Annotated in this window: 42 protein-coding genes (1 of these 42 running past the window's edge); 29 read left to right on the forward strand and 13 right to left on the reverse strand. The window is 60.3% G+C overall.

The features are described 5' to 3' along the window. Positions 1–301: 301 nt before the first annotated feature. Together ACIQUI_RS20540 and ACIQUI_RS20545 are read left to right on the forward strand one after the other, a co-directional pair. On the forward strand, positions 302–811 hold the full coding sequence (locus tag ACIQUI_RS20540; RefSeq protein ID WP_403202157.1) for a GNAT family N-acetyltransferase: 510 nt from the start codon (positions 302–304) through the stop codon (positions 809–811). 87 nt (positions 812–898) lie between these two features. Further along, positions 899–2,311, forward strand: coding sequence for an MFS transporter (locus ACIQUI_RS20545; protein ID WP_403202159.1), 1,413 nt, complete (start codon positions 899–901; stop codon positions 2,309–2,311). 16 nt (positions 2,312–2,327) lie between these two features. Here the strand turns inward: ACIQUI_RS20545 and ACIQUI_RS20550 are convergent, their stop codons facing one another. After that, positions 2,328–3,095 (reverse strand): LysR family transcriptional regulator, encoded by a 768-nt coding sequence (locus ACIQUI_RS20550; protein ID WP_403202162.1) that lies wholly within the window; start codon positions 3,093–3,095, stop codon positions 2,328–2,330. A gap of 122 nt (positions 3,096–3,217) precedes the next feature. Here ACIQUI_RS20550 and ACIQUI_RS20555 point away from each other — a divergent pair, with 122 nt between their 5' ends. Further along, positions 3,218–3,949 (forward strand): SDR family oxidoreductase, encoded by a 732-nt coding sequence (locus tag ACIQUI_RS20555; protein WP_403202165.1) that lies wholly within the window; start codon positions 3,218–3,220, stop codon positions 3,947–3,949. Between the two features lie 286 nt (positions 3,950–4,235). Here the strand turns inward: ACIQUI_RS20555 and ACIQUI_RS20560 are convergent, their stop codons facing one another. Together ACIQUI_RS20560 and ACIQUI_RS20565 are read right to left on the reverse strand one after the other, a co-directional pair. Further along, a complete protein-coding gene (locus ACIQUI_RS20560; protein ID WP_403202168.1) occupies positions 4,236–5,609 on the reverse strand; it encodes an 8-oxoguanine deaminase in 1,374 nt (457 codons plus the stop codon). Positions 5,610–5,832: 223 nt separating this feature from the next. Continuing rightward, positions 5,833–7,227: an APC family permease gene (locus ACIQUI_RS20565; protein ID WP_403202171.1), complete on the reverse strand. Its 1,395-nt coding sequence runs from the start codon at positions 7,225–7,227 to the stop codon at positions 5,833–5,835. 294 nt (positions 7,228–7,521) lie between these two features. On the opposite strand from ACIQUI_RS20565, the gene ACIQUI_RS20570 reads away from it, so the two are divergent. The 3 genes from ACIQUI_RS20570 to ACIQUI_RS20580 all read left to right on the forward strand — a co-directional run bounded on the left by ACIQUI_RS20570 (position 7,522) and on the right by ACIQUI_RS20580 (position 11,484). Beyond that, the gene (locus tag ACIQUI_RS20570) at positions 7,522–8,364 is read left to right on the forward strand and encodes a helix-turn-helix transcriptional regulator (RefSeq protein ID WP_403202173.1); all 843 of its coding nucleotides are present in this window, start codon (positions 7,522–7,524) and stop codon (positions 8,362–8,364) included. A gap of 43 nt (positions 8,365–8,407) precedes the next feature. Continuing rightward, positions 8,408–9,790, forward strand: coding sequence for an aspartate aminotransferase family protein (locus ACIQUI_RS20575; protein WP_403202175.1), 1,383 nt, complete (start codon positions 8,408–8,410; stop codon positions 9,788–9,790). Between the two features lie 200 nt (positions 9,791–9,990). Beyond that, positions 9,991–11,484 (forward strand): aldehyde dehydrogenase, encoded by a 1,494-nt coding sequence (locus ACIQUI_RS20580; protein ID WP_403202177.1) that lies wholly within the window; start codon positions 9,991–9,993, stop codon positions 11,482–11,484. Positions 11,485–11,624: 140 nt separating this feature from the next. Here the strand turns inward: ACIQUI_RS20580 and ACIQUI_RS20585 are convergent, their stop codons facing one another. The 7 genes from ACIQUI_RS20585 to ACIQUI_RS20615 form a co-directional block, all read right to left on the reverse strand. Continuing rightward, the gene (locus ACIQUI_RS20585) at positions 11,625–13,769 is read right to left on the reverse strand and encodes a TonB-dependent receptor (RefSeq protein WP_403202319.1); all 2,145 of its coding nucleotides are present in this window, start codon (positions 13,767–13,769) and stop codon (positions 11,625–11,627) included. A gap of 194 nt (positions 13,770–13,963) precedes the next feature. Next, complete coding sequence (locus ACIQUI_RS20590) at positions 13,964–14,953, reverse strand: siderophore ABC transporter substrate-binding protein (protein WP_403202180.1); 990 nt, start codon at positions 14,951–14,953, stop codon at positions 13,964–13,966. Then, positions 14,950–15,726, reverse strand: a complete 777-nt coding sequence (locus ACIQUI_RS20595) for an ABC transporter ATP-binding protein (RefSeq protein WP_403202182.1) — start codon at positions 15,724–15,726, stop codon at positions 14,950–14,952. Before ACIQUI_RS20595 ends, ACIQUI_RS20590 begins: the two co-directional genes overlap by 4 nt. After that, on the reverse strand, positions 15,723–16,664 hold the full coding sequence (locus tag ACIQUI_RS20600; RefSeq protein ID WP_403202184.1) for an iron chelate uptake ABC transporter family permease subunit: 942 nt from the start codon (positions 16,662–16,664) through the stop codon (positions 15,723–15,725). Before ACIQUI_RS20600 ends, ACIQUI_RS20595 begins: the two co-directional genes overlap by 4 nt. Further along, positions 16,661–17,602, reverse strand: coding sequence for an ABC transporter permease (locus tag ACIQUI_RS20605; RefSeq protein WP_403202186.1), 942 nt, complete (start codon positions 17,600–17,602; stop codon positions 16,661–16,663). The genes ACIQUI_RS20600 and ACIQUI_RS20605 overlap by 4 nt, the downstream gene beginning before the upstream one ends. After that, a complete protein-coding gene (locus ACIQUI_RS20610) occupies positions 17,602–19,359 on the reverse strand; it encodes an ABC transporter ATP-binding protein (RefSeq protein WP_403202189.1) in 1,758 nt (585 codons plus the stop codon). The genes ACIQUI_RS20605 and ACIQUI_RS20610 overlap by 1 nt, the downstream gene beginning before the upstream one ends. Next, positions 19,353–21,143: an ABC transporter ATP-binding protein gene (locus ACIQUI_RS20615; protein WP_403202192.1), complete on the reverse strand. Its 1,791-nt coding sequence runs from the start codon at positions 21,141–21,143 to the stop codon at positions 19,353–19,355. Before ACIQUI_RS20615 ends, ACIQUI_RS20610 begins: the two co-directional genes overlap by 7 nt. Before the next feature lie 108 nt (positions 21,144–21,251). Here ACIQUI_RS20615 and ACIQUI_RS20620 point away from each other — a divergent pair, with 108 nt between their 5' ends. Together ACIQUI_RS20620 and ACIQUI_RS20625 are read left to right on the forward strand one after the other, a co-directional pair. Continuing rightward, positions 21,252–21,869, forward strand: a complete 618-nt coding sequence (locus ACIQUI_RS20620; RefSeq protein WP_403202194.1) for a TetR/AcrR family transcriptional regulator — start codon at positions 21,252–21,254, stop codon at positions 21,867–21,869. 306 nt (positions 21,870–22,175) lie between these two features. Continuing rightward, positions 22,176–25,079 carry an HD domain-containing phosphohydrolase gene (locus tag ACIQUI_RS20625; RefSeq protein ID WP_403202196.1) on the forward strand — a complete coding sequence of 968 codons (2,904 nt, stop codon included), beginning with the start codon at positions 22,176–22,178 and terminating at the stop codon, positions 25,077–25,079. Between the two features lie 162 nt (positions 25,080–25,241). On the opposite strand, the gene ACIQUI_RS20630 is transcribed toward ACIQUI_RS20625, so the two are convergent. Next, positions 25,242–26,954: an FAD-dependent oxidoreductase gene (locus ACIQUI_RS20630; protein WP_403202198.1), complete on the reverse strand. Its 1,713-nt coding sequence runs from the start codon at positions 26,952–26,954 to the stop codon at positions 25,242–25,244. A gap of 195 nt (positions 26,955–27,149) precedes the next feature. Between ACIQUI_RS20630 and ACIQUI_RS20635 the strand changes: the two genes are divergently transcribed. The 3 genes from ACIQUI_RS20635 (at position 27,150) to ACIQUI_RS20645 (ending at position 29,963) form a co-directional block, all read left to right on the forward strand. Further along, positions 27,150–27,926 (forward strand): IclR family transcriptional regulator, encoded by a 777-nt coding sequence (locus tag ACIQUI_RS20635; protein WP_403202199.1) that lies wholly within the window; start codon positions 27,150–27,152, stop codon positions 27,924–27,926. Positions 27,927–28,066: 140 nt separating this feature from the next. Further along, positions 28,067–29,119 (forward strand): Gfo/Idh/MocA family protein, encoded by a 1,053-nt coding sequence (locus ACIQUI_RS20640; protein ID WP_403202201.1) that lies wholly within the window; start codon positions 28,067–28,069, stop codon positions 29,117–29,119. Between the two features lie 28 nt (positions 29,120–29,147). After that, entirely contained in the window at positions 29,148–29,963 is an 816-nt protein-coding gene (locus ACIQUI_RS20645; protein WP_403202203.1) for a sugar phosphate isomerase/epimerase family protein, read from the forward strand. 80 nt (positions 29,964–30,043) lie between these two features. Here the strand turns inward: ACIQUI_RS20645 and ACIQUI_RS20650 are convergent, their stop codons facing one another. Both ACIQUI_RS20650 and ACIQUI_RS20655 read right to left on the reverse strand, forming a co-directional pair. Next, entirely contained in the window at positions 30,044–31,333 is a 1,290-nt protein-coding gene (locus tag ACIQUI_RS20650) for an MFS transporter (protein ID WP_391135815.1), read from the reverse strand. A 299-nt stretch (positions 31,334–31,632) separates the two neighbouring features. Continuing rightward, the gene (locus ACIQUI_RS20655; RefSeq protein ID WP_403202205.1) at positions 31,633–32,022 is read right to left on the reverse strand and encodes a histone-like nucleoid-structuring protein, MvaT/MvaU family; all 390 of its coding nucleotides are present in this window, start codon (positions 32,020–32,022) and stop codon (positions 31,633–31,635) included. Between the two features lie 483 nt (positions 32,023–32,505). On the opposite strand from ACIQUI_RS20655, the gene tssB reads away from it, so the two are divergent. From tssB to tssA, 18 genes are all read left to right on the forward strand, one after another. Further along, the gene (gene tssB, locus ACIQUI_RS20660; RefSeq protein ID WP_403202208.1) at positions 32,506–33,003 is read left to right on the forward strand and encodes a type VI secretion system contractile sheath small subunit; all 498 of its coding nucleotides are present in this window, start codon (positions 32,506–32,508) and stop codon (positions 33,001–33,003) included. 39 nt (positions 33,004–33,042) lie between these two features. Then, a complete protein-coding gene (gene tssC / locus ACIQUI_RS20665) occupies positions 33,043–34,581 on the forward strand; it encodes a type VI secretion system contractile sheath large subunit (RefSeq protein ID WP_403202211.1) in 1,539 nt (512 codons plus the stop codon). Between the two features lie 24 nt (positions 34,582–34,605). Further along, complete coding sequence (gene tssK / locus ACIQUI_RS20670) at positions 34,606–35,961, forward strand: type VI secretion system baseplate subunit TssK (protein WP_403202214.1); 1,356 nt, start codon at positions 34,606–34,608, stop codon at positions 35,959–35,961. After that, on the forward strand, positions 35,958–36,638 hold the full coding sequence (gene tssL / locus ACIQUI_RS20675; RefSeq protein WP_403202217.1) for a type VI secretion system protein TssL, short form: 681 nt from the start codon (positions 35,958–35,960) through the stop codon (positions 36,636–36,638). The genes tssK and tssL overlap by 4 nt, the downstream gene beginning before the upstream one ends. A 47-nt stretch (positions 36,639–36,685) precedes the next feature. Further along, positions 36,686–38,347: an OmpA family protein gene (locus ACIQUI_RS20680; RefSeq protein WP_403202219.1), complete on the forward strand. Its 1,662-nt coding sequence runs from the start codon at positions 36,686–36,688 to the stop codon at positions 38,345–38,347. A 15-nt stretch (positions 38,348–38,362) separates the two neighbouring features. Next, on the forward strand, positions 38,363–38,854 hold the full coding sequence (locus ACIQUI_RS20685) for an Hcp family type VI secretion system effector (RefSeq protein WP_403202222.1): 492 nt from the start codon (positions 38,363–38,365) through the stop codon (positions 38,852–38,854). Between the two features lie 149 nt (positions 38,855–39,003). Next, positions 39,004–41,658, forward strand: coding sequence for a type VI secretion system ATPase TssH (gene tssH / locus ACIQUI_RS20690; RefSeq protein WP_403202225.1), 2,655 nt, complete (start codon positions 39,004–39,006; stop codon positions 41,656–41,658). After that, positions 41,658–44,981, forward strand: coding sequence for a type VI secretion system Vgr family protein (locus ACIQUI_RS20695; protein WP_403202228.1), 3,324 nt, complete (start codon positions 41,658–41,660; stop codon positions 44,979–44,981). Before tssH ends, ACIQUI_RS20695 begins: the two co-directional genes overlap by 1 nt. A 1,121-nt stretch (positions 44,982–46,102) precedes the next feature. Further along, the gene (locus ACIQUI_RS20700; protein ID WP_403202231.1) at positions 46,103–48,139 is read left to right on the forward strand and encodes a lipase family protein; all 2,037 of its coding nucleotides are present in this window, start codon (positions 46,103–46,105) and stop codon (positions 48,137–48,139) included. A gap of 37 nt (positions 48,140–48,176) precedes the next feature. Beyond that, positions 48,177–48,947 carry a hypothetical protein gene (locus ACIQUI_RS20705; protein ID WP_403202234.1) on the forward strand — a complete coding sequence of 257 codons (771 nt, stop codon included), beginning with the start codon at positions 48,177–48,179 and terminating at the stop codon, positions 48,945–48,947. Between the two features lie 47 nt (positions 48,948–48,994). Next, entirely contained in the window at positions 48,995–49,777 is a 783-nt protein-coding gene (locus ACIQUI_RS20710; protein ID WP_403202236.1) for a hypothetical protein, read from the forward strand. Positions 49,778–49,825: 48 nt separating this feature from the next. Next, positions 49,826–50,176, forward strand: coding sequence for a hypothetical protein (locus ACIQUI_RS20715; protein WP_403202237.1), 351 nt, complete (start codon positions 49,826–49,828; stop codon positions 50,174–50,176). A gap of 477 nt (positions 50,177–50,653) precedes the next feature. Continuing rightward, complete coding sequence (locus ACIQUI_RS20720) at positions 50,654–51,436, forward strand: hypothetical protein (RefSeq protein ID WP_403202240.1); 783 nt, start codon at positions 50,654–50,656, stop codon at positions 51,434–51,436. A 50-nt stretch (positions 51,437–51,486) separates the two neighbouring features. Continuing rightward, positions 51,487–52,281, forward strand: coding sequence for a hypothetical protein (locus tag ACIQUI_RS20725; protein WP_403202241.1), 795 nt, complete (start codon positions 51,487–51,489; stop codon positions 52,279–52,281). A 107-nt stretch (positions 52,282–52,388) separates the two neighbouring features. Beyond that, positions 52,389–52,655 (forward strand): PAAR domain-containing protein, encoded by a 267-nt coding sequence (locus ACIQUI_RS20730; protein WP_403202244.1) that lies wholly within the window; start codon positions 52,389–52,391, stop codon positions 52,653–52,655. 20 nt (positions 52,656–52,675) lie between these two features. After that, complete coding sequence (locus tag ACIQUI_RS20735; RefSeq protein WP_403202247.1) at positions 52,676–53,812, forward strand: hypothetical protein; 1,137 nt, start codon at positions 52,676–52,678, stop codon at positions 53,810–53,812. Next, the gene (locus tag ACIQUI_RS20740) at positions 53,809–57,105 is read left to right on the forward strand and encodes an ImcF-related family protein (RefSeq protein WP_403202249.1); all 3,297 of its coding nucleotides are present in this window, start codon (positions 53,809–53,811) and stop codon (positions 57,103–57,105) included. Before ACIQUI_RS20735 ends, ACIQUI_RS20740 begins: the two co-directional genes overlap by 4 nt. Next, a protein-coding gene (gene tssA, locus ACIQUI_RS20745) for a type VI secretion system protein TssA (protein ID WP_403202252.1) crosses the window boundary here: on the forward strand, positions 57,102–57,671 show its 5' portion. The gene runs 1,017 nt beyond the window's last position; the window shows 570 of its 1,587 coding nt (coding positions 1–570); it begins with the start codon at positions 57,102–57,104; its stop codon lies beyond the right edge, outside the window. The genes ACIQUI_RS20740 and tssA overlap by 4 nt, the downstream gene beginning before the upstream one ends.

Genomic DNA, 57,671 nt, shown 5'->3' on the forward strand with positions numbered 1-57,671 from the left:
TACAACGGCTATGAAACACCGCTAGCCATGGAGGAAAAGCTCAAAGCGGCGGCATAAACCTTAATCGGTGTCCAAAATTACTTGACCAGATCAGCATGCCCGCGAAACAGGCGACGCGGTGGATGGCACCGGCTTTGCGGGTGTTCGCGGGCTCGCCCGCTCCCACAGAGATTGCGCAGGCCTCAGGCTTATGCAGTACCTGTGGGAGCGGCTTCAGCCGCGAAAGGGCCGGCACAGGCAATACAGTAACCACGGACTGATTTACCATGGCAAGCGTTTACACGTTTCCAAGGAATCAGCCATGACGACCCCCCAGTTCCGCACCCCCACCGCCGCAGACGCCGAGCGCTGCTACGCCATTGAAATCGGCGCCTACGAAGGCGACGAGGCGGCCACCCTGGAGAAGATCCGCACCCGTATCGCACAGTATCCGCAAGGCTTCCTGATCCTGGAAAGCGCAGGCGAGATTGTCGGTTTCATCAACAGCGGCTGCGCCCACGAAGTTGTCATGTCGGATGAAGACTTCAAGGAGCTGGTCGGCCATCACCCGGCAGCCTTGAACGTGGTGATCATGTCGGTAGTGGTAGACCCGGCGGATCAGGGAAAAGGTTACGCCAAACTGTTGATGGATGAATTCATCACCCGCATGAAGGCGTCGGGCAAACAGACCATTCACCTGATGTGCAAGGGCCAGCATGTGGCGCTGTACGAGAAGCTGGGTTACCAGTACGTGAAGCCGTCACCGTCGGATCACGGCGGCATGGCGTGGCATGAGATGCTCATGGACCTGTGTAACTGCACCTACGCTTGAGGTGTAGCGGCCAGACAGGCTGTGGATCAGTTCCCACAGGGGCCTGCTGAGTGATCATGATTCATTACCGACAGAAGGACCTGAACCTTGGCCAACCCGGCAGCCGCCCATACCTCCCGCCAGGCCACTTGCATCGCCTTGCTGGTCGCCATCACCTTTTTCATGGAAAACCTCGACGCTACCGTCATCGCCACGGCACTGCCGCAAATGGCCAGCGACTTCGGCGAAAACGCTGTAAGCCTGAACATCGGTATCAGTGCCTACTTGCTGGCGGTAGCCGTGTTCATTCCGTTGAGCGGCTGGGTGGCCGACCGTTTCGGCCCGCGGCAGGTGTTTGCCGGGGCCATCGGCCTGTTTACCGTTGCCTCGTTGCTGTGCGGCATGGCCCCCGATCTGGACACCTTCGTCGCCGCCCGGGTGCTGCAAGGCATTGGCGGTGCCCTGATGGTTCCGGTGGGCCGGCTGGTGGTGCTGCGAACTACCGAGAAGCAAGACCTGGTGAAAATGCTCGCGGTGATCACCTGGCCCGGCCTGGTGGCGCCGGTACTGGGCCCGCCGCTGGGTGGCCTGATTGTTACCCACTGGTCGTGGCCGTGGATTTTCTACCTGAACATCCCACTTGGGTTGCTGGCCATTGCGGCGGCCTGGTGGTTGATTCCCAATGCGCGTTCAGCTGAGAAGCGTCGCTTCGACACCCTGGGTTTCGTGTTGCTGGCATCGGCTTGCGCAGCGTGGCTGGTTGGCCTGGAAATGCTCGGTTCCCTGGCCGGTGGCAGCCTGGGTGCGGGGCTTGCGCTGGTGTTGCTGGGTGGGATGCTGACCTGGCTGGCGATGCGTCACTGCCGGCGCCATCCGGCAGCGCTGTTGCCACTGGATACCCTGGCTATCCCCACGTTCAGGGTCAGCATCGTGGGCGGTACCTTGTTTCGCCTGTCGATCAGTGCATTGCCGTTCCTGATCCCGTTGCTGCTGCAGATCGGCTTTGGCCTGTCGCCCGTGGATGCGGGGTTGCTGGTACTGGCGATCTTTGCTGGCAACCTGGCAATGAAGCCGTTCACCACCGGCTTGCTGCGCCGCTATGGCTTTCGCCGCGTGTTGCTGGTCAATGGCCTGATAGGCGTTGGCTGCATCCTGGCTTGCCTGGGCTTGCAGCAGGGCATGCCGTGGTACTGGATGGCGTTGGTGTTGTTCGTGGGCGGGCTTTCGCGTTCGATGCAGTTCACCACCTACAACGCCGTCGGTTTCGCCGAGGTGCCCAAGCAGCAGATGGGCGAGGCTTCGACGCTGTTCAGCATGTGCTTCCAGTTGGCGATGGCATTGGGGGTGGCGGTGGTGGCGCTGTTGCTGCGCGTGGCGATGATGGCACGCGGCGCTGAAAGTGAACTGACAGTCAGCGACTTCCACTGGGCGTTGATTGGCGTTGCGTTGATTGCCTGTGTGGCATTGGCGGATGCCATGCGTTTGCCGAGCAACGCCGGTGAGCAGGTCTTGCGCACCTGACGGCAGCGGCGCGGGCCTACAATGCATCACGTAGCTGGATGACGCCATCAAGCGCCAGCGCCTGTGCCGAGTAGCACAGGCCGATGCGTCGGCGCAGGTCCAGTTGTGGCATAGGCGCCATGTGCACGCCACGGTGCTCGGCAGCCAGTGACTCTGGCACGATCGCGGCGCCCAGGCCTGCGGCAACCAGCTCCAGGGCCAGGGCGAAAGTCTGTGCTTCTGCTACCAGCGTGCCGCTGTAGAAAGGTTGCAGGCGCTGATGGCTGGGCTGCGTCGGGCAGGTGATCCACTGGGCCTCGGTGCTTCCCTGCGGCGCAGTCGCCAGCACGAACCGGTCGTTGTGCAGCGGCAGGAACAGCTCATCTTCACAACGCAGCTCCTCACTGGCTAGCCGCACCGCACCCATGCAACCGGTTACCAGTTGCAGGCGCACCGCAGGCTGGATGGCCGCCGCTGCCAGCACCACCTTGGCCAGCACTGCCGCACTCACATCCTGCTCCACACCCACCTGCAAAGGCGCACGTTCACGGTCGCCCTTGAAGCGGCCGAGCAAGCGGTTGGCATCGGCGACCATGCGCTGTGCTTCGGGGTACAGCGCACGTGCGTCCTCGGTCACCTCCACGCCGCGGGTCTGGCGCACGAACAGCGTGGTGCCCAGGGTTTGTTCCAACGCCCTGATGCTGCCGGAAAGCGCCGGTTGGCTAAGGTGTATCGAGCGCGCGGCGGCGGTGATGTTGCGCGCTTCGAACACGGCGATGAAGGCGCGGAGCTGGCGGTAATCCATGGGGTACCCATAAGTGATGCCGATGGCTGCGAAAGGAATTTCCCGTTTTTCGCAAGAAAAGCCGGCCTCTATACTCGCTCTATTCCTAACCCATAGGCAAATTGAATAACAGGACGGTGACCATGAGCAACTCCCGCAAACCCTTGGTAGTCATTACCGGTGCCAGCTCTGGCATTGGCCTGGCCACCGCCAAACTGCTGTCCAGCCGCGGCCACGCGCTGTTGCTGTTGTCCCGCCGTTTGGCGCCGATGCAGCAGCTGCAATTGCCAGACACCCTGGCGCTGGCGGTCGATGTAACCGACCGCGCTGCCGTGCTGGCCGCCGTGGCCGAGGCCGAAACGCGTTTTGGCCCGGTAGATGCGATCATCAACAATGCGGGCGTGATGCTGCTGGGCAACATCACCACCCAGGATCCGCAGCAGTGGGACCGTATGCTCGACGTCAACGTACGCGGGCTGCTTAATGGTATTCATGCGGTGGCCAGCGGCATGGTCGAGCGCAAGCAGGGCACCATCATCAACGTCAGCTCCGTGGCCGGGCGCAAGGCATTTCCAAACCATGTCGCCTACGTCGGCACCAAGTTCGCTGTCACTGGCCTGTCGGAGAACCTGCGCGAGGAGTTGGCACCCAGCAACGTGCGGGTGATCACCATCGAGCCGGGCGCGGTGAACACCGAACTCCTCAGCCACACCACCGATGACGCCATCAAGGACGGCTACAACGACTGGAAGCAGGAAATGGGCGGGGTACTCACGGCCGAGACCATTGCCGAGACCATCGCCTTTGCCTATGGCCAGCCGCAGTCGGTATGCATTCGGGAAATCGTGGTGTGTGCTACCCGCCAGCAGGCGTGACTGGGGCTGCTGCGCAGCCCATCGCCGGCAAGCCAGGCTCCCACAGGTGCCGCGCAGATCTCAAGCTTTGCGCAGTCCCTGTGGGAAATTCTATGACTTCTTGCAATGGCATCAGGGTTGCCAGGTGCTCGCCACGGCATCTTCAGCGCCTGTGAGACCGAGCGCCGCGCGGGCGGCGCTCGGTCTCACAGGCGCTGCATATCTTGTGGCCAACACCTGTCAGCCCTGATGCGATCTCTGTGGGAGCTGGCTTGCCGGCGATGGGCTGCAACGCGGCCCGTGCAGATCAGGCGCCGCTGACCAGCTGAAGCGCCAGTTGGTTGTGGCGTTCCAGCACGCGTGGCAAATCGACGGTGGCCAGCTGGCCGTCCTTCACCACCACGCGGCCGTTGATCACGCTGGTATGCACCTGGGTAGGGGTGCAGAACACCAGTGCCGCCAGCGGGTCGTGATGGCCGCCGGCATAGGCCACGTGGCCCAGGTCGAAGGCGACGAAGTCGGCAACCATGCCGGGAGCAAGGGCGCCGATGTCATTGCGGTTGAGCACCTTGGCGCCGCCCAGGGTGGCGATTTCCAGTGCTTCGCGTGCGGTCATCGCGTCGGGGCCGAAGCCTACCCGCTGCAGCAGCAGGGCCTGGCGTACTTCACCGATCATGCTGGCGCCATCGTTGGACGCCGAGCCATCGACCCCCAGGCCCACCGGCACACCGTGGTCGCGCATCTTGCGCACCGGGGCGATGCCCGAGGCCAGGCGCATGTTCGAACACGGGCAATGGGCGACACCGGTGCCGGTACGGGCGAACAGCTCAATGCCGTGCTGGTCCAGCTGCACACAATGGGCGTGCCACACATCGTGGCCGACCCAGCCGAGGTCTTCGGCGTATTCGGCGGGGGTCATGCCGAACTTTTCGCGGCTGTAGGCGATGTCGTTGACGTTCTCGGCCAGGTGGGTGTGCAACGACACCCCGTACTGGCGCGCCAGCACCGCCGCTTCGCGCATCAGGTCGCGGCTGACCGAAAACGGTGAGCACGGCGCCACCACGATACGGCGCATCGAGCCGTGGCTGGCATCGTGGTAGTCCTCGATCAGGCGCTGGGATTCCTTGAGGATGTCGGCCTCCTTTTCCACCACCGAATCAGGCGGCAGGCCGCCCTGGCTCTGGCCCACGCTCATGCTGCCGCGCGCGGCATGGAAGCGCATGCCGATCTCGGCGGCAGCGTGGATGCTGTCGTCGAGCTTGCAGCCGTTGGGGTAGATGTACAGGTGGTCGCTGGAGGTGGTGCAGCCGGACAGGATCAGTTCGGCCATGGCGGTCTGGGTCGACACCGCGATCATTTCGGGGGTCAGGCGTGCCCAGATCGGGTACAGGTTGGTCAGCCAGTTGAACAGCTCGCCATCCTGGGCGGCCGGCACCACGCGGGTGAGGCTCTGGTACATGTGGTGGTGGGTGTTGACCAGGCCCGGGATGACCACTTTGCCGGCCATGTCGAGGATGACATCGGCATGCTGTGGCAGGGTATCGCTGGGGCCGACCTGCTTGATCAGGTTGCCTTCGATGAACAGGCCGCCATTCTTGATCTCGCGGCGTTCGCCGTCCATGGTGACCAGCAGTGCGGCGTTCTTGACCAGTAACGTTTTTGCAGCATTTGTAGGTGACATGGCTAAAGCCTGCGCAATACGCATCGGCGATTACCGATGTCATAGGCGCAGGGCATTGTAAGCAAGGTTTTTGTTAATTGTATACAGCATCTGTGAGCCTGTACCGGCCTCTTCGCGGGCACGCCCGCTCCCACAGGTACTGCACACTGTTCAAAACCTGTGCTGGCCCTGTGGGAGCGGGCGTGCCCGCGAAGAGGCCAACACAGGCTTCACAAGCGGTGCGTCACTCAGCCATCTGCAACTCCGGCAACTTTACCCGGAACGCCCGGGTAAGCCCCATCAGCACCACCAGTCCCATGCCCATCCAGCACAGGCCGATGGTGAACGACAGGCCGGTCAGGCTGCTCCACAGCCACAACGTGGTGAGAAAGCCCAGGCCTGGAATGGCGCCATACAGCAGGATGTTGCGGCTGCCGCTCAGCTTCTGGTCGACCAGGTAGTGCTTGACCACCGCCAGGTTCACCGCCGAGAAGGCGAACAGGGCGCCAAAGCTGATCATGTTGGCGACGGTATCCAGGGTGATTACCAGGGCGATCAGCGACAGCAGGCTGACCAGCAGGATGGCCGTGGCCGGCACGCGTTTTTTGCTTACCAGCTGGCCGAACACCCGCGGCAGCGCACCATCGCGGCCCATGGCGAACAGCACGCGCGAAACGCTGGCCTGGGAGACCATGGCCGAGGCGAAACAGCCCGCCACGTAGGTGGCGGTGAAGGCGGTTACCAGCAGCTCGCCGCCTACCCAGCGCATCACATCCACAGAGGCCGAGTCCGGGTCGGCAAAGCTGCCCCAGTCGGGGAACACCATCTGCGCGCAATACGACACCACCAGGAACAGCAGGCCGCCAATCAGCGACACGGCCAGGATCGCCACCGGAATGCGATAGGTCGGGTTGCTGGTTTCTTCGGCCATGGTCGAAACCGCATCAAAACCCAGGAACGACAGGCACAGCACGGCCGCGCCGGTCATGATCAGCGGCACGCTGAAGCCTTCGTGGTGGAAAGGGGCCAGCAGCGACACCGGCTCCGCCTGGCCACTGAGCTTGAGAACGGACAGGGCAACGAACACCACGATGAACACCAGTTGCATCACAACCAGGATCCAGTTGACCCGGGTGATCGACTCGATGCCGATCAGGTTGAGGAAGGTAACCAGGGCGATGGAGCCCGCCACCCATACCCAGGCGTGGATGGCCGGGAAGTATTCCGACATGTAGATGCCGATCAGCAGGTAGCTCAGTAGCGGCAGGAAGATGTAGTCGAGCAGTAGCGTCCAGCCGGCAATGAAGCCGATGTGGCTGCCGAAGGCCTTGCGCGTGTAGGTGTAGACCGAGCCGGAATAGGGGTGGGCCTGGACCATGCGGCCGTAGCTGTAGGCGGTCAGCAACATGGCGGCGAGGGTAAGCAGGTAAGCAGTGGGCAGGTGCCCTTTGGTCATCTGGGTGACCAGCCCGTAGGTGGTGAATACGGCCAGGGGGACCATGTAGGCCAGGCCGAACAGCACCAGCGCGGTCATCCCCATGGACTTGCGAAAGCGCCCGGTGCCGGTGCCGGGTTGCGAGGGTGCGTGCGGGGCGGGGTTGTTTGCGGGGTTATGGGCTGTACTTGTTGTTGTATGCATTGCTAACTCCTGGAAAAGGATGCAGGGCGCCGCAGTACGCGAGCAGGCTCGCTACCGGTGGCGGGTGTGCAAGGAGGTCGAGCGCAAGGCTCGCAGCGCTGGGGCGGTTTGATGCTCCCACACCCTGCAGGTGCCCGGAATCACCCTTTGGGGTGAGCCGCTGAGGGTTGCCGCAAAGGGGCCTTGGCCGCTCACCCCAAAGGGTGATTTCGGTGCAGGCAACGCCATGGGAGTATCTGCTCAACCACGCACCGCACCGGCGGCGGTGCCACTACTTGAAACGGCAGGCCCACAGTGACTAATCAATTGCTTTCAGAACAGTGGTTCGAGCACCTGGCCAAGGTCACCGAGGCGATCGGCCGGCCGGGCTTTGCCGCCAACCTGTTTGCCGCACTTGGCGTGATCCGGCCGATCCAGGCGACCACGGTGTACCTGTACCCGCATGACGGCATGCCTTGTGCGCTGTTCGAGCAGGACGACAAGGCGCCCTGGCAGCCCGAGGGTAATGTCAGCCGCTACCTGTCAGGCTTCTACTTGCTCGACCCGTTCTACGGTGCCTGTGTGGAGCAGGTCGAGTCCGGGTGCTATGGCCTGTTCGAAGTGGCGCCCGACCACTTCGAGGTCAGCGAGTACTACCAGTCGTTCTACCGGCACTCGCACCTGGAGGATGAGCTCAACTACATCCTCCAGGTGGCGCCGGGGCAGAGCCTGGCGGTGTCGCTGGCGTTCACCGGCAAGCTGGATGCGCAAACCCGCGAGCTGTTCGGGCGCATCACGCCTTGGGTGCTGGCGGTGCTGGGCAAGCACTTCGCCGGGCTGGACAGCCGCACCGGGCGCTTCGAGAACGTCCTCGAACAACGTATCCATGCCGCGCTGAACAACTTCGGCAGCTCGCTGCTGACCGAGCGTGAATGCCGTATCGCCCAGTTGATCCTGCGTGGCCACTCGACCAAGTCCCTGGCCGAACGCCTGGGGGTGTCGGAAGACACCATCAAGTCGCACCGCAAGAACGTCTACGCCAAGCTCGACATTGGCACCCAGTCCGAGCTGTTTTCCCTGTTCATCGACGCGCTGGCCAATGCCCAGGGCGTGCTGGGCAAGGACCCACTGGAAAGCTATATGGGCAAGCTGCGCTGAGCGCCGCCTGCCCTGCAACCCCCACCGCAAAGGAAAACCAACAATGAACGCGCCTTTCGCCCCGCAACGCCAGACCCGTGACTACCAGGCAGCCGATGCCGCGCACCACATCCATGCCTTCCTCGACCAGAAGGCGCTGAACGCCGAAGGGCCGCGGGTGATCGTGGGTGGCGATCGCCTGCACCTGTGGGACAGCGAGGGCAAGCGCTACCTGGATGGCATGTCTGGCCTGTGGTGCACCCAGCTTGGCTACGGGCGCCGCGACCTGACCGCTGCCGCTGCCACGCAGATGGACCAGCTTGCCTACTACAACATGTTCTTCCACACCACCCACCCGGCGGTGATCGAGCTGTCCGAGCTGCTGTTCAGCCTGCTGCCCGGGCACTACAGCCACGCGATCTACACCAACTCCGGCTCCGAGGCCAACGAAGTGCTGATCCGCACCGTGCGCCGCTACTGGCAGGTGGTTGGCCAGCCGAACAAGAAGGTCATGATTGGTCGCTGGAACGGTTACCACGGCTCGACCTTGGCAGCCACGGCGCTGGGCGGCATGAAGTTCATGCACGAAATGGGCGGGTTGATCCCGGATGTCGCGCACATCGATGAACCCTACTGGTATGCCGAGGGTGGCGAGTTGACCCCGGCCGAGTTCGGCCGCCGCTGCGCCTTGCAGTTGGAGGAAAAGATCCTGGAACTGGGTGCCGAGAACGTTGCCGGCTTCATCGCCGAACCGTTCCAGGGGGCCGGTGGCATGATCTTCCCACCGGAAAGCTACTGGCCGGAAATCCAGCGAATCTGCCGCCAGTACGACGTGCTGCTGTGCGCTGATGAGGTGATTGGTGGCTTTGGCCGCACCGGTGAGTGGTTTGCCCATGAGTACTTTGGCTTCGAGCCCGACACCCTGTCGATCGCCAAGGGCCTTACCAGCGGCTACGTGCCCATGGGCGGGCTGGTGCTGAGCAAGCGCATTGCCGAAGCCCTGGTGGAGCGGGGCGGGGTATTTGCCCACGGCCTGACCTATTCCGGCCACCCGGTGGCGGCGGCGGTGGCCATTGCCAACCTGAAGGCGCTGCGCGACGAGGGCATCGTGGCCCAGGTGAAGGACGACACCGGGCCGTACCTGCAGCGCATCCTGCGCGAGGTGTTCGCCGACCACCCGTTGATCGGCCAGGTGCAGGGCGCCGGGCTGGTGGCAGCGTTGCAGTTTGCCGAGCACAAGCCAACGCGCAAGCGTTACGCCAACGAGAACGACCTGGCCTGGCAGTGCCGCACCTTCGGCTTTGAAGAAGGGGTGATCATTCGCTCGACCCTGGGCCGGATGATCATGGCGCCGGCCTTGATCGCCAACCACAGCGAGCTGGATGAGTTGGTGGAGAAGACCCGCATTGCCGTGGACCGCACCGCCCGCCTGGTCGGCAAGTTCTAAACCGCTCTCATGGAACTGCGCATCACTTACTGATTTAGCAGGGACCCTGTGGGAGCGGGCGTGTCGAGGCGTCGAACCGCCGCGAAGAATCCAACGCGGTGTACGGCACCGGCTTCGCCGGTGTTCGCGGGCACGCCCGCTCCCACAGGGAACGCGTCGCCCATTACAAAAAGAATGCTTCAAAGGCTTAAGGAGTACAAATGTACACCCTCGAATTCTGGCAACAACGCGCCGCGGACCTGTACCTGCCGGCCAGCGCGCTGATCGACGGCAAACCCGTCAACGCACAGGGTGGCGCCACGTTCGCTGCCATCAACCCCGCCACCAACACCGTGCTGGCCCAGGTCTCCGCCTGCGGCCAGGCCGAGGTCGACCGTGCGGTGGCCAGCGCACGCCGGGCCTTCGAACAAGGCCCTTGGGCGCGCATGGCCCCTGGCGAGCGCAAGAAAGTGCTGCTGCGCCTCGCCGAGCTGATCATGGCCCATCGTGAAGAACTGGCCCTGCTGGACTCGCTGAACATGGGCAAGCCGGTCATGGATGCCTACAACATCGATGTGCCGGGTTCGGCCCATGTGTTCGCCTGGTACGGTGAGGCGCTGGACAAGCTCTACGACCAGGTGGCGCCCACTGCGCCCAACGCACTCGCCACCATCACCCGCGAAGCACTCGGTGTGGTTGCTGCTGTGGTGCCCTGGAACTTCCCGCTCGACATGGCCGCCTGGAAGCTCGCGCCCGCACTGGCCGCCGGCAACAGCGTGGTACTCAAACCCGCCGAGCAATCACCGTTCTCGGCCCTGCGCCTGGCCCGGCTGGCGCTGGAGGCCGGCCTGCCGGAAGGCGTGCTGAACGTGGTGCCGGGCCTGGGCGAGCAAGCCGGGCAGGCGCTGGGCCTGCACCCGGACGTGGACTGCCTGGTGTTCACAGGCTCCACCCAGGTGGGCAAGTACTTCATGCAGTACTCGGCGCAGTCCAACCTCAAGCAGGTATGGCTGGAGTGTGGCGGCAAAAGCCCCAACCTGGTGTTCGAGAACTGCCAGGACCTGGACCTGGCGGCGGAAAAGGCCGCATTCGGTATTTTCTTCAACCAGGGCGAGGTGTGCTCGGCCAACTCGCGGTTGTATGTGCAGCGTTCCATCCATGACGAATTTGTCGAGCGCTTGCAAGCGAAGGCCCGCCAGTGGTTGCCGGGCAACCCGCTGGACCCGGCAAGCCGTGCCGGTGCCATTGTCGATGCCGAGCAAACCCGCCGCATCGAGGCCGCCATTGCCCGCGCCGGGCAAGAAGGTGCACGGCTGGTGAGTGGCGGCCGACGCCTGACCATCGACGGTTCGGACAACTACATCGAGCCGACCATTTTTGCCGGTGTCGATAGCCGCATGACCCTGGCGCGGGAGGAAGTGTTCGGGCCAGTGTTGGCGCTCAGTGCCTTCGACACGGAAGAAGAAGCCGTGCGCCTGGCCAATGACAGCATCTATGGCCTGGCGGCCTCGGTGTGGAGCGACGACTTCAACCAGGTTCACCGCGTGGCGCGGGCATTGAAGGCAGGGACCGTGTCGGTGAATACAGTTGACGCGCTGGATGTGACGGTACCGTTTGGTGGGGGCAAGCAGTCGGGGTTTGGCCGCGACCTGTCGCTGCATTCGTTCGACAAGTATTCGCAGCTCAAGACCACGTGGTACCAGCTGCGCGGCTGATCATCTGATCATGCACCGCGTCGCCTGCTTCGCGGGCTTGCCCGCTCCCACAGGTTCAGCACAGCTTTCAGGCTGATGCTGGACCTGTGGGAGCGGGCGAGCCCGCGAAGAGGCCATCACGGGCGCCGCAGCCGGTTCGGTCAGAAGTCCACGCTAGCCGACAACTGATAGGTTCGCGGCGCCCCCAGCCCCAGGGTCTGGGTCAACGGCACACCCCAGTAATCCTTGTCCCCCAGGTTGGCAATATTCGCGCGCAAGGTCACCGGCTTGCTGGCGACCTGGGTCACGTAGCGGGCGCCAACGTCGAAGATCGTGTAACCCGGAATCGACAGGCTGTTGTCGGCATTGATGTACTGCTTGGACTGTGAGGTCACGTTGCCGGTCAGGGTCAACCCATCCAGGCCCGGGATGTCCCACTCCACCCCCAGCTTGCCTTGCAGCTTGGGGTAGGCGGTGGCGGTCTTGCCGTCGTTGGCACCGCCTTGGGTCTTGGTCAGCTTGGGGTCAACATAGGCCACGCCGCCCATCAGGCGCACGTCGGGCAGAGGGGCACCGAAGAAGCTCCATTCCACCCCACGGTTACGCTGTTCACCACCGAACGAAAAGATGTTGGTGACCGGGTCGGTGTAGCTGCCCGGGCGCTTGATTTCGTACAACGCCAGCGTGTGGCTGAATGTGCCCAGGTCAAGCTTCAGGCCGATTTCCTTCTGCTTGGATTTGTACGGCGCGAACACGTCGCCATAGTTGGCAGCAGTGATCGGTGCGGCAGCGCCCTTGCTCAGGCCTTCGATGTAGTTGGCATAGAGCGACAGCTCATCGGTCAGCTTGAACAGGATCGCCCCGGCGGGTGTGGTGGCGTGGGTGTCGTACCCTGGCTTGTTGCGTGCGCCGGTGTTGGTGTTGTACGTGTCGGTAACCACCTCCTGGCGGCGCACGCCGAGGGTGAGCTGTACGCGGTCATCCAGCACCGACAACGTGTCGGCGATGCCGTAGCTTTTCAGGTCGTTCTCGGTGTGGGCAATCAGTGGCCAGGCCTCTGACACTTTCGGGCCCCAGACCGGGTTGTAGATGTTGGTCGTCCAGTTCGAACCGGCGGCGCGGCGGCCAAAGTCTTTTTGTTCGTCGCTGTACTGGGTAGCGTTGAGCGACCATTGGTGGTTGATGCCGAAGGTGTCGAAATGCCCGCGCAGCCCGACTTCGGCAGAGGTCTTGAGGATCTCCATCTGCAACTGGCCCATCGCGGTGGTGAAGTCGCCGGCGCTGTTGTCCACGGTGGCTGTCAGGGCGCCACTGTAGCGATAATTGGTCTTGCTGGTACCGATCGCACCATAGGCCAGCAGCTGGTCGTTCAGCTCATATTCGCCACGCAGGATGACGCCTTTGTCCTTGGTTTCCACATAGGCCCAGTCGGGGTTGAGCAGCGTCTTGTTGCTGGGCGGCCTGGGGACCGGCACGCGCTCATCCAGGCCCATGCCGCGGTTCTGGCCGTTGATATGGTCATCGGTATCGAACAGGTCAAGCGACAGCCTGGCGCGTTCACCACGCCAGTCCAGGGCCAGTGAAGACAGCACGTTACGCTGGCTTTGGTCGTCGATGGCGGTATCACCGTCGCGGTACATGCCGTTGAAGCGCACACCGAACTGGTTGCCCTCGCCGAAGCGCCGGCCTACATCGATATGGCCGCCAAGCTGGGCATCCGAGGCATAGGTGGCGGTAAGCCGGGTCAGTGGCGTGTCGCCGGCGCGCTTGGGAATGAGGTTGACGATACCGCCCACCGAGCCGCCCGGTGGCATGCCGTTCAGCAGTGCCGAGGGGCCTTTGAGCACTTCGATACGCTCGTACATTTCGGGCGAGGCACGGTAGAAAGGCGCCATGCCGAACAGGCCGTCGACGGTCATGTCGCTGACGCTGGTCTGAAAACCCCGGATCGAGTAGTTCTCACTGTAGGTGCCGGTCAGGCCGTTGCTGAAAACCGACGGATCGGTGGCCGCGATGACGTCTGTGATGTCGCGGGCTTGCAGGTCCTGAATGTAGGTGTCGGTGTAGCTGATGGTGCTGAACGGGGTCTCCATGAAGTCTTTGTTGCCCAGCAGGCCCACGCGGCCGCCCGTCGCTACCTGGCCACCGGCGTACACCGGCGGCAGAGGTTCGGCGGCATTGGCCTGGGCATCGATCAACGTGGCTTGCAGCTCCGCTACGGCGGGCTTTTCTTCAGTCGCCTGGTGAATGGCAGGCGTTTCGGCGCGCGCCGCGATTGGCGCTAGCGTACCGCTGCCAATGGCCATACCGATGAGGATTGCTTGGGACAAAGGGGTGCGCTTTAGTGCAGGCGAGGGGTGAGCAAACAGGGGACGAGTGGACACGCGATGGCTCCAGGAAGTGTGTGTGGCAGAAGTGTTTTTGGTTTTAAAAAGCGAAGACGTAAGGCAAACGAGAATCACGCGCTCTCGTGTTGCCGGGCGACGGCATCAGGTAGGGCTTAGTCCTGATAGCCCCTGATCACGTCATCTGCGATCAGGGCCAGTGACGTCGGGCTGGCGGCCGTGACGTACCAGGCCTGCGGGTCGACGAACACCACGCGGCCATGCTTCCAGGCGTTGGTCTGGCGGAGCAGCGGGTTGTCGAGTGTGGCTGCGTTCATCAGCGGGCGGTGCTCCATCACGGCAGTGCGGTCCACCACGTAGAGGATGTCGGGGTTGGCCTGCTGGATGAACTCGCTGGAGATCGGCTGGCCATGCAGGCCGGTGTCCAGCGTGGTGCTGGCCGGTTTCACGCCCAGGTCATTGAAGATGAAGCCGTAGCGCGACTGCACACCGAAGGCGCTGAAGGCGCCATTGTTGTGCAGCACCACCAGCGCCCGTTCCGGGCGGTCGCGGGTAACGTTGCGCGCCTGGGCCAGCTTGGCTTCCAGTTCGTCAACCTTGCGCCGGGCCAGGTCCTGCTTGCCGAATACCTCGCCAAGGCTGGTCAGGTGCTGTTTGACCACCGCGACATGCCCGGCCTCGCTGTCGCGGTAATCCACATCGAAGTGCAGGGTCGGCGCCATTTCGCTCAGTTCGCCATAGTGGCTGGCCTGCAGCGAGGTGATCAGGATCAGGTCGGGCCGGGCAGCGTGTACCCGCTCAAGGTTCGGCTGCACGATCGAGCCGACATCTGCGGTTTGCGCGGCGTCCTTGTAACGCGCCAGGAAGTGCGGCACGAAGTCCTTGGGCATACCGGCCACGGCCACGCCCAGTTGGTCGAGGAAGTCCACTTCGTTCATGTCCAGCGCCACCGTGCGCTGTGGCAGCTGGCTGATCACGGTGCTGCCCAGCTTGTGCTGCACGGTAACCGGCATGTAGTCGCCATGGTGTGTGGCTTGCACTGTTGCCGGCGTGGCTGTGGTGGGTTCGTTGCAGCCGTGCAGGGCCAGGGTGGCGCCAAGCAATAGCGCCAGCGGCCAGCTGCTGGCGGGGTGGTTGCGGTTCATCGTGGTGCTCCGGGTGGGTTGAAGTAGTTGCACAGGCGCCCGCGCGCGCCGTGGGTGATTTCGAATTCGAGCCCGTATAGCGCCTGCAGCTGTTGTTCGGTCACCACCTGCTCGACGCTGCCGCTGCAATGCACCCGGCCGTTGTGCATGGCGACGATATGGTCGGAGTAGGCGGCGGCGAAGTTGATGTCGTGCACCACCAGGATCACCGTGCGGCCGAACTCGTCACACAGGCGGCGCAAGGCGCGCATGATTTGCACGGCATGGCCCATGTCCAGGTTGTTCAGTGGCTCATCGAGCAGCAGGTAGTCGGTCTGCTGGGCAATGGTCATGGCCAGGAATGCCATTTGCCGCTGGCCGCCGCTGAGCTCATCGAGATACGCGTTGCGCAGTGGCTCAAGGGATAGAAAGGCGATGGCCTGGTCGATGGCCTGGCGGTCTTCACCCGTAAGTGCGCCGCGGCTGTAGGGGAAACGGCCGAACGCGACCAGTTCGTCGACGGTCAGGCGCAGATTGAAGTCGACCGACTGGCGCAGGGTGGCGACGCGTCGGGCGTAGTCGCCGATGGCGATGCTGCTGATGCTTCTGCCGTCCAGCTGGATGTCGCCGCTGCTGGGCTCCAGCAAGCGGGCGAGCATCATCAGCAAGGTGGTTTTGCCGGCGCCGTTGGGGCCGATCAGCGAGGTCAGCTGCTGGCGCGGGAAGCGGGTGCTTACTCCGCTCAATACGGCCTTGCTGCCGTAGCGTTTGTGCAGGTCATGGACAGCTATCATGCGGCTCCCCGGTTTCGCACCATCAGGGCGAGGAAATAGGTGCCACACACCAGGTTCACGAGGATGCCGACGGTGGTCCTGTAGTTGAAGACATGCTCGACCAGCAGCTGGGCGGCAATGAACACGGCAATGGCTACCGCGCTGCCAAGGGCCAGCGTGACCTGGTGGCGGAAGGTGCCGGCCACGGCGTAGGTGATGTTGGCGACGAATACGCCCATGAACGCCGTGGGCCCCAACAGGCTGGTCGACACAGCCACCAGCGCCGCGATCACTGCCAGCAGCAGGCGCACCTTGCGCGTGTAGTCCACGCCCAGGGAAATCGCCTGGTCGCGCCCTAGCGCCAGCACGTCCAGCACCGGCACCGCCCGGGCCAGCAGCAGGCACAAGCCCGCCACCAGCACCGCCGAATACAACAGCAGTTGCGGCGCTGCCCGGTTGAACGAAGCCTGGGTGTAGCCCAGCAGCATCGAGAATTCGCCGGGGCTGACTTTCAGCTGGACGAACTGGGTGAAAGTGGCCATGACCATGGTCAGTACCAACCCGACCAGCAGCAGGAAGTAGACGTTGTTCTTGCTGTCGCGAAACAGCCAGCGGTGCAGGGCCCACGAGTAGCCGAGCATCAGCAGTACCGAGAGCAGGAAGTTGCCGCTACTGCCGAGCAGCACCAGCCCCTGCACCCCCATTGCCAGCACCAGCAACGCCTGCAGCAGCAGGTACACCGCCTCGTAGCCCATGACCGACGGGGTCAGGATGCGGTTGCCGGAAAGGGTCTGAAAGGCGATGGCAGAACAGGCCACGCACACGCCGCCGATGACCATGGCGGCCAGGCGTGCGAGGCGCTTGGGGATGACGTAGGCAAAATCGGGCCCGGCGTTGGCGAAGACGAATACCAGGGCCAGCACGACCACTGCCAACCACACACAGTGACGGCCCCTCATCGCTGCCTCCAGATGACCAGCCCAAGGAAGATCAGCCCACCCAGGCCGCCTGCCGTCAGGCCGATGGGCACTTCGAACGGGTAGATCAGCAGCCGCCCGAGCAGGTCGCAGACCAGCAGCAAGGTAGCGCCGCCCAGTGCCACCAGCGGTAGCGTGCGGCGCAGGTTGTCGCCAAAACGCATGGCTACCAGGTTGGGCACCACCAGGCCGACGAAGGGGATGGCGCCGACGGCGATCACGCTGGCCGACACCGTCACCGCCACCAGCAGCAGGCCCAGGGTGATGTTGGCGGTGTAGTTCAGGCCCAGGCTGGTGGCCATGCCTTCGCCCATCCCGACCACGGTGAAGCGCTGTGCATACAGGTAGGTGACCAGCACGATCGGCACGATCAGGTAGAGGATTTCGTAGCGACCCTGCACCACCTTGGAGAAATCCCCCAGCAACCAGCCCTGCATGCTTTGCAAAAGGTTGAAGCGGTAGGCGTAGAACTCGGCCAGCGCACTCAGCACACCGCCATACATCAGGCCGATGACCGGAACCAGCACGGCGTTGCGGGCGCGGATGCGGCGGATGATGGCGACGAACAGCAGGCTGGCCGCAAAGCACACGGCCAAGGCGAACAGCATGCGCAGCAACGCCCCGGCTGCTGGCGCCAGGCCCAGTGACAGCAGGATGCCCAGGCGTGCGGCGTCCAGCCCACCGGTGGTGCCCGGCTCGACGAAACGGTTGCGCACGATCTGCTGCAGGATTACTCCGCACACCGCCAGGCCCACACCGACCAGCATCAACGCCGCCAGGCGTGGCAGGCGGCTGGCGGTCAGGGTCAGCCAGGTATCACTGTGCAGGGTAAACAGCTGGGCCCAGGCCAGCTCACGGGCACCCACCGCCAGTGAGGCGACGCACAACAGCAGGAACACTACCAGCCAGGTCGTGCGCATCAGTCATGGCCCGCATGCGGTACGGCGATGCGCCAGCCATTGGCGGCGTGGCGCTGCTCGAGAAAGCGCGCATAGCGGCCGCCGCGGGCGCGCAGTGCTGCCGGCGCGCCTTGCTCGACAACCTGGCCCGCTTCCAGCACCACGATATGGTCGGCCATGGCGACGGTGCCGAGCTGGTGTGCGATGACCACCAGCGTGCAGCGCCCACGCAAGCTGTGCAGGGCCTGGGCAATCAGCGCCTGGTTCTCGGCATCGAGGGCTGCGGTGGCTTCGTCTACCAGCAGCACGGGCGTTTGCCTGATAAACGCGCGGGCAATGGTCACACGCTGGCGCTCGCCGCCAGACAACCGTGCACCCCCTTCACCTACGGGCGTATCGAGGCCTGCAGGCAGGCGCTCGATGATGCTCGCCAGCCCGGCCATGTGCGCCGCCTGCAACACCTCGGCGTCGCTGGCATCGGGTTTGCCGATGCGGATGTTGTCGGCAATGCTGCCCTGGAACAGCCAGGTATCCTGCAGCACCTGGCTGACGGTGTCGGTGAGGCTGGCGCGGGGCATGTTGCGCACGTCCACACCGCCAATCTGCACGCTGCCTTGGGTGGTGTCGAAGAACCGCGCTATCAGGCGCAGCAGCGACGTCTTGCCCGAGCCCGACGCGCCGATGATCGCAGTCATGCTGCCGGCCGGGATATGCAGGTTCACGTCATGCAACACCTCTGGGCCTTCAGCGCTGTAGCGCAGGCTCACCCCTTGCAGGTCGATAGCGCCATCCAGCGGCTGCAGGGTCGTGGTGGGCTCGGGCAATGGCTTGGCTGCCAGGATGCGTTCGATCTCCTTGAGCTGGCCATGCGCCCCGCGCAGGATCTCGACATGGCTGGCAACGTCCTGCAACGGGTCGATGAAGCGGCACACCAGCGCCAACGCCACGATCACCGCCACAGCGTCCTGCGGCTGGGCACCGGCGTGGCTGCCGAACCACAGGCCAGCGGCTACCAGCAGCGTGGCGAATGTCATCTGCACGGCCCAGCTGTTCAGCAATGCCGACAACGAAGCCCGCACGATCAGGCCCGCGCCGCTGCTGTGCTGGCACTGAAGGCTTTGTTCCAGCAAGCGCGTTCCACCCCCGGCACCATTGAAGGCGCGCAGCACGGACTGCGCCTGGGCAAATTCGACCATTCGCATGCTGGCTTCGGCGAAGTGCCGGTGAAAGGCCTGGTCGGCGCTGCGCCCCAGGCGGGCACTGAACAACAACACCGCTAGCAACGCCGGCAATGCCAGCAGAGCGATCAGCCCCAGCGGCGGGTGCAGGGCGAACAATGCAAGCAGCAACACCAGTGGCGTGACGCTGCCACTGATCAAGGGGGTAAGCACATGGGCCGGCAACTGGGCCACGGCCATCGTGCCTTGGGTGATCACATGGCCAAGCCGCGCCGTGTTCTGCGGGGTGAACCAGCCCAGCGGCAGTTGAGCCACGTGGGCGCCGATGCAATGGCGGCCGCCTTGCAACACGGCCACGGCCAGGCTGATACCTGCCTGCTCCACGCGGCGTCGCCAGGCCCAGCACAGCACCAGGCCGGCTGCCAGTACGGCCAGCCAGGCACTGGCGGCAGGTAATTGGTTGTTCAGCAGGTGCAGCATGATCGGCGCCAGAGCACTGATGGTCAGCCCACTGAACACCCCATACAACACGGTCATCAGGCAATAGCGACGCCATGCCGGGGCGCTGTCGCCCAGCAGTCGAACGAAGGTTTTCAGCATGCTGGCAGTGCCTTCTCCACGGTGTTCTGATAGCGGCCCTGTTCCCACAGCCGGGCATACAGGCCTTGGCGCGCGAGCAATTCGGCGTGTCGGCCTTGTTCGCAGAGGGTGCCCTGGTCGATCACCAGGATCTGGTCGGCGTTCATCACGGTGTCCAGCCGGTGGGCGATTACCAGCAGGGTGCGACCCTTGGCAAAGCGCGACAGGGCATCCTGGATCGCCGACTCGCTTTCGGCGTCGGCGGCTGCGGTGGCCTCGTCCAGTACCAGCACAGGCGGGTCGAGTAGCACGGCGCGGGCGATGCTCAGGCGTTGCTGTTCGCCACCTGACAGTTGCGCGTCTTCGCCGATCACCGAGTCATAGCCACGCGGCAGTTGCAGGATGCGTGCATGCATGTTGGCCAGGCGCGCCGCCGCTTCGATCTGCTCGCGGGTTGCAGCCGGTTGGCCCAGGGCGATGTTTTCGGCCACGCTGGCATGGATCAGCCGTACCTCTTGCAGTACGAAGCCGATGCGCCGGTACAGCTCGCGGCTCTCGACCTGCCGCAGGTCGACACCGCCCAGGGTGATGCGCCCGGCATCGGGGTCGAAGAAGCGCAGGAGCAGGCGCGCCAAGGTCGACTTGCCGGCGCCGGAGGGGCCGACGATGGCGGTGGTGGTGCCGGGGGCCAGGTTGAAGCTGACGTCGTTCAGCACCGGGGTGCCAGGCACATAGGCATGGCTCACCCGTTGCACACGTATTTCGCTGCCGTTGGGCAGGCTGCCAGCGGCAGGGGCCGGCAGCACCGGCGTGTCCAGCAGCGCCTGCACCCGCTGGGCTGCTGCCACCGCGTTGTTCAGGTCATGGGTGATGTAGTGCAACAGCTGCAACGGCGCGCACAGCCCCGGCGTGACCAGGGCAAAGGGCAGGATCTGCAGCGGCTCGATCCGGCCCACGGCCACGAACAGCATGCCGGCCAGCAGCACCACGCCCAGTACTGTCACCGGCGCGATCAAGGCATTGGCCCGGGCCATCGCCGCAACCAGTGGGCGGGTGAAGCCGGTGAAGGTGTCGGCGAAGGCATCGACCGCGGCACGGTAGCGGTCCTGGGCATTGCCACGGTCGCCGAACGCTTTGACCAGCGGCATGCCATTGACGAACTCGACCACTGCATTGTCGATGCGTGCCATACCTGTGACCACGTCACCCATATGCGCTGCGCTGGCCTTGATGGCCCGGTGCAGAAACAGGAAGAACACAGGGAAGGGCAGCAGCACGACCAGTGCCAGGCTCCAGTGCGTGGCGAGCAGGTAGGCCACCGACACTACCACGGCGCCGACGGCGCGGCCCAAAGTAGTGAAAAAGTGCGCGGTCAGGCTATGCAAGGTGCCGATGTCGTCCTGCATGGCACGTTTCACCTCGCTCGACGCTCGCTCGCTGAACCAGCCGAGCGGCACTTGCATCAGGCGCTGGCCAATGGCAACGCGCAGGTGATGGGTAATGTGGTTGTCGGCCTGGTGCGCCAACAACTCGGCGGCGGTTATCAAGGTCATCCCTGTAAACAGGCTGGCGACGCTGGCCGCGATCGCCCGGGCAATGGCGGCCGATGAGCCGGATTCGCTCAGCGCAAGCTGTGCAATGTGCGCAACGCCTGCCAGAGGGACCAGGGCCAGCATCGCCCCCGCGGCGGACAGCAATGCCGCCAGGGCCAGCCGCCCGCGAATGGGATAGAGCACACGGCGCAGAGGGCTACGCACCTTGCTGCCGACAGGGGCGGCGTCGAGGGGGGAGGATGAGTCAGACATGAAACGGGCCTGGGAGCTGAAAACGAATTAGTTGCATGACTATAAACTAATTTGCGAAAACCCGACAAGACAGCTACAAGACTGTCTTCAAGAAGCCCGGAGGAGCCGATGCAACCACCTGAACGTACGTCTGGACGCGGTCGCCCGCGCACCATTACCCGTGAACGCATTGCTGACGTCAGCATCGCCATTGGCTTGCCCGGCCTCACCTTCGTTGGCGTGGCGGCTGCGTTGGGGGTAAGTCACATGGCGTTGTACAAGCACGTGGCGAACATTGAGGCGCTCAAGTGCCTGGTGGCCGAGGAGATCTTCCAGCGTTGGCAGATCCCCAGGGCGCAGGGTGATTGTGCAGAAGGGTTGCAGGCCTACCTGCTGCGCTTTGCAACGTCGGTGCAGGCGTTCGTCAAGGCTCACCCAGGGCTGACGCCCTATGTGATCCGCAGGTTGGCGGCAACCGACGTGATGATCGACAAGATCAACGACCACCAGGCGCACATCGCCCAGGCATACGGCCTGAACCTGGAGCAGGCGCGCTGGTTGCTGTCCACGGTGGCGTTCCATGGTTTTGCGGTGGCCGATACGGTGTACACCGTGTCGGGGCGTGAGCCGCTGCTGGATGCCGACCGGGCAGGGGAAGAGTCGGAGATGGAGGTGGAGTTGAATGAAGGTATGCAGGCGTTGATTGTTGGCGTGCTGGTGATGCTGGAACAACGGGCTCGCAGGTGATCAGGCTCTGGGCCGCTTTGCGGCCCTTCGCGGGCAAGCCCGCTCCCACAGGTTAAAGGTGAGCCCGAAGCCAGTGCAGTACCTGTGGGAGCGGGCGTGCCCGCGAAGAGGCCCTGACAAGCGCTGAAAAGGTTACCTGGATTTCTTCATTCGTCCCGGCAAAACCGCCAACCGCACTCTACACTCCTGCCAAGATGGGCCAGGGCTAATTGCCACCATTGGGCCTGTCACGCTGCCTGCGAATGGCTTCGGCCCGCATGATCGTCCTGGCTGCTCCCACAATTTGCACCACATGGAGTACCTGGAATGGGCTGCGTGTCGACGGATCGTGTTGCTGATAAAGCCAGGCGTGGCATCTCGCTGCAATGGCTGGTGGCGCTGGCCATTGTGCTGGGCATGCTGTTGCTCTGTGCCGCGCTGGCCTGGCAGGGCTACCGCGGTATCCGCCAGACCTTGGTCGCCGCCGCCGCAGATGCCGCCCAGCAAGTCGGCAAGACCATCGACGAACGCGCCCGGCGCCTGATAGACCCGGTACAGAGCAGCATCCGGCTGCTGGCTCACAACCCTACTGCGCACACCCAGGCACAGCGCCTGGAAGGGTTGCCGCAACTGGTCGAGACACTGGACGCCAACCGGATGCTCAGCGCCGCCTACATGGGCTACGCCAACGGCGATTTCCTGTTGGTACGCCGGTTGCGAGACCCACAGTTGCTGCAACGTTTTGCAGCGCCACCGGGCACGGCATTCCTGGTGCAGAGCGTCAACCGCGATGAAGGCGGGCAGGTGCAGGGTGAGTGGCGCTACTACGACCGGGCGCTGAACCTGTTGCACGCCCAGGCCAAACCCGACTACCGCTACGACCCGCGTACCCGCGCATGGTTCGCCGAAGCCAGCGCGCAACCCGCCACGGTGCTGACCCCGCCCTATGTGTTTTTCACCACGCGCGAAATTGGCCTGACCCTGGCCCAGCGCAGCGTCGACGGCGGAGCAGTGATAGGCATGGACGTGTCGGTCAACGACCTGGCCAGCGAAACCCAGGGCCTGCGGATGACGCCCGGTACTGAAATAGCCGTGCTCGACGCGCAGGGCAATGTCGTGGCCTACCCGGACTTGCAGCGGGTAATCGTGCACGAACGCCAAGGCGTGCGCCTGTCGCGCATCGACGAGCTGGGTGTAGCAAGCCTGCAGCGCTTGTACGCGGACCTACCGCAAGGCACTCAGTCACAGCCCTATCAGGTGGACGGCCAGACCTGGTATGGCATGCGCATCCCGCTGACTACGCTCGCCGGGCAGGACCTGCAAGTGCTGATGGCGGTGCCGGGCCACGAACTGCTGGCCGGTGCGCGCCAGGTGTTGTTCGAACAGTTGCTGTGGACCGCTGTGCTGATGGCGGTGCTGCTGGTGCTCGGGGGCGTGCTCGGCCGGCGCATCGGTCGCCCGCTGAAGCAGCTGGCCGAGCAGGTGCAAGGTCTGGCCGGCTTCGATTTCAGCCGCGAAGTCGGGGTGAAGTCGAGGGTGTCTGAAGTGCGCGAGCTGAGCCAGGTGCTTGGCCGGATGTCTGGCACCATCCAGGGCTTCCAGGCCATCACCCTGACGCTTAGCCGCGAGCGCGACCTGGATCGCATGCTCGACGGTGTACTGACCCATCTGGTGCACGCTGCCGGTGCCGAGGCCGGCGTGGTCTACCTGTATGACGCCGACCACGGGTTGCTGCGCCTGGCAGCCTCATGCCGCGGCGAGCAATACCCGGCCGAGTTGGCGGTGGACGAGGGCGCGCGCCACACGCTGGCTGCGCAAGTTACCCAGACCTTGGGCCTGCACGAGCGCAGCCTGGCCGTGGTGTTGAATGACCGCAGCCAGGCGCTTTTGGGCATTCTGCTGTTGCAACTGGATGAAGCGCAGGCGCGCGGCCAGCTTGGCCAACCGTTCCAGCGCTTTGTCGAGGAGCTATCGGGGGTGGCGGCGGTGGCCATCGAGACGCGCCAGATGGCCGAAGCCCAGCAACGCCTGATGGACGCCATGATCAAGCTGCTGGCCGATGCCATCGATGCCAAAAGCCCCTATACCGGCGGCCACTGCGAGCGGGTGCCGCAACTGGCGCAGATGCTGCTGGACCAGGTGGCGGCCAGTGACAGCGGCCCGTATGCCAGCTTCAGCATGACCGAAGCCGAGCGCTACGAATTCCGCGTGGCGGCCTGGTTGCACGATTGTGGCAAGGTCACCAGCCCCGAGTACGTGGTGGACAAGGCGACCAAGCTGGAGACCCTCTACAACCGTATCCACGAAGTACGCATGCGGTTTGAAGTGCTGTGGCGCGATGCCGAGCTGGCGTATTGGCAAGGCCTGGCCAGCGCTGGCGACCCGCAGGTGCTGCAAGCCGCCCTGGCCCGTAGCCAAGCCCAGCTGCACGAAGACTTCGCCTTCGTCGCCCAGGCCAATATTGGCGGCGAGTTCATGCAGGACGCCGATATCGAGCGCCTGCAGCAAATCGGCCAGCGCCGCTGGTTGCGTCACTTCGACAACCGCCTGGGCATTTCCCGCGACGAGGCCGAGCGCTTCGCCGGTGCGCTGCAACCGGTACTGCCTGTAGAGGAGCCCCTGCTGGCCGACCGTGCCGAGCACCGTGTGCCCTGGGGCGAGCGCAAGCCACCGGTGGTCAAGGGCGACCCGCGCAACCACTGGGGCTTCGACATGCGCCTGCCGCCGTATGCCAGCAACCACGGCGAGCTGTACAACCTGTCGATCCGGCGCGGTACGCTGAATGACGAGGAACGCTTCAAGATCAACGAACACATCGTGCAGACCATCATCATGCTCAGCGCGTTGCCATTCCCTCGCCAGCTCAAGCGGGTGCCGGACATTGCCGGCAACCACCACGAAAAACTGGATGGCAGCGGCTATCCACGCCGGCTGGGTGAGCAAGACCTGGGTATTGCCGAGCGGGTCATGGCCATTGCCGACATCTTCGAGGCGCTGACGGCGGCCGACCGGCCGTACAAACCGCCGAAGACGTTATCCGAGTCGGTCAGGATCATGGTGTTCATGGCCCGCGACCGGCACATCGACGGGCAGCTGCTGCAACTGTTCCTGAGCAGCGGGGTGTACCGCCAGTATGCCGAACGCTTCCTGCGCGCCGAGCAGATCGATGAGGTGGATGTGCCGTACTGGTTGGCGCAGATCAATCACAAGACTGAAAAAGATCAGATTTAGCGCCTTTCTTGCGGGCTTTGCTTGAGCCGGCCCTTCGCGGGCTTGCCCGCTCCCACAGGATCACCACAGGTTCAAGGTTTGCAGAGTTCCTGTGGGAGCGGGCGCGCCCGCGAAGAGGCCCGTCCAGGCAGCCGAAAAACTTCAGGGGATACACCGCGGCGCTCACTCATATCCCCGCACGCCGGCAATATGCCGCCCGGCCACATAGCCAAAGGTCAGCGCCGGCCCCAGGTTGATGCCACCCGACGGGTACCAGCCACCGAAAACACTGGCCATGTCGGTACCCGCCGCATACAGCCCGGCAATCGGCTGCCCGGCCTCGTCCAGCACCCGGGCATTGCCATCGGTGCGCAGCCCGGCAAAGGTGCCAAAGCAGCCGGGCTTTACCTTCACCGCATAAAACGGCCCGTGCTCAATGGGCGCTACACAAGGGTTCGGCCCCTTATGCTGTGGGTCACCCTGCTTGCGGTTGAACGGCGTTGAGCCACGGCCAAACGCCGGGTCCTGGCCTTCGCGGGCATGGGCGTTGAACACGTCGACCGTGGCCCGCAACCCGGAGGGGTCGATGCCGCAGGCCTGGGCGAGTTGTTCGAGCGTGGCGCCGCGCTTGAGGTAGCCGTTGCGTACATGTGGCCACACCGGCAGCGGCGCAGGGCGGGCATGGCCCAGGCCGTAGCGGCGCAGGAAGCGGTGGTCGCAAACCAGCCACGAGCATACGTCCTCACCCAGCGGCACCGCCGCGACCATGGCCGATACATAGTCGTAATAGCCATGCGCTTCGTTGACGAAACGCTTGCCGTTGGCCAGCACGCCAATAATGCCCGGCTTGCCGCGTTCGATGATGTGCGGAAAGTGGCCGATACTGCCATCGCGGTGCGGCACCTGCGAAACCGGAGCCCATGCCACCGGCGACTTCAGGTCGGTGGCAACCACGCCGCCCACCGATTCGCCCAGGCGCAGCCCGTCACCTGAACAACCCTGCGGCGGCAGCGCCAGGTTGTCTTCGCCACTGGCATCGCGTGGGAACAGTTGCCGACGCCTGGCGCTGTCGTTGGGGAAGCCACCTGCCGCCAGTACCACGGCCTTCGCCCGAATCATGTGTTCGCCCTGCGCCGTTGCTACCAGGGCGCCCCGTACCTGGCCATCTTCTACCAGCAGGCGTTTGGCTGGCGCGGATTCCTGCAGGTGCACGCCAAGCGCTTGTGCCGACTTGGCCAGGCGCGCCACCAGCGCCACACCATTGACCAGATGCATCGCCCGCCCGTGCCGGGCCAGGTGATACAGGTGGCGGCCAAAGCGCTTGCAAACATGCAGCAAAGCCTTGGGCGAGCGGGTCATGTTGAGGAACGCGGCAAGGTCATCGCCCGCCATGATCGGCATGCCCATGAACGAGGTTTCGCGCATGGTCTTGCGCAGACGTGGTAGCAAGGCGCCCACCTCGCGGGCGTCATAAGGCGCGGCGATCACCTGGTGGCCGCCCTGGGCTGCGCCCGGTGTGTCCCCGTGCATGTCAGGAATCCCGTTACCATCGGCAAACTGCAGGGCTGTGTGCTTCTCGAAGAACGCCACCATATGTGGGCACGCCTCAAGGAATGCATCGACGCGCTCAGCGTTGTAATACGTGCCCAATTCATTGCGCAGGTAAGTGCGCGGCTGTTCGATGTCCTCCTCGATGCCGGCGCGCCGTGCCAGCGGGTTGCGCGGCACCCAGGCCCAGCCTCCGGACCAGGCGGTGGCGCCGCCAAACACCGGCTCCTTCTCTACCACGATCACCTTCTGCCCATGCCAGGCAGCTGTCACCGCCGCGGCCAGCCCGGCGGCGCCGGAGCCTATGACCAGTACATCGCATTCGGTATCAAAGGGCGCAGAAGACATCGCTGGATTCCTGTATTGTTATTGGAACAAGGTTCCATATTCTCATCGCCAACGATGCTACCCGCAAGAGCACGGTGCCTGCGCATGGCAGGTATTGGGCGATAACCGGACATTTCATTGGTCGCTGGCTGCGCTACCTATCGCCGATGTGGAATCATCTTCTAGAATTCGCAAAAAAATCAGGGACCTGTAATCATGGCTGGTAGTCAGATCGAACGCGCCTTCAGTCTTGTAGAAAGCCTTACCGGCGAACCTCAGGGGTTGCCACTGCAAACCCTGGCCGAGCGCCTGGACATCCCCAAAAGCGCTGCCCACCGCATGCTCACCGAGTTGGTGCGATTGGGCTATGTACGGCAGAACCGCGACAATAGCCGCTACCAGCTGTCGGCCAAGCTGGTGGCCATGGGGTTTCGCTACCTGTCGAGCAACGGTGCCGACATCATCCAGCCGATCCTCGACCGCCTGGCCCAGGACAGCGGTGAGCTGGTACGCCTTGGCGTGATCGACGGTGCCCGCCAGACCTGGATCGCCAAATCCCAGGGCGCCCGTTCCGGGCTGCGTTATGACCCGGACATGGGCCGCGACGCACCGCTGTTCTACACAGCCTCCGGGCATGCCTGGCTGGCCAGCCTGGACGATGAGCAGGCGCTACAGATGGTATTGCGCCAAGGCATCGCCGACCCCGCGCAGTTCGGCCCGAACGCACCACGTTCCACAGACGAACTGCTCGCTTACCTGCACCGTGCCCGTGAGCGTGGTTATGCCTGGGTTGAGGAAACCTCGGCCATTGGTACCTCGGCGCTGGCTGCCGTGGTGCGACGCCCGTTCACGGAGGAAGTGATCGGCGTGTTGAGCATCGCCGGGCCCAGTGCTCGCATGACGCAAAGCCGCCTGGCAGAGCTGGCGCCGCTGTTGCTGGCTGCAGCGCAAGAACTGTCGGCGGCCAGCCGGGCAAGCGAGTTGTTTGCCTGACGGCACTTTTCCGGTCGATTACCGCACAGTCTGTTCTGCCGGTTCTTCATAAAAGCAGAACCAGGTTCTAGATTGTCGTGAGTGGATTGTGGAACTGAATTTCAGAATCTACAAAACAACAATGACAAGAGGACAGGCTGTTGAACGCACCCCTTCGTATTGCCTTGATCGGCGCTGGCATCATGGGCCGCCAGCATTACCAGCACTTGCGCAATGTGCCGCAAGCCCAGCTGTGCGCGGTGGCCGACCCTGGCCCGCAGGCGCAAGCCTTTGCCGCCGAATGTGGCGTACCCTGTTTTGCCGACCACCGGCAAATGCTGGAGCACGCACGCCCCGAAGCCGTGATCGTTGCCAACCCGAACAACCTGCATGTGACTTGCGCCCTGGATTGCGTCGAGGCCGGTGTGCCGGTGCTGGTCGAGAAGCCGGTGGGCGTGCACCTGGATGAGGTGCGCGCGTTGGTAGAGGCATCGCGCCGCCATGGCGTACCCGTACTGGTAGGGCACCACCGGCGGCACAATCCGCTGATCGTCAAGGCGCACCAGGTGATCGCCGACGGCAAGCTGGGCCGGCTGATCAATGTCACCGCGCTGTGGCAACTGCAAAAACCCGACGGCTACTTCGAAACGGCTTGGCGACGTGAGCCGGGCGCCGGCTTCTTGCTGACCAACCTGATCCACGACCTCGACCTGCTGCGCCACCTGTGCGGCGAGGTGGTACAGGTGCAGGCGTTTACCCGCAACGACGTGCGCGGCTTTGCCAACGAAGACAGCGCGGCGGTGCTGCTGCAGTTTGCCAATGGCGCGTTGGGCAGCCTGACCGGTTCCGACGCCGTGGCTGCGCCGTGGAGCTGGGAGCTGGACTCCGGCGAAAGCCCGATCTACCCGCGCCAGGAGGGTCAGCCATGCTACCTGCTGGCCGGCACACAGGGGGCGCTGAGCATTCCCCAGCTCAAGCGCTGGCACTATGCCGAGACAGGCTCGGGATGGCACACGCCGCTGCTGCAAAGCGAAGAAAGCATCCCGGCGGGTGAGGCGCTGACCCTGCAATTGCAGCACTTTGTGCGGGTTGCGCGGGGTGAGCAGACGCCCCTGATCGATGCTGCCGACGGCGGCCGGACCCTGGCGCTGATCGAAGCAATCCGCCAGGCAGCGGAAACGGGCCGCGCCTGCGCCCCCGAAAGCATTGCCTGACGCAACCTTCTTTTTCTGGTGACGATAAATGACTGATCGAATTTTCTCCCTCGCGGCCCTCACGGTGCTCGAACTGTCCCCGCCGGACATGGTCGAGGCTGCTGCCCGCGCCGGCTACAGCCACGTAGGCCTTCGCTTGGTGCCGGCTACCGAACAGGAGCTGCACTTCCCGCTGGTGGCCGACGGCAACCTGCGCCGGCAAACCCAGGCGCGCCTGCGCGACACGGGTATCAAGGTGCTCGACCTGGAGATCCTGCGGCTGAAACCGGAAACCTGCGTAGCCGATTTCGAACCGATTCTGGCGACAGGCGCCGAGCTAGGCGGGACCGAGTTGCTGGTGGCAGGCAACGACCCGGATGAAGCCCGTCTGACCGAGCGTTTTGCCGCGTTGTGCGAACTGGCGGCGGGGTTCGGTATTCATCCGCACCTGGAGTTCATGCCCTGGACCGATGTGCGCAACCTCGACCAGGCTATGCGAGTGGTGGCCAACGCCAACCGCGCCAACGGTTGTGTGCTGGTGGATGCGTTCCACTTCAATCGGTCCAGGTCTTCTTTGGATGACCTGGCGAAACTGGCGCCGCAGCGCATGCGCTATGCCCAGCTGTGCGACGTTGCCGGTCCGGTGCCGGCCGACATGGACGAGATCCTGCGCCAGGCGCGCAATGAGCGGCGTTTCCCGGGCGACGGCGATGCCGACCTGGTTGCCTTGTTGCGCGCTTTGCCGGCAACCGTGCCGCTGAGCCTGGAGATTCCCACGCGGCAGTTGCTGGAGCAGGGCATCAGCGGTGAACAGCGTGCGCGCATGGCGCTGGAGAAAGCCATGGCTGTGCTGGCCAGGGTCTGACCGGTTATCCGCACACGAAGAAATACCATCCGAAAAAAAGGGCCCGCAAGGGCCCCGTAGAGGTAACTGGCTAGCGCACTTCAGGCGCTCTCGACCTTGCGCGGCGCCATGAAATACATCCACACCAGTGCCAGGAAGTACATGGCCGGAATCATGGTGAACAACACGGCATAGTTGTTGTTCGTGGCGGTCAGCACGCTGCCGACGATCTGCGTCATGAACATCCCGCCGATCGCCGCGCACATGCTGCCGAAGCCGAACACCGTGCTCACCAGGTGCTTGGGCGTGTAGTCCATCACCAGGCTCCAGATGTTGGCCGTCCACGCCTGGTGCGCACCCACCGCCAGCGAGATGGCCGCCACTGCAACCCACAGGCCGCTGGCGTTGGCGGCAAAGACCACGCTGACCATGGTGCAGGCAAAGATCAGCATCGACACCAGCCGTGCGGTGGTGGCGCGCACGCCACGGCCGATCAGCCAGGACGACAGGATGCCGCCACCGATGCTGCCGAAGTCTGCGGTCAGCCAGATGATGATCAGCGGGATGCCCATCTGGGTCACGTTGATGCCCAGGCTGTACTGCTGGTTGAGAAACGGCGGCAGCCAGTACAGGTAGAACCAGAACACCGGCGCGGTAATCGCATAGGCCACCGCGAACGCCCAGGTACCGCGCAGGCGCAGGATACGGCTGAACGGCACGCGGGTCGGCTCGGGCTCGTCGTCCTGCTGGATGTACTGCACCTCGCTCTGGCGCACGCTGGGGTGGTCTTCAGGGTTGTAGTATTTCAGCAGCCACAGCACCACCCACACCAGGCCCAGGCTGCCCATGGCGATGAATGCAGCCTGCCAGCCCCACACGGCAAGGATCAGCGGCAGCAGGGCCGGCGTGACCATGGCGCCGACGTTGGTGCCAGCATTGAACAGGCCGGTAGCGATGGCCCGCTCGCCTGCCGGGAACCACAATCGCACGGTCTTTACGCAAGCCGGGTAGTTGGCGGCCTCGGTCAGGCCAAGGATGAAGCGGCAGACCATGAAACCCGCCGCAGAAGTGGCCAGGCCGTGGGCGCCGGTAGCCAGGCTCCAAAGCAGCACGGCGAAGAAGAAGGCGCGTTTTACCCCAACCTTGTCGATCAACCGGCCCTGAAGCAAAAAGCCGATCGCATAGCCGACCTGGAACCAGAAGTTGATGTTGGCGTAGTCCATCGCCGTCCAGCTCATTTCCTTGGCCAGCACCGGTTGCATGATGCCGAGCGCGGCGCGGTCGATGTAGTTCAGGGTGGTGGCGAAGAACACCAGGGCAAGCATGCCCCAACGGGTCTTGCCGACGCCGAAGGCGCCGCGAAGCTTGTCGCCAATCGAACCCTGGGGCATCCGGGGCGCGGCGGGGGTGGTCTTGGTGTGGTTCATAAACTGCTCGTTTCTTGAAATTGTATTCAGCTGCGGTGCTACGCGTGCGTGACCGTTTCCCAGGCAGGGGGTACGCAAGGCCGGTGCATGGTGCGCAGTGAAGTCGGCAGCGTCAATTCGGAGGAGGGGCTATTGTTCGGTTACCGAACAGTAGCAGAGCAGGCTGCGGTGGGTTGTCGGGGGGGGACGGGCTTGGCGGCAACGTGCGCCATTTTGTGTGTGCGGCTCAGTGGCAGGGTTGTTCGAAGCGCTTTGCGGCGGCGTCAAGGCCAAAGGCTTGCCCAGGTTTCGACTTCAGGGCGGCCATACTGCTGAATCCACATTTGCAGGGTTTTGTGCCTGTTGCTTCTGGCTTCGACTACCTCGAGCGTATGGGGGTTTGTGTAGGATTTCATGGGGCGCCCCTGGCTGAAGGCGTGCTGCCGTGGCCGTTGCCATCCAGGCTGGCAGATGTCGAGTGGTAGCTCGCCCTCGCATACGGCAATTTTAATTATGTACTCAAGGCCGAACGGGTATTCGGCCAGCAAGGCGTGAAGTTTTTCTTCAAACTCATAGTCAAGTTTGAACCTTGAGTCGCTCTCGATCTGGGCCAGTCGGGTTTTTTTCACGGCAATCAGCCGTTCGATTGCTCTAAACTCTTCAAGTCGGGACATGCCATGCTCCATCAGTTGATAGGGTAGTGTCAGGAGTGCCTGGCTGAAAAAGCAAGTGGAGAAATATTTTGAAGTCTAATTAACTGATTTCGTTGTACAGGTGCCTCTTCGAACGCTGCAGGGCGCATCTTGGCTTTGTTTAATGTGTTGCAGTCGGCGTAGGAAGTTCCTGACATTTTAACCGGGCATGATTAAACACCTCGTTCTTCTTCTCGGGATTTTGGTTGATTTTCTATCGTCGGGATCTGAAGGCTCCTGTGTCTGGATGTTGCGGTTGGGTATTTTTGTAGGACGTTTCTCGATTCTCCAAGAGGGGTGGCGGAAGTGAAAAAAAGCCGCCATCGTTTGACGGTGCATTACAGAGTGCTCTGTCAGTCAAGGCGTTCGGGAAGCCCGGCTCAGGTAGACCTCTCTCAAGCCTGCTCGGCGCAGGTTGCCGAAGGTCATGTTCTGGTTCGGGATTCCTTGCCTCCAGGAGGATTTATGGCTTCAAACAGTTTTCAGAATGAGGTGCCCAAGGCACGCGTTAACATCAAGCTTGATCTGCATACGGGCGGAGCTCAGCGCAAGGTCGAGTTGCCGCTTAAGCTCATGCTGATGGGGGACTATAGCAACGGCAAAGAGCAGCGTCCGCTGTCCGAGCGGAGCAAGGTCAACATCAACAAGAATAATTTTGACAACGTGCTTGAGCAGTTCTCCCCAAGCCTGAAGCTGGTGGTTGAGGATACGCTCGCGAGCGAAGGTGGCGAAACCCCTGTTGAGCTGAGCTTTCAGCGCATGAAGGACTTCGAGCCCGAACAGGTCGCCCGGCAGATACCGCAATTACGTGCACTACTGGCGATGCGAAACCTGCTGCGTGAGTTGAAAGCCAACCTTCTGGACAACGCGTCGTTCCGTGCCGAACTGGAACGCATACTGAAAGATGAGGCGCTGAGTAACGAACTGCGTAAGGAATTGGCTGCGCTTGCCCCTCAAGGCTAACGCCAGAAACCTTCACCTCGAAATACGGAAAACCAACACATGTCCGAAGAGCAATCCTCTGCGCAATCGCGCGGCGCCACCGTGCGGGTGGAAGATAGTCAAAATGTGTATCACGCATTATTTGAAAAAATAAATCTCGAACCCCTTGATCAAATGGGCGATATCGACGCCTACCAGAGTGTGGATGTTCTGTCTGAAGCCACAGCCAATGAGCGTGTCACTGCATCCGTAAGTGTCTTTCTCGAGCGGCTCAAGCTGGTCACCCCGAAGGTGGAGCGCCTGGACAGGGCCTTGCTGGATGAGCACATTGCCTCGATTGATGCCCAGATCAGCAGCCAGCTGGACGAGGTGATGCATCATCCGGACTTTCAGCGGGTCGAATCGATCTGGCGTGGGGCGAAGTCGTTGGTTGATCAGACGGATTTCCGCCAGAACGTTCGGATCGAACTGCTGGATATCAGCAAAGAGCACCTGGCTCAGGACTTTGAGGACGCACCCGAAATTTCTCAAAGCGGCATGTACCTGCACACCTATACCCAGGAATACGACACACCAGGTGGCGAGCCTATCGCAGCGGCGGTGTCAAACTACGAGTTTGGCCGTGGGGCGCAAGACATTGCACTGTTGCGGAATATTTCAAAAGTGGCGGCGTCGGCCCATATGCCATTCTTGTGTTCGATAGGGCCGGCGTTCTTTGGCAAGACAACCATGGAAGAGGTTGCTGCGATCAAAGACATTGGCAACTACATGGACCGCGCGGAATACATCAAGTGGCACGCCTTTACCCAAAGCGATGATGCCCGTTACGTGGGTGGAACAACACCGCGTACGCTGGGCCGGTTACCGTATGGTGCTGATACGAACCCGGTACGGCTTTTTAATTACGAAGAGCGCGTCAAGGGGCCGGACCACAGTAAGTACCTCTGGGTAAGCTCGACGTTCGCGTTTGCGGCCAATATGGTCAAGAGTTTTATCGCCAATGGCTGGTGTGTGCAGATTCGAGGGCCGCAGTCGGGTGGGGCTGTCACTGACTTACCGATCCATCTGTACGACATGGGTACGGGCAGTCAGGTCAAAATCCCTTCGGAAGTGATGATTCCAGAAACGCGGGAGTTTGAATTCGCCAACCTGGGTTTGATTCCACTGTCCTACTATAAAAATCGCGATTACGCGTGCTTTTTCTCAGCCAACTCAGCCCATAAGCCTGCGCTGTATGACACGCCAGAGGCCACCGCCAATAGCCGAATAAACGCTCGGTTGCCTTATGTGTTCCTGCTTTCTCGCATCGCCCATTATTTAAAACTGATTCAGCGGGAAAACATTGGTACGACCAAGGACCGTCGCCTGTTGGAGCTGGAGCTGAACAGGTGGTTAAGTGGCCTGGTCACCGAGATGACAGACCCGGGCGATGATTTGCAGGCCTCTCACCCGCTCAGAGAAGGCAAGGTGATCGTCGAAGACATTGATGACAACCCAGGCTTCTTCAGGGTCAAGTTGTTTGCTGTACCACATTTTCAGGTTGAGGGTATGGATATCAATCTGTCACTGGTCTCGCAGATGCCCAAAGCTAAAGCTTAACGGCGAACTCAGGAGTTTTTACACGTGAAGATCGACCGGCCTATGTGGGCGTCCGGCCTGGTGTTGTCTGCGCAACAGTTTCAGCAGCAGGCGCACTTTGAATCGTGGACCAATCAGACAATTGCGTCATTGGCATGGGTTCACCCGTGGGGTATTCGGGCAGTTGCATTTGATGCGGATGCACTGCAGTTGGGCAAACTCATGGCTACGCGGTTGCAAGTGTGTTTGCCGGATGGAACATTCATTGACACGGATCGATTGGATCGCCTTCCCAGTGCCCTGGAGCTATCCCGGGTGCTGCCTGAAGACAGCCAGGCTGCGACGGTTGTGCTCGCTTTGCCGCTGGAACAGGCCAATGGCAACAATTGCCTGTTCGAGGGTGGCAGAGTTGAGCGCCCCGTCAGATACCGCCAGGTGTGGCGGGATGTACAGGATCACTACACCGATGAAGCGCAATCCATCAGCGTGCTCGAACACGCACTGAGCTTGCGCCTGGAGGTTGATGACAATGCAGATTACGTCACCTGCCCGGTAACCCGCCTGGCACGGGATGGACGGGGTGGTTGGGAGCTTGATCAGGCCTTCATTCCTCCCTTGTTGAAGTTTGATGCTCACCCCGGATTGTTACTTCAGTTGGACAACTTGCTGACTCAGCTGTCCGCCAAGCGTGAGCGGTTGATGGGCATGCGCCGGGAGAGCAACCAGCGCATGGCGGATTTCGCTGTCGCAGATGTGACGTTGTTCTGGTTGCTCAATGCACTGAATACCTACCAGCCGGTGTTGGCGGACCTTAAAGCACACCCTGCTCGTCACCCGGAGCAGGTGTACCAGCAGTTGATTAAATGTGCAGGCGCGCTGCTGACGTTTTCATTGGACCAGCACGTCGAGGATATTCCGGCCTATCAGCATGCAGACCCGGGGGCCGTGTTCCCACCGCTAATGCGTACCCTCTCGACATTGCTGGAAGCGAGCCTGCCGTCACGTGTGCTGGCTTTGGTACTTGAAGCACGCAGTGCCAACCGTTGGCAGGTTGCCCTGAACGACCCTCGTTTGCTTGAGCCCGAAGGGGCTGACTTTTACCTGTCGGTGCGCTGCCGGTTGCCAGCCGTACAAGTGCAAAGCCAGTTCCCACGGTTGTGCAAGATCGGCTGCCCTGATGATGTGGACCATCTGGTCAATGCCGCACTCGATGGCGTTCCCTTGAAACCCCTGAGCCATGTGCCAGCGGCAATACCGCTGCGTTTGGAGAACCAGTATTTCGCACTGGACCTGAGTCATGAGAAAGGGCGCGCCATGTTGGCCAATGGCGTGTGCGCGCTCTATGTGCCGAGCGTGTTTCAGGACGCCAGCCTTGAACTGTTTGCGGTGCTGCGCTCATGAGGTCCGCACAGAAAAAAAACGGCGCAAACAAGGTGGAGATCGACGCCTTGCTACAGGACACCTACTTGTTGGTGGTCGAGTTGCGACATGGTACAGGCGCGCACAGTAGCCCGGAACTCTGGCCGCGTTGTGTGGCGGATGTCGAGCATGTCCGCACCTCGCTTGGGGAGGACGGTATGGATCGCCGTAGCATCGATCTCATCAGCCATGCGCAATGCGCCTTGCTGGATGAGACAGTGCTCGCTTGCGCAGCAGGTAAAGCCCATGAGGATTGGGCAAAGGAGACTTTGCAGGCCAGGTTCTTCAGCAGCCATCAAGCGGGCGAATCGCTTTATGAAGACATGCGCACTGTGCTGCGTGAGGCCTCTGCACATCCCCACGTGCTCACGGTTTTTCAGCGGGTATTGATGCTGGGCTTTCTGGGGCGTTACCGCGATGTCAATCACCCAGAGCGACAGCAGCTGTTAGCTGCAATTGATGCACACGTACCACCCCTTGATACAAGTGAGTCACTGGTAACCCAGGTGAGGGGCAGTTCACACCTCCCAACGTGGGGTTGGCTGCAATCCCCTCTGGTCCACGTGATGGTCGCGGCTGGCCTGCTGGCAGGTGTCTGGTGGGGGCTTGACCACACGCTGGGCGAGGCCGTGGCTGTGCTGTTGCCGGTGCAGGGGTGAGCGGGATGCTAACGAGACAGGAGCAAGGGCTTTGGCTATGGGCCGCAATGCTGTCCTTAGTGCTCATCACCATGCTCCCGCTGGCGGTTGAATGGCAGCTCACGAGCGCCGTGGTTGTCGCAATTGCAGTGTGGGCAGCGTGGCGCCGAAGCCTGCGCGTTGCCAGTGAGCGGCGCCAGTGTAGGTGGAACACTCACGTCAGCTTGCCTGCTGCCTCGTACCGCCATCCTGTTGTTCTGGTCGTAGGCGATTGCCTGGCTGATCTGTTTGGGCCAGTACCTGCGGAGCAATGGGCGCTGCGGGTAACCGGGGAGGGTTGCTATGTGCGAGTGCCAGACCTGCAGACACTGCCCCTCACGGTAGCCGACCTTCTGTCGCAAAGGCCGGAGTGGCACGCACAACTCAGCATCCTGTGGTGCGTGGACCCCCATGCTCATGCAGATGCCGCTCAACTGGCCCACCAGGTGCGCAGCGTGTGCGACCTGATAGCGATGTTACGAAAACGCGGTACGCATCTGCCGTTGTTGACTGCCGGCTATTTCCGCGGTTCGACGCAGGCTTCGCCGTGGTTCAGTTGGGAGACCGGTGAGCACAGCCCTCAGGTGCGTGAGCCAGGTGCATGCATGAGCCTGGCCGAATGGCAGCGAAGAGACCCAGCGGCTGATACCCAGGCTGCTCGACTGCGAGCCACGGTGCAGGTGAATGCTGCTGCGGGTTGGTTGAGCGACGTGTGCGTGCCTGAAGGGGCAGAGCTTACTGCGCTTGCGCTTGTGCTGGTACCGGGGTTTGGCCAGTGTCGGGAAAACAGCCTCTGGCACCGCTGGTTGCGCGCGCGGACCGGGCTCAGATTCAGTGGCGCTGGAGCGAACGACGCTGAAGCATCACTGCCATTCCCGGACCCACTGCTTCATTTGTTGCCCGGCAGTGCCCGATACGGCAGGCGGCACAGAGTGCTGCTGATGAGGATCTGGTTGTTCGTGCTGGTGGCATGCATCGCGCTGGTCAGTTCGGCGTGGCAAAACACACTGCTGGTGCGCCAGGTCACCGATGACTTGCGGCGCTACAGCGCGGCGGCGGTGGGCGCTGAGCCGGGCAAGGTGCAGCAGCGCGAGAACGCGTTGGCCGTGCTTCACCAGGATGCACAACGGCTGGATACCTATTACCGCCAAGGGGCGCCCTTGTCCCTGGGCCTTGGTTTGTACCAGGGCGAAAAACTTCGCCCGTCCCTGCTGGCAGCCATCAACGGTCACAGCATCCCGACGATACCTCAGGCTTCGCCCGGTAGACCTCGAATGGTTCGATTGGACAGCCTCTCGCTTTTCAGCAGTGGCAGTGCCCAGCTCAAACCGGAGTCGACCAAGCTGCTGGTCACCGCGTTGGCGGGGATCAAGGCCCAGCCAGGCTGGCTGATCGTGATCACCGGGCACACGGACGCCACGGGCAACGACGCACACAACCTGCGTTTGTCACGCGCACGTGCGGCGGCGGTTCACGACTGGATTCAACACATGGGTGACATCCCCAGCGATTGCTTTGCCGTGCAAGGCCTGGGGGCGAGCCAGCCCGTTGCGAGCAATGACACGGAACAAGGACGGTCGGCCAATCGCCGCGTCGAGATCCGTCTGGTGCCGGAGGCGGGGGCCTGCCAGTCCTCGACTGCGGCCTCAGGCCTGCAACCCCTGTCGCATTTCGCGACCTCCAACACTTGAAAGAGGATTTTCTGAATGGCTATTCCTGTTTACCTGTGGCTGAAAAACGATGGCGGTGCCGACATCAAAGGCTCGGTAGATGTCAAAGACCGCGAGGGCAGTATTGAAGTGGTCGGCCAAGACCATGATCTGTATATCCCTACAGATAACAACACTGGCAAGTTGACGGGTACACGTATCCATACACCTTTTGTTTTTACAAAAGAAATCGATGCGTCCTCTCCTTATCTCTATAAGGCCGTAACCACCGGCCAGACACTCAAGGAGGCCGAGTTCAAATGGTACAAGATCAATGATGCTGGTCAGGAGGTTGAATACTTCAATACCAAGCTGGAAAACGTCAAGGTCGTGAAAGTTTCACCCAAGATGCACGACGTAAAAGACCCGGCAAAAGAAAAGCACAACCATCTGGAACTGATCGAGCTTCGCTACGAGAAGATTATCTGGACCTATAAGGATGGAAATATCACCAATTCGGATTCCTGGAATGAGCGTGCGACCGCCTGATAGAACATGGCCATCGGTCTGTAATTGCTGACGGCCCCCAGTGTATTGGGTTGAGCGCCCGTGCGCGGGCGTTCAGCCAAGTACACCTCGGTTTCTGATACATCGCATTGACAATGTTACGTTGATCATTGAAAACAAGGACGCCCTGTATGGCACAAGATCCTGCTCGTTTGCTCCGCCGTCTCAACACTTATTGCACTCAGGCACTTACCGCGGCGGCGTCTTTGTGTCAGACACGTGGGCACAGTCATATCAATATTGAACACTGGTTGTTGAAGTTGTTCGAGCAAGGGGAAGGTGACCTGGTGGTCATCGCTCGCCGCTATGGCTGGGATGTGGATGCCATGTGGCAAGGAATGCTCGAACACTTCGATACGTTACCGCGCAGCGTTTCCAACAAACCAAAATTGAGTGCTGAAGTGCAGCAACTGATTGGTAGTGCCTGGCTTTTGGCATCGCTGGATAGGGACTGTGAACAATTGCGCTCCGTGCATTTGTTGGCGGCTTTGGTTGAGAGCCCAGACTTACTCAAATGCGCAGCCGCTTGGCCACTGTTGGGGGTAGGCCCAACGCAACTGCAACAGGTGGAGGCGCTGCTTGAATTCGAGTCGGAAGAAAGCCCGCCGCTACAGGCTACGTTGTTCAAATCGGCAGCGGGGCGGACGGCTCAGCCTGCAACCGCCACAGATGGCGACGTGGCGCAGCCAGCGATCCTCGACCAGTTCAGTCATGATGTAACCGCCAAAGCGGCTGCGGGGCAGATCGACCCAGTGTTTGGTCGGGACGATGAAATCCGCCAGGTGATCGATGTACTGAGCCGCCGCCGCAAGAACAACCCCATTCTGGTAGGTGATCCCGGTGTCGGCAAAACCGCCCTGGTCGAGGGGCTTGCGTTGCGCATCGTCAGCGGTGATGTGCCTGACAGCCTGAAACCGGTGAGCATCCGCACGCTCGACCTCGGCCTGCTACAGGCGGGGGCTGGCGTCAAGGGCGAGTTCGAACAGCGGCTCAAGAACGTGATCGATGCCGTCCAGCAATCTGAAACACCCATCCTTCTGTTCATCGATGAAGCACACACCTTGATCGGCGCTGGCAACCAGGCGGGCGGCGCTGATGCCGCGAACCTGCTGAAGCCCGCCCTGGCCCGTGGCGAGTTGCGAACCATAGCTGCCACCACCTGGAGCGAATACAAGCAGTACTTCGAGCGTGATGCCGCGCTGGAGCGGCGCTTCCAGATGATCAAGGTGGATGAACCGGATGATGCCAATGCCTGTTTGATGTTGCGCGGGCTCAAAGCGCGTTACGCCACCTACCACGGTGTGCATGTGCAAGACGCCGCCGTGCAGGCGGCTGTCAGCCTGGCCCGGCGTTTTCTGACGGGCCGCCGCCTGCCGGACAAAGCGGTAGACCTGATAGATACCGCCTGCGCCCGCGTTCGCATGAGCCTGGATTGCGAACCCCAGGCGCTGGTCCACCTCAAGTCGCAAAAGACCGCCCTCACTGTAGAACGAAGTGCGCTGGAAGACGATGCACAGCTTACCGGCAAGGTGATTGAGCCTCGTTTGACGAAAATCAACGCCCAGCTGGTTCAACTGGAGCGCCAGCAGGCCGCGCTGGAGTTGCAGTACCAACAAGAACTCGATCTTACCCACCAGTTACTCGATGCCCGCCAAGCCGAGCAGGTCGATACGGCGGCCTGCGCGCAGCTGCAACAAGAACTGAGCTACGTACAGGGGAGTCGGCCGCTCCTGTCGCTCGACGTGTGTGCCCGCAGTGTGGCCGAGGTGATCGCTGACTGGACGGGCGTTCCCCTTGGTAGCTTGCTCAAGGACGAACACGCCAGCTTGTTGAACCTGGAAGATCAACTGGCCGAACGCGTTGTCGGCCAGGAACCGGCCCTGCTCGCACTCGCACAGCGGCTGCGTGCCGCCCGAACAGGGTTGACCAACGACAACGCGCCGATGGGCGTCTTCCTGCTGGTAGGCACCAGTGGCATCGGCAAGACGGAAACCGCGCATGCCCTGGCCAGCAGCCTGTTCGGTGGAGAAAAGTCGCTTATCACCCTCAACATGTCCGAGTACCAGGAGGCGCATACCGTCAGCCAACTGAAAGGGTCACCGCCTGGTTATGTTGGTTACGGCCAGGGCGGCGTACTCACCGAGGCTGTTCGCCAGCGCCCCTACAGCGTTGTGCTGCTGGATGAGGTCGAGAAGGCCCACCGTGATGTGCTCAACCTGTTCTACCAGGTGTTCGATCGCGGCGTCATGCGCGATGGCGAAGGGCGGGAGATCGATTTTCGCAATACGGTCATCCTGATGACCTCCAACCTCGGCAGCGACCTGCTGCAAAGTTGCATCGAGCAGCAACCAGCCACGGAAGACGCTGCACTCCATGAGCTGTTACGCCCGGTGTTACGCGCGCACTTCCAGCCAGCACTGCTGGCGCGCTTCCAGACATTGATCTTCCGCCCACTGGAAGCCGGCGCGCTCAAGCGCATTGTCGCGATCAAGCTCGACCAGGTTGCCAGGCGTTTGCTGCGTCATTACGGCTTGCAGTGCGCGGTGGACGACGCGCTATACGAAGCCTTGGTCGCCGCCTGCCTGTTGCCTGATACCGGCGCCCGCAACATCGACAGCTTGTTGAACCAGCAGATCCTGCCGGTACTCAGCCAACAGCTACTGCAGCGCCAGGCCCTGGGGCAGCCAGCTCAAACGGTGACGCTCGGGTACTGCGAGCACAGCGGTATCAGTTTGAGCTTTTCCGATGAACACGACGCAGCGTTGCTGGCTACCGAGAGGGCTTGATGATGGTGACCCACAACCACTACATGCTTGAAATCGATGAACTGGACGCCGTCGAGCTTGATGTACTGTCGTTCAAAGGCGAGGAATGGCTGAGCCAGCCGTTCACGTACACGGTGGCCTTCACCTCTACGACGCAGGACATCGATGCTGCCAGGGTCCTTGGCAAGGACGCCAGTTTTCAGATGGGGTCGTCAGGGCTGGCGCAGCAATATGTGATATCGCAGGCCGCATCACGCACGCTGCATGGGGTGATCACCGGCTTCAAACGCGTCTCCAGCTCCAGGGATGAAGCCCGTTATGAGGTAACCCTGCAAGCGCGCTTGGCACTGCTCAGCCGTGGCAAACAGTACCGGATCTACCAGCATCAGTCGGTACCGGAAATCGTCGAAAGCATCTTGCGCAATCGCCACCAATTCGAAGCGCATTACTTCCTGTTCGACCTGCTCCGCGAATACCCCAGGCGTGAACAGGTCATGCAATACGGTGAAAGCGATCTGGCTTTCATCAGCCGTTTGTTGGCAGAAGTCGGTATCTGGTATCGCTTTAGCCAAAACGACAAGCTGTTCATCGACGTTGTCAAGTTTCACGATCACCAACGCCATTATCAGTTCGACATCAGCCTGCCGCATCGGCCGTTGTCGGGCCTGGCCAGCAGCGGGCAGGATGGCGTCTGGGCACTACAGGTCAGCCATGAGGTGGTGGAGCAGCACATCAACGTTCGCGCCTATCACCACCGCGATGCTACGGCTTTTCTGGAGGGGAAGGTTGATCACAGCCGGGGCGCGGCGGGTACCTATGGCGAGGGTTACCACTATGGCGAACCCTATACCGCGCTGGGTGACGCCATTGACCGGGATGAAGAGCTGCTCAGCGAAAGCGGTTACTTCTATGCGCGCCTGAACCATGAACGCTTCCTCAACGGCCAGACCCGCTGCAGCGGCATCAGCAGCAGCGTGACACTTGCACCAGGGCAAGTAGTGACGGTCACGGATGGCGCGCCGCAGGTCTTCGAACCTGGGGTCGTCATGACCCATGTGACCGTCGAGGCGGCACGCGACCGCAGCCTGGAAGTCACATTCGAGGCGATACCCTACTCAGAGCTGGTGTGTTTTCGACCGCCCTTGCGGAAAAAACCGCAGATTGCTGGCACGGTGCCGGCGCGGGTCACCAGCAACCGCAAGAACGACCCCTATGGCCATATCGACATGGAGGGGCGCTACCGGGTGAACTTCCTGTTCGACCGGGACACATGGAGCGCGGGTGAGGAGAGTGCCTGGTTGCGGCTGGCGCGACCATACGCCGGCGACACCCATGGCCTGCACCTGCCGCTGATCTGCGGCACTGAAGTGGCGGTGGCGTTCGAACAAGGCGACCCCGACCGCCCCTACATCGCGCATGCCCTGCACGATAGCCAGCACCCCGACCACGTCACGCTGCGCAACTACAAACGTAACGTGCTGCGCACGCCTGCAAACAACAAGTTGCGCATGGACGATACGCGTGGGCAGGAGCACATCAAGCTCAGCACCGAGCACAGTGGCAAGAGCCAGCTGAACCTTGGGCACCTGGTGGATGTAGAAAAGTACAAGCGTGGTGAAGGCTTCGAACTGCGAACCGATGATTGGGGAGCGATTCGGGCGGGCAAAGGGTTGTTCATCAGTGCCGACAAACAGGAGCAGGCACTGGGTACTCAGTTGACGATGACTGAAGCCATCGATCAACTGCGCAGCGCACTTTCGCTGGCCCAATCACTGGCACAAGCTGCAACTAACGCCAACGCTACACCGAACGATTCCGACAGCCAGGATCGTTTAGTGGATGCCCTGACAGGGCTGGCGCAGCCAGGCGTTGTGATGCATGCACCCGCAGGCATAGCAATAGTCAGCCCTGAGCCTATATGCGTGTCATCGGGGGGCGAGAGCGTTGGCATTATGGCTGGCCATAATGTTGATCTCTGCGCAGGGCGGGAAATTACAGCCACTGCTGAGGCAGGCATAAGCGTGCTTGCGCAGGAGGGTGACTTGCAGATGATGGCTGCCCATGGCCGCATTCAAGTCCAGGCCCAAAAAAGCGATCTGCATGCCCTGGCAAAAACCGACATGAAGCTCGAAAGCCTGCAAGGGAACGTAGAGATCCATGCCCAGCAGGCGCTGGTGCTCAGTTGTGGTGGTGCCTACATACGGTTGAGCGGTGGCGAGATCGAACTCGGGGCGCCTGGCAACATATACCTGAAAGCCGCTCATGTGGACAAGCTGGACAGTGAAAGCCTTACCACTGTCGCAGAGCAGATGCCGACCGGTTATTCGGGTACTTATGTACTCAAGGACGAATCTGGTGCGCCTTTGCCCCATACCCGCTACCAGGTTACCACGGCGTCTGGGGCATTGTTCAAAGGGGCGACCGATAAAGAAGGCAGGACAATAAGCGTTCATACGCTGGTGCCGGGTGACCTGAAAGTTGAGTTTCCCGAGTCATTCGCAGGCTATGACGAAAAATTTCGCTTGAGCAGTGATGGCGGGCAACTTGCAAGCAACCTGAAATACCGGGTCGTGCTGGCAGATGGTCGCTGTTTCGACGGTGTGACCGATGCGCAGGGTTGTACCCAGCGTTTCGAAACTGACGTACCAACCCAGATCAAGACAGTAATGCTGTACCCGCCTGAGTCTATTGAGGGGGGCTGTTGCCCTGCCCGAATGGCAGAAGACCCCTTGGAGATTGATCTGAGCTCCAGTGATATTTCTACTACAAACCTGGATTTCGGCAATTCTACCAGGGACATTCCTTTACCCAAAGGCAAGAAGTGCCCGCTGACCGTTGGTGAAATTGCCATGGCTGGCACGGTGTTCAAAGATGCGGTCGATTATTCAAAGGTTAAAATTCATCATAAAGGCTGGTGGCTGTTCCTGGGGTTACAGAATACGGCAGTGACGCCAAATGGTGAGATGTACTTTCCGGAAAAAACGGGCTATTACAGGGATGATTATTCGTCAACGCCATACCCTCAAGACAAGGCGCTTTTCATTCATGAGATGACACATGTCTGGCAGTACCAGCTGGGCTATTCAGTAAAGTGGCATGGTCTGACGGTTACTAGTAAAGGCGATATAGCGTACCAATACAGCCTTACTAAGGATGGAGACTTGTCGGATTACAATATGGAGCAACAGGGAGAGATTGTTTCGGATTACTACATGATTTGTATCGAAGGTAACCCCAAAGGCGTTTGGAATCCTGCTAATTCCAGTAAAGATCCAGCGCTGCTTGCGGGTACTGTAGAGCGCTTGCTCAGGGACCCATTCGATAAGTCTAACCTTCCAAGGTAGGGGTGGCTATGTCTATCAGAATTCTACTGGCAATGCTGTGTTGTTGCGTGCCCTTGCAGGCAGTTAATGCTACGCCTCTCGGGTCTGTTAAATATGCAGATCTAGCATCGATAAATGGTGTGCCCGCCGTATGCCTGCCCAAGGGTGAAACAGCGCCTTTTGCGGTGGGGTGGGCCACGCTGTACGACAGTTACGCGAAAGATGTCGATGCTTGGCAAGTGGTGCTCAAAGAACAAGCTGCGCCAGTGGTGCTTAAGCCTGGTGAGTGTTTCGCATATGGGGCAGTGCCAGAGGGTTACATCCTTGAAAAGGTAACGGCAGGCAAGAAGCCCCTACAGCTGAAAGCAGGTAAGACCTACGCTTTTAGACTAAACAGTGCCTCTCGCTCGGTTGATGCGTATTTCGTTGTTTTTTGCATAACGAGTGAGGGTGAAGGGCGGTTCGTAAAGTATCCGCCGCTGTCAAGTGGTGAGACCCTGCCATCCTGCGATGGGCGGAATGGGAATCCTATTACCAGATAAATTGAATGTTGATGCGGCTTTTTGAATAACGCTGACTCCTGAGTGCGGATCGTACCTATGAAAGTTTACCTGCCCGTTATTTATGGCTGCATGGCCAGCTTCGGGATAAATGCAACTCCCCAGGGGCATATGAGGTTCGCGGATATTGCTGCCATACAGGGAAAGCCAGCAATCTGTTTACCGAAGGATGCGAAAAGGCCGTTCGCTGTAGGGTGGGTCACCTTATCTGAAAGCTATGCGCGAAGTCCCAGGGCTTGGGGGCTAAAGCTTAAAGACGGGCAGGCTCCTGTGATATTGCAGCCAGGTGGCTGCTTATCGTATGGATTAGTGCCTGACGCCTATGAGGTTGAACGTTTTGATGTGTATGAAAAGCCTCTGGTGATAGCAGTTGATAAAACTTATGTGTTTGAAGTGAGCAGTGCGGCCCATTCGGCGGATGTCTACAGTGTTGCGTTTCGCGTTTGTGCGGGAGAGCAAGGGCCTAGATACATTAAATATCCAGTGGCCACAATCAGTAGGCCAATAGCTCCATCTTGTGGGTCAAGTAGTACGGCTGGTTCAATTTCCCAGGGATAGTCATCTTGTTTTCAGGAGGGTTGCATGCTTATGAATGACGTACTGCACCGAACCGATACACTCAACCCAATTAAAGAGGTTGTTTGCGGCAAGCAAAAGCAGCATTGGGTCGAATTTCAGTTGGTGGACGAGTTGGGCGAGCCGCTCGCGAACTTACCCTTCCGCGCTGAAAACGACGCCACGCGTTCGGGTTGTGCGCCTGTGCTTACAGGCCAGAGTGATGAGTCTGGAGTGATCCGATTGGAGGGGCTGCATCCATTGGACATTTGCTTAAAACTGGCTGCCGATCCGCTGGCCAAGGAGCTTTCAACCCGCAGGCTCAGGGCTGAGAGACCTGAGCCTCCAAGGCCGGGAGTAGGTGATCCTACTCCGCTTTATGGGCCGCAGCGGTCCGGGTTTTCACCGATTGAAAAGCAAGCGCATGCTGAAGGTAATTTATATCATTACTTACGGATTGGTCAGTTGTGTGATCAATTACCTGGCCTTGGAGATGAAGAGGATTTGCAGGTTCTGCCAGAGTTTCATTTTCCAGATCCAGAATTTAATGGTTTTACGGTGGTGTATGAACAACTGAGCATGCGGCACGTGGTGGAAGTATGTCCGTTCCGAGCTTGGTCACTGGTCCTGCACCACCAGCAACATTATAGTTTGGCAAATGCTTACAATTTAGGGTTAATGAGCATCCTGTCTTACAGTGATGAGTTGCCTGATGTATACGGATCGGTATCATTCTTCTTTGCGCACCAGTGTACGGATCTATCTCGTACTCCGCGGGTGGATAGTAAAGGCCAAGCGTGGCCATGCTTGGTTGTGGATGTGCCATTCAAGAATCGTTATACATCTGCCGAGCTCATGGATACAAACAAAGCAAAGCCGCCCCAGGGGCATACTCAATTTTTTTATGCCTTAAGTAAAACGCAGTTGCTGGTGGTTTGGCGTGGTACCGAACCAACTAAAATCAAAGATCTTGTTACAGATCTCTCTTTCAGGCCGGTAAGACCGTCAAATGAATATAATTGTGATATCGGAGTGCCTTGTCCTGAGCTAGTGGCGCAAGGGAGTGTACATACAGGATTTTTTCAGGCATTCAAGGTGGCACGAAAAGCGTACTCAGAAATATTTGGAAAATATTTCGCCCAGAGGGCCGAGTGGAGTGATTTATTTGTCTGTGGACATAGCTTGGGCGGGGCGCTGGCTTTGATTCATGCAGCCTCACTGAAAGAGTTCGATCCACTGGTGTATACGTACGGAATGCCGCGAACATTTACGCTTGAAGCTGTTAAGGGTTTAAGTTGGTTGCGCCATTTTAGGCATGTGAATGACTCGGATTTTGTTCCTCAAGTTCCACCGGAAGCAGACCTGGATAGTTATTTCTACAAGCTCTATGGCCCGTTGGGGACGAACTTGGGGCTGAAGTGGTCAATGGCTAAAGCGGCGGCCAGCATCTTTTTTGAGTTTGGCGATCCGTATAGTCATCATGGTGAAATTGTATTGTTTTTAATGACTGAGCAGCACGTGGCACGGAAAAGCAAGCCGTTCCCCGCATACCATGGTGGAAGGGTCGGGCCGGCGTATCCTACAAGGATCCTTTACCGATTGCCCGAGAGAACCAAGCTTTTTCTAGTGCCTAGCTTGGATGAATCGGACGATTTGGAGGCAGAGAAAGCTCAGAAGCGCTTGGTTAACTCTTTAGGTGCGGAGGATAGGAATAAGTTTTTCAAGCCTTACAAAAATCCCGACTTGGGCGGTCGTTTGAGTGCCGGGAATCATTCCATGGACGAGTATCAGCCCTATATTCATAATCAGCTCCTGGAGTCGATCAGTCCTGAGCGCATACAAACCCGGCAAATTCAGAGGGAAAAATTTGAACAACAGATGATGAGTAACAGCGAACGCATCCCTGAGAGTGAATTTCAAAGAAATCGCATGTTTCTAGATTTGCAAAATCGTTTGGGTCAGGCCTTGTTAGTGACGCGACAGATTGACGGTGGATCAGATGCGTTGCGCAGGTTTGAAGCCGCCACGGGGCCGAAAGTATATTGCGAGAAAACGTACTGTTAACAAATTATTTGCTTCAGGGTGCATTATGAGAATTAGGGTGCTGCCGGTGTTGTTCCTATGTTCAACGTTAGGGCTTGAGGTTTCTGCCAAGGGCGATGAGATATTGCCATATGTTGAGGGTGAAAAGGTAATCCTAAGGGTCAAGGTACCCAGTGAATTGGCGGCGCGCGAAGTGGAGGCGCTTTACCGCTCAATCGTGTGTACCTCCGTTGCTTATGATATGTATGGAGATCCATATAAGCGGGATGGCTATAGGCAACTGGATGTGAAGTCTGTGCGTGAAGGCGATACTAATGTCTTGCGAACTGAACTGCCCGTTGACAGGGGGGGGCGTTGTCGATGGAGGCTGAGCAACGTCACATTTGGAATCAGATATGAGGAGACGAGCCAGTTTGGTAAAAGCGTCGCTCACGGCGAGGGTGGCGGCGTTATAGTGCTGTTTGATGAAAGCAATTCCCCAGGTAGTGGTTCGGCTATTAAAGTTGAGGGTGATTTGGATATCAGGTCGGATTATTATCCTTGGCTAAATGAAAGATTTATTGGGGGGTATAGTAAGGATGCAAATCTGGTTACGAGCCGTAGTCCTTATATTAGGTATCTAGCGCTGACTGCTCGACGTGTAAATTTTGAACCTGTCTTTCACTCCGGCTATTTAGTGCGTTCTGTTGGGCCGAAAATTCAACGCAAAGGTGACTTTGCAATATTTCACTATTCAGATGGCAGTAGCTCGACTGAGGGATGGGGCGAGCCGAGCTTTCGAAAGCTTCAGGCAATCCGTAAGGCGGCTGAGCTTGAAAGTGCAAAATAAGGGGCGCGATGGTGGCGGGGTTAAAGTAACTGCGGTTTAGGGGGCTTATGACAGTCAGTGAGCTGGCAGTGTTGTTTGTATTTTCGACCTTTGCGCTTGATGTTTCTGCCAGGGGTGATGAGTTGTCTCCTGACGATGACGGCGAAAAGGTAATCCTAAGGGTCAAGGTACCCAGTGAATTGGCGGCGCGCGAAGTGGAGGCGCTTTACCGCTCAACCGTGTGTACCTCCGTTGCTTATGATATGTATGGAGATCCATATAAGCGGGATGGCTATAGGCAACTGGATGTGAAGTCTGTGCGTGAAGGCGATACTAATGTCTTGCGTACTGAACTGCCCGTTGACGGGGGGGGGCGTTGTCGATGGAGGCTGAGCAACGTCGCATTTGGCATCAAATATGGGGAGACGAGTCAGTTTGGTGAAAGCGTCGTTTATGGTGGTGGTGGCGGCGTTATTGTGTTGTTTGATGAAAGCAACTCTCCAGGTAGTGGTTCGGCCATTGAAATTGAGGGTGATTTAGATATCAGGCCAGATTATTATCCATGGTTAAGTGAGAGATTTATTGGGGGATATAGAAAGGATGCAAGTCTGGTTGCGGGGCGTAGCCCTTATATTAGGTATCTAGCGCTGACTGCCCAGCGTGTAAATTTTGAACCTGTTTTGCACACCGGATATTTAGTGCGTTCAGTTGGGCCGAAAGTTAAACGCAAAGGTAATGATACAATATTTCACTATTCAGATGGGAGTAGCTCGACTGAGGACTGGGGCGAACCGAGTTTTCGAAAGCTTCAGGCAATGCGCAAGGCGGCTGAGCTTGAAAGTGCAAAATAAGAGGCGCGATGGTGGAGGACTTAAAGTAACTGCGGTTTAGGGGGGCTTATGACAGTCAGTGAGCTGGCAGTGTTGTTTGTATTTTCAACCTTTGCACTTGATGTTTCTGCCAGGGGTGATGACTTTTCTCCTGACGATGACGGCGAAAAGGTAATCCTGAGGGTTAAGGTACCCAGTGAGTTAGCGGCGCGCGAAGTGGAGGCGCTTTACCGCTCAACCGTGTGTACCTCTGTTGCTTATGATATGGATGGAGACCCATATAAGCGGGATGGATATAGGCGACTGGATGTGCAGTCTGTGCGTGAAGGCGATACTAATGTCTTGCGCACTGAACTGCCTGTTGACCGGGGGGCGTTGTCGATGGAGGCTGAGCAACGTCACATTTGGCATCAGATATGAGGGAACGAGCCAGTTTGGTGAAAGCGTCGCCCACGGCGAGGGTGGCGGCGTTATTGTGCTGTTTGATCGAAGCAATTCCCCAGGTAGTGGTACGGCTATTAAAGTTGAGGGCGATGTGGATGTCAGGCCAGATTATTATCCATGGCTAAGTGAGAGATTTATTGGGGGGTATATAAAGGCGGCAAATCTGGCTACGAGTCGTAGCCCTTATATTAGGTATCTAGCGCTGAGTGCTCGACGTGTAAATTTTGAACCTGTCTTTCACTCCGGCTATTTAGTGCGTTCTGTTGGGCCGAAAATTCAACGCAAAGGTGACTTTGCAATATTTCACTATTCAGATGGCAGTAGCTCGACTGAGGGATGGGGCGAGCCGAGCTTTCGAAAGCTTCAGGCAATCCGTAAGGCGGCTGAGCTTGAAAGTGCAAAATAAGGGGCGCGATGGTGGCGGGGTTAAAGTAACTGCGGTTTAGGGGGCTTATGACAGTCAGTGAGCTGGCAGTGTTTTTTTTATTTTCAACCTTTGCGCTTGATGTTTCTGCCAGGGGTGATGAGTTGTCTCCTGACGATGACGGCGAAAAGGTAATCCTGAGGGTTAAGGTGCCCAGTGAATTGGCGGCGCGCGAAGTGGAAGCGGTTTATCGCTCAACCGTGTGCACCTCTGTTGCTTATGATATGTATGGAGATCCATATAAGCGGGATGGCTATAGGCAACTGGATGTGAAGTCTGTGCGTGAAGGCGATACTAATGTCTTGCGCACTGAACTGCCCGTTGACCGGGGTGGGCGTTGTCGATGGAGGCTGAGCAACGTCACATTCGGCATCAGATATGGGGAAACGAGCCAGTTTGGTGAAAACGTCGCTCATGGTGGGGGTGGCGGCGTTGTTGTGATGTTTGATGATAGCAATTCCCCAGGTAGTGGTTTGGGTATTAAAGTTGAGGGCGATGTGGATGTCAGGCCAGATTATTATCCATGGCTAAATGAGAGATTTATTGGGGGGTATAGAAGGGATGCTAGTCTGGTTACGAGGCGTAGCCCTTATATTAGGTATCTGGCGCTGACTGCTCGACGTATAAATTTTGAACCTGTCCTCCACTCCGGCTATTTAGTGCGTTCTGTTGAGCCGAAAGTTAAACGCAAAGGTGACTATACAATATTTCACTATTCAGATGGCAGTAGCTCGACTGAGGACTGGGGCGAACCAAGCTTTCGAAAGCTTCAGGAAATCCGCAAGGCGGCTGAGCTTGAAAGTGAAAAATAAGGGGCGCGATGGTGGCGGGGTTGAAGTAACTGCGGTTTGAGGGGGGGCTTATGACAGTCAGTGAGTTGACAGTGTTGCTTATATTTTCAACCTTTGCGTTTGATGTTTCTGCCAGGGGTGATGAGTTGTCTCCTGACGATGACGGCGAAAAGGTAATCCTAAGGGTCAAGGTACCCAGTGAGTTGGCGGCGCGCGAAGTGGAGGCGCTTTACCGCTCAACCGTGTGTACCTCCGTTGCTTATGATATGTATGGAGATCCATACAAGCGGGATGGCTATAGGCAACTGGATGTGCAGTCTGTGCGTGAAGGCGACACTGATATCTTGCGGACTGAGCTTGCTGTCAACGGTGGGGGGCGTTGCCGATGGAAACTTAGTAATATTATTTTTGGTGTTAAGTACGGAAATACAAGTCAGTTCGGTGAGGGCGTGTTTTTTGGTGCCGGTGGCGGCGTTGTCGTAATGTTTGATGAGAGCGATTCGGCGCACGGTGGTCCGAATGTTAAAGCTGATGGTGATGTAGAGGTCAAGCCGAACTATTATCCTTGGGTAGACGAGAATTTTATCGGAGGGCATAAGAAGACTGTAAGCTTGGCTGGAGATGGTGATATTTTTATTATGTATCGAGCGCTGGGCGCTCGAAGTGTGGAGTTTGAACCTGCCCTTCATTCTGGTTATGTGGTGCATTCAGTTGGGCCAAAGATTAAGCGAAAAGGTAATCGCGCCATATTTCATTATCCGGATGGCAGTAACTCGACTGAGGGGCAGAGTAGGCCAAACTTTGAGAAGCTTCAGGCGATTCGCATGGCTGCTGAGCGCGATCGTGAAATATTAACGGTTGAATAAGCAACTCGATGTGTGCTGGCTAAACATTCATTCATCGGCGCGGTTGGGTTGGCATTTTGTCTATGACGAACTTAAGGCACGGCCGGGTTTTATAGGGGAGTTGTCCGATGTATCAGGGGCTTGTTTTATTAGGTGATGGTACTACCCATGGCGGAAAAGTGATTTCGGCATCGTCCACGATGACGGTCAGAGGCAAACCGGTAGCGCTGGTGGGGGATGAGGTGAGTTGCCCACTACCGGGTCATGGTAACAACCGGCTTGTCGAAGGGAGCGAGCAATGGTCTGAGGGCGGCCGTGCGCTGGTGGTTGATGGCTGTCGCAGTGAATGCGGGTGCCAGGTGATTTCCAGTGCCTCTGACTGCGGGGTGGGCTGAGCATGGGATGGAAACGGCGCTTGCCGGAATCAATTGAACAGCCCGCACCTTTGGCCTTGGGCCGATGGTTATTGGGCGCGGGCCTGGCGATGCTGGCGTGCTTACTAATCTTGGTGTTGCACGGGGCGGGGCACCTGGCACAGCTTCAGGCATTGAATGTTTGGCTATTGGCTTGCATCCCATGGGGGGTGTGGCTGTTGATGTTCGGCACGCGTGCTTACATGTACGGTGGTCAGTTGAACCATCATCGATTAGTTCACGAGCAAATGCAGGTTGCGCAACTGTCATGGCAGAACTGGGCACAGCGCCATATTGCGGTGCTGGCGAGTTGCGTGGTGATGCCTGATGATGTTTCTGCAGTCACGCTGATGCAACGTGGTGCAAACCTTGCGTCGCGTTCCGGCCAGGCCCGGCGTATTTCTTTTCTGGCCCAGGCGCCGGCGCCGGCGATTGCAGGGCTAACGGCATTATTATCCGGCCTCTCAACCGCTCTTAAAGGGTTGCCGGAAAGGCCAAAGCTGTGCGTTACGGTTTTGACAGACGTGGAGCCTACTCAATATGAGGCTCTGCGTGATACCTGGCATCAGTATTGGGCAAATACCCCGGGTAAGCCGCAGCTGTCAGAGTTTCATGTGGTTGCTGATCTTTCATATGAATGGATCAGTGAAATTGTTAAAGCCGGCAGTTCTGACCTTTCATTGGTTCTGGTACTGCAAACCCAAGGCGGTGCTTCGTATTCTGACGGGCTAGCGGGACTACTGGTATGTCCAGACCATTTAGCGCGTGATTCGGGTTTGCCGGTGCGAGGCGCACTACTGCGCCCCATGCCTTTGGATATCGGGGCAGCAGAAAGTGAGATTGAGCTCTTTTTCAAAACGCAAACGGCCGCTTGCCAGGCGAACAGTCTTCTGGCGGACAGTGTGGCTTGGGCGAATGTGGTAGGGACGGTACTTTCCATGGATCAAAGCCCTGGCCTGGATCCTGAGAAAAGCTGGGTTCTAGAGCGCTTGTGTGGATTGCCAGGGCCTTTCAGTCCTTGGCTGCTAGCGGCACTAAGCGTTGAAATTGTCCAACATCAGCAGCGACCTTTGTTGATGTTGGCTGAGCAAGGGCAGCAGTACTGGATCAGCACTGCCACCACAGGAGGCCCGGCATGACACGCAGTGGACGACCATGGAGTTTTGTGGGCCGGGCAATCTGGCTCTTGTTCTTGTTCGCCGCACTCGCTTTGTTAACGTGGCATGGGCACCATATAGGACTGGTGGAGAACCATCAAAAACTGTGGGCGATAATACTTACAATCGTTTTTGCGGTGGTGGCCTATTTGGCATTTGGGTTTTTGCTGGCTTTAAAGCGGCATCACTATCACCGGCAGCGAGTGCTTGATAACACGTTGCCACCGGCAGACGCAGATATTCCAATCCGCCGCGGGTCGGCTTCGGGGCTTATCGAGTTGCTGGAGACTCTGAAGTCGAGGCATGGCTACTTCTGGCGCCGGAAGGTCCGGTTGTTATTGGTGATTGGCGAGCCGGCCGACGTCGAGGCGATTGCTCCCGGCTTGGCTGAGCAGCGGTGGTTGAACGGGCAGAACGTTGTGTTGTTCTGGGGCGGTAGCGAACAGGCTGACTTTGCCTGGTTCTCAGACTGGTGCGCACTGTGCAGGGGGCGTGGGCTTGATGCTGTGGTCTGGGCGTTGAGCAAGGATCATGACGGTGATGGCTGTACGCTAAACGATGGTGTCTTTCGTATACAAGCGCTTGCGAGAAAGCTGCATTGGCAACTGCCATTACATGTGTGGGAAGTCGGCGACACGCAGTGGGCGCAGCACACGCGTCAGGTTCAAGCAGTGGGTTGCCCGCTTCCAGCGCGGCTGGCGCCCGCGCAATTAGCCGAGCATCTGGGGCGGCTCGTTGCGCCTCTGCGTGCACAGGGCCTGACGCAAATTCGCAAGGATACCCGTCACGACTTCTTGCTTCGCTTATCGCGTGGCATCGAGACCGGAACCGTAGCGCGCTGGCTCCCCGCGCTGCGTGCGCTACCCAGCGAGCGTGAGATTGCATTACGCGGCGTGTGGTTCAGTTTGCCGCTGCGTTCAATCAGTCACTCGGGGTTGGATCGCCACTGGTTTGATAGCCCCGCATGGTCTGGCATTGTCAGTGATCAACCTGCTCGACCCCGCAGATTGGGTTGGCACCCAGGTCGAATCGTCTACGCCACGGCGCTCGGGCTGGCGGCTGTCTGGGCCATCGGCTTGTTGGTGTCCTTTGCCAGCAACCGTGTCGAACTCCGTCAAGTGGATGCCGCATACCGGGCGCTGAAACAGCCCGAGGCCGGCAGTGATCCAATGCACGCCTTGGGCGAGCTGGTTCGCGAACTGTCCCGGCTGGCCTACCGCAGCGAGCACGGAGCGCCCTGGTATCAACGCTTTGGCCTGAACCGCTCTGATGAACTGCGTGATGCAGTCTGGCCGCTGTATGTTGATGCTAACGACCGTCTGCTTCGTGACCCGGCTGCGTCCGACCTGGAGCGCCAGCTCACCGCACTGGTCAAGCTTGCCCCTGGCAGCCCGGCACGTGCCGAGCGAGCGCAGCAGGCCTATGACGTGCTCAAGGCATACCTGATGCTGGCTCGCCCGGAAAAGGCTGATGCAGGCTTCCTGGTCGAGAGTGTGGGCGCAAAGCAGCCAGCCATGTGGCGGTTCTACGCCGAGCACCTGCCCGACCATCCGGAGTGGGCAATCAAGGCCAACCCCCGGCTGATAGGCCAAGTCCGCCAGGTACTGCTCGCTGAGCTGGGCCAACGCAACGCCGAGGCGACGCTGTACCAGCAACTCCTCGACACCGCCGCCAACCACTACCCGCCGATGGCCTTGCAGCAAATGGTTGGCGACACCGACCCGACCGCACTGTTCACCAGCACCGGTCACGTCCCCGGCGTGTTCACCCGTGAAGCCTGGGAGGGCCAGGTTCGCGCGGCCATCGATGACGCCGCACAGGCGCGCCGTGAAGAAATCGACTGGGTACTGAGTGACAACGTGGGCGATGTCGCGGGCGAGCTGAGCCCTGAGCAACTCAAAGCGCGGCTGACTGTGCGCTATTTCAGGGATTACAGCAGTGCCTGGCTGGCCTTTCTCAACAGCCTGCGCTGGAAGCAAAGCACCACCCTGCATGACGTGATTGCCCAGTTGACGGTGATGAGCGATGCGCGCCAATCGCCTCTGATCGCATTGATGAACACACTGAGCTACCAAGGGCAGGCGGGTGTCCGTGGCCAGGCCCTGGCCGACTCGCTGATCGAGTCGGCACAGAAGCTGGTGGGGCAGAAAGCCCCACCGCGGGTTGATCAGCTGGCTCAAGCCTCCAGCGGCCCACTCGACAGTACGTTCGGCCCGCTGATGGCGTTGCTGGGCAAAGACCCCGAAGGCCGGCTCGGCAGCGACCAGTTGAGCCTGCAAGCCTTCCTTACCCGCGTTACCAGCGTGCGACTGAAGCTGCAGCAGATAACCAATGCGCCAGACCCGCAGGCCATGACGCAAGTGATGGCGCAGACCGTGTTCCAAGGCAAGGGCGTGGACCTGAGTGATGCGCAGTCCTATGGCAACCTGATTGCCGCAAGCCTGGGCGCCGAGTGGGGCCCGGTGGCCCATGCGTTGTTCGTGCAACCCCTGACGCAGGCCTGGCAACAGATCCTGCAACCTTCATCGGCAGGCCTCAACCGGGATTGGCAGCGTGCCATTGTCGATGAGTGGCATGGCGCATTCGACAACCGTTACCCCTTTGCCGCGTCCAGCAGTGAGGCATCGCTGCCCATGCTCGGGCAGATGATCCGGGCCGACTCCGGGCGTATCGAGCAGTTCTTGCACCAGCAGCTCAGTGGCCTGCTGCGCAAAGAGGGGGGCCGTTGGGTGATCGACCCTCGGCAAAGTCAGGGCCTGCGTTTCAACCCGGCCTTTCTGGACGCCATCAACCAGCTCAGCCAGCTGGCGGATGTGCTCTATACCGACGGCGGCATGGGCATGAGCTTCGAACTGCGCGGCAAACCCGTGCGGGATGTGGTGCAGACCAGCTTCGTGCTCAACGGCGAAAAACATCACTACTTCAACCAGCGCGAGCGCTGGCAGCGCTTTCGCTGGCCAGGGCAGGGCGACCACCCCGGTATCAGCCTGACCTGGACCGGCATCCATGGCGGCGAACGGCTGTATGCCGACTACCAGGGCACCTGGGGTTTGATACGCCTGCTGGAGGAAGCCAACGTTACCCCGCTGGACGACGGCGACAGCCGTTTTCGGCTGGTGCTGAGCGCGCCGGATGGCCTGGGCCTGACCTGGCACCTGCGTACCGAGCTGGGTGAAGGCCCGCTGGCGTTGCTGAAGTTGCGCAGCTTCCGCCTGCCCAGGGACATCTTCCTTGCTGACGATGCGCGTTACGCGCAGACCGGAGGCCCGCTATGAGCCTGAAAAGCCTGGTCGCCAGTTGCCTGCCGCAGAGCGATGCCATCGCCGTGGCCCGAGCGCATGGCCAATGCTGGGCGCCTTGGTTGTGCTCCATCAGTGCTGACGCACCTGCCGGTGAAGACCCCGGCTATGACGATGATTTCCAGCGCATGCGTGAAGAAGTCAACCGGCTATCCGGCGCTGACGTCGACCTTGTTGCACAGCTGGCGCAGCAATTGCTGCATCGTGCCTGCAAAGACCTGCGCGTGGCGACGTATTACCTCTGGGCGCGCCTGCACAAGGATGGTGAACCGGGCCTGGCAGACGGCTTGAGCCTGCTGGCCGCTCTGCTGGAACGCTATGCCGAAGGCATCCTGCCGGCCCGCCCAAACAGCCGGAAAATGGCCCTGGAGTGGCTGGCGGGTGACCGTGTGCTGGCAAGCCTGTCGTTGTACCCGCAGGTGGTCAAGGCCGAGACCCAGCGCACCGTGGCTGCACTGGTGTGGCTGGAGCAGGGCTTCAGCACCTGGCCGCAAGACCACCGGCCACGCCTGGATGGCCTGTACAGCGCACTGTCTGCTCGC

It is taken from the genome of Pseudomonas sp. NPDC090592, assembly GCF_044769185.1.
Lineage (GTDB): Bacteria > Pseudomonadota > Gammaproteobacteria > Pseudomonadales > Pseudomonadaceae > Aquipseudomonas.

Excerpts from the sequence above, each read along its gene's own strand:
- ACIQUI_RS20540 (WP_403202157.1), top strand. The coding sequence starts at position 302 with ATGACGACCCCCCAGTTCCGCACCCCCACCGCCGCAGACGCCGAGCGC.
- ACIQUI_RS20550 (WP_403202162.1), bottom strand. The coding sequence starts at position 3,095 with ATGGATTACCGCCAGCTCCGCGCCTTCATCGCCGTGTTCGAAGCGCGC.
- ACIQUI_RS20555 (WP_403202165.1), top strand. The coding sequence starts at position 3,218 with ATGAGCAACTCCCGCAAACCCTTGGTAGTCATTACCGGTGCCAGCTCT.
- ACIQUI_RS20560 (WP_403202168.1), bottom strand. The coding sequence starts at position 5,609 with ATGTCACCTACAAATGCTGCAAAAACGTTACTGGTCAAGAACGCCGCA.
- ACIQUI_RS20565 (WP_403202171.1), bottom strand. The coding sequence starts at position 7,227 with ATGCATACAACAACAAGTACAGCCCATAACCCCGCAAACAACCCCGCC.
- ACIQUI_RS20575 (WP_403202175.1), top strand. The coding sequence starts at position 8,408 with ATGAACGCGCCTTTCGCCCCGCAACGCCAGACCCGTGACTACCAGGCA.
- ACIQUI_RS20580 (WP_403202177.1), top strand. The coding sequence starts at position 9,991 with ATGTACACCCTCGAATTCTGGCAACAACGCGCCGCGGACCTGTACCTG.
- ACIQUI_RS20585 (WP_403202319.1), bottom strand. The coding sequence starts at position 13,769 with ATGGCCATTGGCAGCGGTACGCTAGCGCCAATCGCGGCGCGCGCCGAA.
- ACIQUI_RS20590 (WP_403202180.1), bottom strand. The coding sequence starts at position 14,953 with ATGAACCGCAACCACCCCGCCAGCAGCTGGCCGCTGGCGCTATTGCTT.
- ACIQUI_RS20595 (WP_403202182.1), bottom strand. The coding sequence starts at position 15,726 with ATGATAGCTGTCCATGACCTGCACAAACGCTACGGCAGCAAGGCCGTA.
- ACIQUI_RS20600 (WP_403202184.1), bottom strand. The coding sequence starts at position 16,664 with ATGAGGGGCCGTCACTGTGTGTGGTTGGCAGTGGTCGTGCTGGCCCTG.
- ACIQUI_RS20605 (WP_403202186.1), bottom strand. The coding sequence starts at position 17,602 with ATGCGCACGACCTGGCTGGTAGTGTTCCTGCTGTTGTGCGTCGCCTCA.
- ACIQUI_RS20610 (WP_403202189.1), bottom strand. The coding sequence starts at position 19,359 with ATGCTGAAAACCTTCGTTCGACTGCTGGGCGACAGCGCCCCGGCATGG.
- ACIQUI_RS20615 (WP_403202192.1), bottom strand. The coding sequence starts at position 21,143 with ATGTCTGACTCATCCTCCCCCCTCGACGCCGCCCCTGTCGGCAGCAAG.
- ACIQUI_RS20620 (WP_403202194.1), top strand. The coding sequence starts at position 21,252 with ATGCAACCACCTGAACGTACGTCTGGACGCGGTCGCCCGCGCACCATT.
- ACIQUI_RS20625 (WP_403202196.1), top strand. The coding sequence starts at position 22,176 with ATGGGCTGCGTGTCGACGGATCGTGTTGCTGATAAAGCCAGGCGTGGC.
- ACIQUI_RS20630 (WP_403202198.1), bottom strand. The coding sequence starts at position 26,954 with ATGTCTTCTGCGCCCTTTGATACCGAATGCGATGTACTGGTCATAGGC.
- ACIQUI_RS20635 (WP_403202199.1), top strand. The coding sequence starts at position 27,150 with ATGGCTGGTAGTCAGATCGAACGCGCCTTCAGTCTTGTAGAAAGCCTT.
- ACIQUI_RS20645 (WP_403202203.1), top strand. The coding sequence starts at position 29,148 with ATGACTGATCGAATTTTCTCCCTCGCGGCCCTCACGGTGCTCGAACTG.
- ACIQUI_RS20650 (WP_391135815.1), bottom strand. The coding sequence starts at position 31,333 with ATGCCCCAGGGTTCGATTGGCGACAAGCTTCGCGGCGCCTTCGGCGTC.
- ACIQUI_RS20655 (WP_403202205.1), bottom strand. The coding sequence starts at position 32,022 with ATGTCCCGACTTGAAGAGTTTAGAGCAATCGAACGGCTGATTGCCGTG.
- tssB (WP_403202208.1), top strand. The coding sequence starts at position 32,506 with ATGGCTTCAAACAGTTTTCAGAATGAGGTGCCCAAGGCACGCGTTAAC.
- tssC (WP_403202211.1), top strand. The coding sequence starts at position 33,043 with ATGTCCGAAGAGCAATCCTCTGCGCAATCGCGCGGCGCCACCGTGCGG.
- tssL (WP_403202217.1), top strand. The coding sequence starts at position 35,958 with ATGAGGTCCGCACAGAAAAAAAACGGCGCAAACAAGGTGGAGATCGAC.
- ACIQUI_RS20680 (WP_403202219.1), top strand. The coding sequence starts at position 36,686 with ATGCTGTCCTTAGTGCTCATCACCATGCTCCCGCTGGCGGTTGAATGG.
- ACIQUI_RS20685 (WP_403202222.1), top strand. The coding sequence starts at position 38,363 with ATGGCTATTCCTGTTTACCTGTGGCTGAAAAACGATGGCGGTGCCGAC.
- tssH (WP_403202225.1), top strand. The coding sequence starts at position 39,004 with ATGGCACAAGATCCTGCTCGTTTGCTCCGCCGTCTCAACACTTATTGC.
- ACIQUI_RS20695 (WP_403202228.1), top strand. The coding sequence starts at position 41,658 with ATGATGGTGACCCACAACCACTACATGCTTGAAATCGATGAACTGGAC.
- ACIQUI_RS20700 (WP_403202231.1), top strand. The coding sequence starts at position 46,103 with ATGCTTATGAATGACGTACTGCACCGAACCGATACACTCAACCCAATT.
- ACIQUI_RS20710 (WP_403202236.1), top strand. The coding sequence starts at position 48,995 with ATGACAGTCAGTGAGCTGGCAGTGTTGTTTGTATTTTCGACCTTTGCG.
- ACIQUI_RS20715 (WP_403202237.1), top strand. The coding sequence starts at position 49,826 with ATGACAGTCAGTGAGCTGGCAGTGTTGTTTGTATTTTCAACCTTTGCA.
- ACIQUI_RS20720 (WP_403202240.1), top strand. The coding sequence starts at position 50,654 with ATGACAGTCAGTGAGCTGGCAGTGTTTTTTTTATTTTCAACCTTTGCG.
- ACIQUI_RS20725 (WP_403202241.1), top strand. The coding sequence starts at position 51,487 with ATGACAGTCAGTGAGTTGACAGTGTTGCTTATATTTTCAACCTTTGCG.
- ACIQUI_RS20730 (WP_403202244.1), top strand. The coding sequence starts at position 52,389 with ATGTATCAGGGGCTTGTTTTATTAGGTGATGGTACTACCCATGGCGGA.
- ACIQUI_RS20740 (WP_403202249.1), top strand. The coding sequence starts at position 53,809 with ATGACACGCAGTGGACGACCATGGAGTTTTGTGGGCCGGGCAATCTGG.